This window comes from Halalkalibacter wakoensis JCM 9140, from assembly GCF_000513095.1.
Taxonomy (GTDB): Bacteria; Bacillota; Bacilli; order Bacillales; family Bacillaceae_D; genus Halalkalibacter; species Halalkalibacter wakoensis.
On record NZ_BAUT01000033.1, the window covers coordinates 1 to 41,131 of the forward strand.

Annotated in this window: 31 protein-coding genes and 7 pseudogenes; 28 read left to right on the forward strand and 10 right to left on the reverse strand. The window is 40.8% G+C overall.

All coding sequences use genetic code 11. The annotated features are described in order from the left end of the window. Positions 1-249: 249 nt before the first annotated feature. The 3 genes and pseudogenes from JCM9140_RS12915 (at position 250) to glnA (ending at position 5,357) form a co-directional block, all read left to right on the forward strand. Positions 250-1,912: pseudogene (locus JCM9140_RS12915) on the forward strand (glycoside hydrolase family 13 protein). Positions 1,913-2,073: 161 nt separating this feature from the next. Beyond that, positions 2,074-3,573 carry a degradosome RNA helicase CshA gene (cshA, locus tag JCM9140_RS12920; protein WP_034747101.1) on the forward strand — a complete coding sequence of 500 codons (1,500 nt, stop codon included), beginning with the start codon at positions 2,074-2,076 and terminating at the stop codon, positions 3,571-3,573. A 426-nt stretch (positions 3,574-3,999) separates the two neighbouring features. Then, positions 4,000-5,357: pseudogene (gene glnA, locus JCM9140_RS12925) on the forward strand (type I glutamate--ammonia ligase). A 307-nt stretch (positions 5,358-5,664) separates the two neighbouring features. On the opposite strand, the gene JCM9140_RS25430 reads toward glnA, so the two are convergent. After that, complete coding sequence (locus JCM9140_RS25430) at positions 5,665-6,222, reverse strand: EamA family transporter (RefSeq protein WP_439644298.1); 558 nt, start codon at positions 6,220-6,222, stop codon at positions 5,665-5,667. Then, a complete protein-coding gene (rarD, locus tag JCM9140_RS25435; RefSeq protein ID WP_439644299.1) occupies positions 6,174-6,614 on the reverse strand; it encodes an EamA family transporter RarD in 441 nt (146 codons plus the stop codon). The genes JCM9140_RS25430 and rarD overlap by 49 nt, the downstream gene beginning before the upstream one ends. 101 nt (positions 6,615-6,715) lie before the next feature. On the opposite strand from rarD, the gene pgmB reads away from it, so the two are divergent. The 11 genes and pseudogenes from pgmB (at position 6,716) to JCM9140_RS12980 (ending at position 17,312) form a co-directional block, all read left to right on the forward strand. After that, positions 6,716-7,411, forward strand: a complete 696-nt coding sequence (gene pgmB, locus JCM9140_RS12935; RefSeq protein WP_052002250.1) for a beta-phosphoglucomutase — start codon at positions 6,716-6,718, stop codon at positions 7,409-7,411. Positions 7,412-7,445: 34 nt separating this feature from the next. Then, a complete protein-coding gene (locus JCM9140_RS12940) occupies positions 7,446-8,930 on the forward strand; it encodes a glycoside hydrolase family 32 protein (RefSeq protein WP_276563934.1) in 1,485 nt (494 codons plus the stop codon). A 319-nt stretch (positions 8,931-9,249) separates the two neighbouring features. Continuing rightward, complete coding sequence (locus JCM9140_RS12945; protein ID WP_034747103.1) at positions 9,250-10,155, forward strand: helix-turn-helix transcriptional regulator; 906 nt, start codon at positions 9,250-9,252, stop codon at positions 10,153-10,155. Position 10,156: 1 nt separating this feature from the next. Beyond that, positions 10,157-10,288 carry a hypothetical protein gene (locus JCM9140_RS24920; protein WP_268870568.1) on the forward strand — a complete coding sequence of 44 codons (132 nt, stop codon included), beginning with the start codon at positions 10,157-10,159 and terminating at the stop codon, positions 10,286-10,288. Positions 10,289-10,539: 251 nt separating this feature from the next. Next, positions 10,540-11,940, forward strand: a complete 1,401-nt coding sequence (locus JCM9140_RS12950) for a sucrose-specific PTS transporter subunit IIBC (protein WP_034747107.1) — start codon at positions 10,540-10,542, stop codon at positions 11,938-11,940. Between the two features lie 95 nt (positions 11,941-12,035). Continuing rightward, positions 12,036-12,701 (forward strand): uracil-DNA glycosylase, encoded by a 666-nt coding sequence (locus JCM9140_RS12955; RefSeq protein ID WP_034747110.1) that lies wholly within the window; start codon positions 12,036-12,038, stop codon positions 12,699-12,701. 265 nt (positions 12,702-12,966) lie between these two features. Next, positions 12,967-14,232 carry an ammonium transporter gene (locus tag JCM9140_RS12960; protein ID WP_034747113.1) on the forward strand — a complete coding sequence of 422 codons (1,266 nt, stop codon included), beginning with the start codon at positions 12,967-12,969 and terminating at the stop codon, positions 14,230-14,232. 2 nt (positions 14,233-14,234) lie between these two features. Continuing rightward, positions 14,235-15,236 (forward strand): DUF294 nucleotidyltransferase-like domain-containing protein, encoded by a 1,002-nt coding sequence (locus tag JCM9140_RS12965; protein ID WP_034747117.1) that lies wholly within the window; start codon positions 14,235-14,237, stop codon positions 15,234-15,236. A gap of 7 nt (positions 15,237-15,243) precedes the next feature. Continuing rightward, the gene (locus JCM9140_RS12970) at positions 15,244-15,984 is read left to right on the forward strand and encodes a 3'-5' exonuclease (RefSeq protein ID WP_034747119.1); all 741 of its coding nucleotides are present in this window, start codon (positions 15,244-15,246) and stop codon (positions 15,982-15,984) included. Positions 15,985-16,011: 27 nt separating this feature from the next. Then, a pseudogene (locus JCM9140_RS12975) lies at positions 16,012-16,257 on the forward strand (MerR family transcriptional regulator); the annotation flags it as partial. A 761-nt stretch (positions 16,258-17,018) separates the two neighbouring features. Beyond that, complete coding sequence (locus JCM9140_RS12980) at positions 17,019-17,312, forward strand: DUF5327 family protein (RefSeq protein WP_034747122.1); 294 nt, start codon at positions 17,019-17,021, stop codon at positions 17,310-17,312. Here JCM9140_RS12980 and JCM9140_RS12985 read toward each other — a convergent pair whose 3' ends face one another. Then, positions 17,313-17,933: a GNAT family N-acetyltransferase gene (locus JCM9140_RS12985; protein WP_034747124.1), complete on the reverse strand. Its 621-nt coding sequence runs from the start codon at positions 17,931-17,933 to the stop codon at positions 17,313-17,315. Positions 17,934-18,071: 138 nt separating this feature from the next. Between JCM9140_RS12985 and JCM9140_RS12990 the strand changes: the two genes are divergently transcribed. Continuing rightward, positions 18,072-18,443: a DUF423 domain-containing protein gene (locus JCM9140_RS12990; protein ID WP_034747127.1), complete on the forward strand. Its 372-nt coding sequence runs from the start codon at positions 18,072-18,074 to the stop codon at positions 18,441-18,443. Positions 18,444-18,513: 70 nt separating this feature from the next. Here JCM9140_RS12990 and gerQ read toward each other — a convergent pair whose 3' ends face one another. The 4 genes from gerQ to JCM9140_RS13010 form a co-directional block, all read right to left on the reverse strand. Continuing rightward, positions 18,514-19,035: a spore coat protein GerQ gene (gerQ, locus tag JCM9140_RS12995; protein ID WP_235715342.1), complete on the reverse strand. Its 522-nt coding sequence runs from the start codon at positions 19,033-19,035 to the stop codon at positions 18,514-18,516. 24 nt (positions 19,036-19,059) lie between these two features. Beyond that, positions 19,060-19,491: a cell wall hydrolase gene (locus JCM9140_RS13000; protein ID WP_034747133.1), complete on the reverse strand. Its 432-nt coding sequence runs from the start codon at positions 19,489-19,491 to the stop codon at positions 19,060-19,062. Between the two features lie 227 nt (positions 19,492-19,718). Further along, positions 19,719-20,468 (reverse strand): hydrogen peroxide-dependent heme synthase, encoded by a 750-nt coding sequence (gene hemQ, locus JCM9140_RS13005; RefSeq protein ID WP_034747135.1) that lies wholly within the window; start codon positions 20,466-20,468, stop codon positions 19,719-19,721. Between the two features lie 121 nt (positions 20,469-20,589). After that, positions 20,590-21,336, reverse strand: a complete 747-nt coding sequence (locus JCM9140_RS13010) for an enoyl-CoA hydratase/isomerase family protein (protein WP_034747137.1) — start codon at positions 21,334-21,336, stop codon at positions 20,590-20,592. Positions 21,337-21,611: 275 nt separating this feature from the next. Between JCM9140_RS13010 and pta the strand changes: the two genes are divergently transcribed. After that, entirely contained in the window at positions 21,612-22,601 is a 990-nt protein-coding gene (gene pta / locus JCM9140_RS13015) for a phosphate acetyltransferase (protein WP_034747140.1), read from the forward strand. Positions 22,602-22,970: 369 nt separating this feature from the next. Here pta and lipL read toward each other — a convergent pair whose 3' ends face one another. Then, positions 22,971-23,819 carry an octanoyl-[GcvH]:protein N-octanoyltransferase gene (lipL, locus tag JCM9140_RS13025; RefSeq protein ID WP_034747145.1) on the reverse strand — a complete coding sequence of 283 codons (849 nt, stop codon included), beginning with the start codon at positions 23,817-23,819 and terminating at the stop codon, positions 22,971-22,973. A 179-nt stretch (positions 23,820-23,998) separates the two neighbouring features. On the opposite strand from lipL, the gene JCM9140_RS13030 reads away from it, so the two are divergent. From JCM9140_RS13030 to JCM9140_RS13045, 4 genes and pseudogenes are all read left to right on the forward strand, one after another. Then, positions 23,999-24,223 (forward strand): YuzB family protein, encoded by a 225-nt coding sequence (locus JCM9140_RS13030; protein ID WP_034747149.1) that lies wholly within the window; start codon positions 23,999-24,001, stop codon positions 24,221-24,223. A gap of 733 nt (positions 24,224-24,956) precedes the next feature. Beyond that, a pseudogene (locus tag JCM9140_RS13035) lies at positions 24,957-26,254 on the forward strand (HD domain-containing protein). 15 nt (positions 26,255-26,269) lie between these two features. Then, positions 26,270-26,776 (forward strand): YwgA family protein, encoded by a 507-nt coding sequence (locus tag JCM9140_RS13040; RefSeq protein ID WP_034747151.1) that lies wholly within the window; start codon positions 26,270-26,272, stop codon positions 26,774-26,776. A gap of 142 nt (positions 26,777-26,918) precedes the next feature. Beyond that, positions 26,919-27,446 (forward strand): YwhD family protein, encoded by a 528-nt coding sequence (locus JCM9140_RS13045; RefSeq protein ID WP_034747154.1) that lies wholly within the window; start codon positions 26,919-26,921, stop codon positions 27,444-27,446. 280 nt (positions 27,447-27,726) lie between these two features. On the opposite strand, the pseudogene JCM9140_RS13055 reads toward JCM9140_RS13045, so the two are convergent. Beyond that, positions 27,727-29,795 (reverse strand): annotated as a pseudogene (locus tag JCM9140_RS13055) (transglycosylase domain-containing protein). A gap of 227 nt (positions 29,796-30,022) precedes the next feature. Between JCM9140_RS13055 and speE the strand changes: the two are divergent. The 6 genes from speE to JCM9140_RS13085 all read left to right on the forward strand — a co-directional run bounded on the left by speE (position 30,023) and on the right by JCM9140_RS13085 (position 35,486). Next, positions 30,023-30,850, forward strand: a complete 828-nt coding sequence (gene speE / locus JCM9140_RS13060) for a polyamine aminopropyltransferase (protein WP_034747159.1) — start codon at positions 30,023-30,025, stop codon at positions 30,848-30,850. Between the two features lie 166 nt (positions 30,851-31,016). Continuing rightward, positions 31,017-31,460 (forward strand): YwiB family protein, encoded by a 444-nt coding sequence (locus JCM9140_RS13065; protein ID WP_034747162.1) that lies wholly within the window; start codon positions 31,017-31,019, stop codon positions 31,458-31,460. Then, positions 31,457-33,127 carry an arginine--tRNA ligase gene (gene argS, locus JCM9140_RS13070; RefSeq protein ID WP_034747164.1) on the forward strand — a complete coding sequence of 557 codons (1,671 nt, stop codon included), beginning with the start codon at positions 31,457-31,459 and terminating at the stop codon, positions 33,125-33,127. Before JCM9140_RS13065 ends, argS begins: the two co-directional genes overlap by 4 nt. Positions 33,128-34,073: 946 nt before the next feature. Beyond that, complete coding sequence (locus tag JCM9140_RS13075; RefSeq protein ID WP_369384429.1) at positions 34,074-34,457, forward strand: DUF456 domain-containing protein; 384 nt, start codon at positions 34,074-34,076, stop codon at positions 34,455-34,457. Positions 34,458-34,517: 60 nt separating this feature from the next. Beyond that, the gene (locus tag JCM9140_RS13080; RefSeq protein WP_034747166.1) at positions 34,518-34,688 is read left to right on the forward strand and encodes a XapX domain-containing protein; all 171 of its coding nucleotides are present in this window, start codon (positions 34,518-34,520) and stop codon (positions 34,686-34,688) included. Positions 34,689-34,703: 15 nt separating this feature from the next. Then, complete coding sequence (locus JCM9140_RS13085; protein ID WP_034747168.1) at positions 34,704-35,486, forward strand: alpha/beta fold hydrolase; 783 nt, start codon at positions 34,704-34,706, stop codon at positions 35,484-35,486. A gap of 215 nt (positions 35,487-35,701) precedes the next feature. Here the strand turns inward: JCM9140_RS13085 and cls are convergent, their stop codons facing one another. After that, positions 35,702-36,745, reverse strand: coding sequence for a cardiolipin synthase (gene cls / locus JCM9140_RS13090; RefSeq protein ID WP_235715343.1), 1,044 nt, complete (start codon positions 36,743-36,745; stop codon positions 35,702-35,704). A gap of 198 nt (positions 36,746-36,943) precedes the next feature. On the opposite strand from cls, the pseudogene JCM9140_RS13095 reads away from it, so the two are divergent. Together JCM9140_RS13095 and JCM9140_RS13100 are read left to right on the forward strand one after the other, a co-directional pair. Further along, positions 36,944-39,045, forward strand: a pseudogene (locus JCM9140_RS13095) ((Fe-S)-binding protein). Positions 39,046-39,724: 679 nt separating this feature from the next. Continuing rightward, positions 39,725-40,902 (forward strand): annotated as a pseudogene (locus tag JCM9140_RS13100) (acetyl-CoA C-acetyltransferase). Positions 40,903-41,131: the final 229 nt, after the last annotated feature.

Below are 41,131 nucleotides of genomic sequence, written 5' to 3' on the forward strand. Positions count from 1 at the left end.
CATTCCCCTGCTAGGGTTACTTTTACTAACTTTAAGTTGTTACATTTTTTCATTTATAAGCTTTATTATTCTCTCCGGGTTCACTAGCATTTGAAAATAAAAAAAGTCATGAGACAAGCATATGCGAACATACATATATCCGTCCGTCTTTATAACGTAAAGATTGGGTGTGAATCGAATTTTGCACCCGTTTATCTCAGACTTGGCGAATTTTTTCGAACAAAAAATGACCGTATAGGGGTGGACATATTGGAGAAAAAATGGTGGAAAGAAGCTGTTGCGTATCAAATTTACCCACGAAGCTTTATGGATTCTAATGGAGATGGAATTGGTGACTTGCGAGGAGTGATTCAAAAGCTGGATTACATCGAAGACTTAGGGATTGATGTGATTTGGATTTGTCCTATGTACAAGTCACCGAATGATGACAATGGGTATGACATTAGTGATTATAAAGACATTATGGATGAATTTGGGACTATGGAAGACTTTGATTACCTTTTAAAGAGCGTTCATGCTCGAGGCATGAAACTGATTATTGATCTCGTGATTAATCACACTTCAGACGAACATCCTTGGTTTATAGAGTCAAGATCATCAAGAGAAAACGAAAAGCGTGATTGGTATATTTGGAGAGATTCAAGGCATGATGGCGCTCCTCCGAACAACTGGGAGTCGATTTTTAGTGGACCAGCTTGGGAATACGATGAAAAAACAGATCAGACTATATGCATCTTTTTTCAACTAAACAACCCGATTTAAATTGGGAAAATAAAGAAGTGCGAGATGCATTGTACGAAATGATGAATTGGTGGATGGACAAAGGGATTGATGGATTTCGGGTTGATGCCATTTCGCATATTAAGAAAATCGAGGGTCTCCCTGATTTACCTAATCCAGATGGACTTGAAGTTGTTCCGTCTTTTGAAGGTCACATGAATCGAGAGGGCATTCATGAGTCTTACAGGAAATGAAACGTGAAACACTCGACCAGTATGATGTCATGACAGTTGGGGAAGCGAACGGAGTAAGCATTGAGGAAGCGGATATGTGGGTCGGGGAAGAACAAGGGGCATTTAATATGGTCTTTCAGTTTGAGCACCTTAGTCTGTGGGGAAAAGATACAGGAGGTCACTTAGATTTACCTGGATTAAAAGGGGCATTATCAAAATGGCAAAAAGGATTAGAGGGAAGAGGGTGGAATGCTCTATTTCTTGAAAACCATGATCAACCAAGAAGTGTCTCAACATGGGGGAATGATGGAGCTTACTGGAAGGAAAGTGCAAAAGCGTTAGGAACGATGTTTTTCTTTATGCAAGGAACTCCATTTATTTACCAAGGACAGGAAATAGGGATGACCAATGTGCAATTTCCATCAATTGATGATTATGATGATGTGAGCATGAAGAACTATTACCGGATTCAAACAGAACAAGGAAAAAGTCATGAAGAAGTTATGCGTGTCGTTTGGGAACAGGGAAGAGATAACTCACGAACACCGATGCAATGGAGTCGAAAAAAGCAAGCAGGGTTTTCGACAGCGTTAAACCCATGGTTAGGTGTCAATCCAAATTACAAAAGAATCAATGTAGAAAAACAAAAAAGGGATAAAGGTTCGATTTTGTCTCATTATAAAAAAATGATAGAACTAAGAAAATCGAACGATACGTTAATTTATGGAACTTATGATCTTGTTCTTGAAGATCATGACCACGTATATGCCTACACTCGTACATTAGGAAGCGAACAATTTTTAATTATTGTAAACATGTTTGAACATAAAACCAATTTTGAATTGCCATTTTTGTTGGAAGCAAAAAAAGTGGAACTTCTTTTAATCAGTGGTGGAAGAGGAAAGTCAAAAACAAAGCTAAACCCATATGAGGCAAGGGTGTATCGCTTGAAACATTGAGGGGATTAATCCCCTCAATATTATTTAAAGCTGGAAATAAAAAAGAGTAAGTGATTACCTTTAAGAAAATACATATTGTGTTGTCTATATGGACATGTTAGTATTAAAGGATGTTTAAATTTAGTACTTGGTGAAATTCACCAGCAAAGGGGATTATATATTTGACAACTTTTCATGATTTTAACTTGGACCATCAAGTGGTTCGAGCCGTAACAGAAATGGGATTTGAAGAAGCAACACCAATTCAAGTAGCAACCATTCCAACTGCATTAGAAGGAAAAGACATTATTGGGCAAGCGCAAACGGGCACAGGAAAAACAGGTGCTTTCGGTATTCCGCTCATTAACCGAATTAATGTTGAAGAAGCACATGTTCAAGCACTTATCCTTGCCCCTACACGAGAGCTTGCGAATCAAGTCGCAGAGTCACTCGTTACTTTTGGTAAGCATAAAGGCGTTCGTACGGTTGTCGTGTATGGTGGCCAGGACATGCGTAAACAAATCAATGATTTGAAACGTAAACCGCATGTAGTTGTAGCCACTCCAGGTCGTTTAATGGACCATATGAGAAGAAAAACGATTCGTTTAAACGATGTTAACATGGTTGTTTTAGATGAAGCAGATGAAATGCTAAATATGGGCTTTGTTGAAGACATCGAAACGATCTTAAAAGAAGTACCAACCGAGCGCCAAACGCTTTTATTCTCAGCAACGATGCCAAAGCGTATTGAAAAGCTTGCCCAGCAATTTATGAAAGACCCAGAATTAATTGCTGTAAAATCAAAAGAAGTAACGATGGAAAACATTGAACAGCAATATGTTGAAGTTCACGAAAAAGAAAAGTTTGATATGCTTAGTCGTTTTATGGATATTCACTCACCAGAGCTTGCGATTGTTTTTGGTCGTACAAAGCGACGTGTAGATGAGTTGTCTGAAGCGTTAATCAAACGTGGTTACCGTGCAGAAGGGATTCACGGAGATTTAAACCAATCTAAGCGTGATAGTGTCTTACGTAAATTCAAAGGCGGTTTAATTGATGTATTGGTTGCAACGGATGTAGCAGCTCGTGGCTTGGATATTAGTGGTGTAACTCATGTGTATAACTTTGACCTTCCACAAGATCCAGAAAGCTATGTTCACCGTATCGGCCGTACAGGTCGTGCAGGTAAATCAGGGGTAGCAATGACTTTTGCAACGCCGCGTGAGATGGATCATGTTCGTGCAATTGAACAAATCACGAAGAAAAAGATGACAAAGGTTCAAAAACCTACGTTCGAACAAGCGATAAAAGGCCAGCAAGAGCTTGCTATTGCACAGTTGCGTGAAGTGGTTGCGAGCGGAGATGCTGATAGCTACCGCAAAGCAGCAAAAGATTTACTACAAGAAACAGATGCAACAACTGCACTTGCAGCTGCGTTAAAACTTCTAACAAAAGAACCAGATACAACGCCGGTTAAATTAACTGGAGAAGCACCATTACGTGTGAAAAAACGCCGTGATGGTGGCGGAGGAAGTGGCGGTGGAAAGCCGTACCGTAAACGTCGTGATCGTGATGATCGTAGAAGAGGTCAGTTCAAAGGCAAAGATGAACGAGGCGGCGGAAGACGTCAAGGTGGCAGAGGCGGCCAAGGTGGTCAACAACGCAAAGCAAAGAACGCTTAAACAAAAAGAAGCTGACCTTATGGGTCAGCTTCTTTAAATTTATGAACAAATAGTAAATAATGTAAGAGTATTATTAAGATTCATGACTATAGGTTGTTCCACTCAGTTGCTGTTGGTATAGTAACAGTGGCAACAATGAATTTTTTTCATTGTAATACCCCCTTAGCTTCTTTTTTGGTTAGAGACCATCCTCTAACCTTTTTTTATTGAAAAAACAATAAAATAAATTTTAAGAAAATTCCCATATAAGAAAGCCTTTCCATTCCTTTAGTGATAGGAATTCTCCCAGATTGAAGCAACCGTACAACAACATAAACTGTGTTAGATTATCTTACATACCCATTGCATGAAAGCCCGGAACCCCTTAAAGTAAAACATAACAAATCGATGTCACATATCATTACATGAAAAGGAAGTGTTTAAAAAATGTCAGTATCTACACCAACAAGGGAAAGTCTAGTTCAAACAATTAAGGAAACAATTGAGAAAAAGAATGTAGAGCTTCTTCACGTGCAATTTGTCGATATTGAGGGAACACTTAAACATGTTACAGTTACTGCTGAACAAATAGACCAAGTAATCGATGGGAAAGTTATGTTTGACGGTTCATCTATTACTGGATTTACACCAATTAACCAATCTGATCTTTACTTAGATCCAGATTTAACTACATTTGCTGTATTGCCTTGGACAGAGCAAGAAGGTTACTCAGAAGCGCGCTTCTTATGTAGCGTAAAAAAGCCTGATGGCTCAGACTTTGATGGCGATCCACGTAACGTTTTAAAGAAAACAGTTAAGCGTGCAAAAGATCAAGGTTATTCAATCAGTGTTGGACCTGAGCTTGAGTTCTTCTTATTTAAGACGGACGAAAATGGTCAACCAACATTAGATACACAAGATAAAGGTGGATACTTTGAGCCATCTCCAAAAGACTTAGGTGAAAAAGTACGTCTTGAAATCTATAAAGCTTTGAAAATGATGAACTTCACTATTGAAGCTTCTCACCACGAAGTTGCAATTGGTCAACACGAAATTAACTTTAAATATGCGGATGCACTAGGTTCTGCAGATGCTGCTACAACATACAAATGGGTTGTTAAAACAGTTGCTCAACAATTTGGTTACCATGCAACATTCATGCCAAAGCCACTTGCTGGTGAAAACGGAAGTGGAATGCACGTAAACATTTCATTATTCGATGAAGAGAAGCAAGAAAATGCGTTCTATGATGAGTCTAACGAACTAGGATTATCTGAAAAAGCATATCAGTTCATCGCTGGTCTAATGGATAACGTTAAGGATTTCGTTGCAGTAACAAACCCACTAGTAAACTCTTATAAGCGTTTAGTACCAGGATATGAAGCACCTTGCTACATCGCATGGTCTGCATCTAACCGTTCTGCTCTTATTCGTATCCCAGCAACACGTGGTGCGGTACTCGTGTAGAAATCCGTTGCCCAGATCCATCAGCTAACCCTTACTTTGCATTCGCAATCATTGCAGCTGCTGGTTTAGATGGTGTTGATCGTGATTTAACAGTAGCTCCAGCTACAAATGCGGATATTTTCCACATGAGCAAAGATGAGCTAGACGCTCGTGGTATCGAAAACTTACCTACTAGCTTAGAAGCTGCACTTGAGCGCTTCGCTACTGGTGAAATTGGTAAACAAACATTTGGAGAGCATGCATTTAATGAGTACGTAGCATTAAAGCAAGCTGAGTGTGATGACTACCGTTTAGCAGTAACAGATTGGGAAGTTGCGGCTTACCAAAGCAAATTCTAATTAGTAAAAAAGCAGTTGAGATTTCGATCTCAACTGCTTTTTTTTATGTGATAAGGACGAAAGAGAGCTGAGGTGGAAGAGAAAAGTACTTCATAACGGTGATGAAAGACAAAACTAAACAGAACTTCAGGGGAAAAGTCTTTCATAAATTCAGACCGGTTTATAGAGACTTTGAATATGACTTGATACAAACAAGCAAAAACGCACTGTTTAACAGTGCGTTCTGTATTCAAATTATAGTGTTCATTTGTATAAGTCTGGATGATTCCTCACAATACTGTACTCGTTAACTTGAACAATGCCCTCATTATGAAGCTTTTGGCTCGTGTTTATGATTTGACTTAAACAATCTTCTCGTAATCTTTTTAAAAGCAGTTGTTTTGGATGTTGTAAAAATAAATAACCCTACCCAGATAAATAAAAAGGCTAAGAACTGTATGTGTGAAAAAGGTTCTTTGTATAAAAAGATTCCAATTAATAACATAATGGTTGGAGCCATATATTGCAGAAACCCTATTAGGGATAACGGAATTCGTCTTGCTCCAATGGCAAACAATAGAAGAGGAATTGCTGTAACGGCTCCTGCGCCTATAAGTAACCACGTTGTGCCGTTTTCAATGGAAACAAAAGCTTGTTCATAGGTTGGCTGTTGATAGAGCCATGTTATAAATAGTAAAGCAAAAGGTGTCATCAATAAAGTTTCAATTGTAAGCCCAACCATCGCACTAGCATTTAATAGTTTTTTTATTAAACCATAGAAAGCAAATGAAAAAGCTAGAAATAGAGCAGCCCATGGAACGACGCCATAGAAAAGAGTCATGATGGCAACACCGATAAAGCTAAGGCGACCGACACCGCCTGCCACCGTGTGAATCGTTCTTTTAAGAAAAGCATGGCTAAAAGCACATTAATAAGTGGATTGATGTAATACCCTAAACTGGCTTCAATCACACGGTCGCTATTAACGGCCCAAATAAAAACAAACCAATTTATTGTGATTACACAAGATGCTAAAATAATACCAATTGCTGTACGAAAATGAGTGAAAATAGAGACAAGCTCTTTCCATCCTGAAAGCAATTGTTTTCGAACGGTTAAAATAAGAATCATGATAACCAATGACCAAATGATTCGGTGAGCGAGAACTTCGCCAGCTGAAACAGGTTCTAACAGTTTCCAATATAAAGGAAGAACTCCCCAAATTAAGTAAGCTCCAATGGCTGCAATTACACCTAATTGATGCTCGGACTGCTGCATATCTCTACTTCCTCTCCCTTTTGTGTAGCTTCATTTTACACAAATTAACAGCAAATTCATATAAAAACTTTTCGGTTTCCTAAATAAAAGGAGGATGAACATTGAAACAAATAAAAGCTGTTATTTTCGATATGGATGGGGTCATCTCTAATACCGTCCACTTACATTACATAGTTAATGAAAAAGTTGCCAATCACGTTGGTGTTTCCTTTAATGAAGAATGGAATCAAAAGTTACAAGGTCTAAGTCGAAGAGCCACAGTTGAAGCGATTGTTGAAAAGTCAGGAGAATCTGTAACAGAAGATGAACTTGAACAATTATGTGAATTAAAAAAAGACCAATACATAGAGTTGATCAATGAGCTAACAAGTGAGGACGCTCAACCAGGCATACGTTCCTTCATTGAAGAGTTGAAGAAAAGAAGTGTGAAAATGGTTGTGGCATCGGCGAGTCAAAATGCAGTGAGAGTTTTAGCGAGACTTAACTTACTTGATTATTTTGATGGAGTCGTGGATGTAACCAAATTAAGGAGAGGGAAACCAGATCCAGAAATTTTTTTGAAAGCAGCTGAAATGATCAATGTTTTACCAAGTCAATGTGTGGCTATAGAAGATGGAGAGGCTGGATTAACAGGAATTCTGCAAACGGAGATGTTTTCCGTTGGTGTTGGGAGTGAGACTTCTTTAAGGAGAGCGGATTTGACGCTTTCTACGACAAAAGAATTAACTGTTTTTACATTAGAGGAAGCGCTTAATGAGCGAGATAAGACAATATCTAGTGATTGTGAGCGAAGGTAATACCGTTTGCCAAGACACAAGGAGGTAGGATAAGATGGTTTCACGAAACGAGACAAAAGGAGCTAGAATCATGTCAGATTTAGATCAACAGTTACGCAAGCAAGCCTATGAGGAGGTAAATAAGCAGAAAGAAGTTGTTGAGTCAGACCCTTATCGTTTGGCCTATCATGTGATGCCTCCAGTTGGATTGTTAAATGACCCCAATGGATTTATCCAATATGATGGGGTGTATCATTTATTTTATCAATGGAATCCGTTTAAAACAGAACATGGTGCCAAGTTTTGGGGACATTATACGTCAAAGGATCTTGTTCATTGGGAGCACCAAGACATTACGCTAACACCGAGTGATTGGTTTGATAAAAACGGTTGTTATTCAGGCAGTGCGATTGAGCATGATGGGAAGATGTATTTGTTTTATACAGGCAATGTAAAGGATGAAAACAACAACCGTGAAACGTATCAAGTCATGGTTGAATCTAAAGACGGGGTGCACTTTGAGAAAAAAGGGGTTGTGGTTCATCTACCGGAGGGATACACTCCGCATTTCCGTGATCCAAAAGTATGGAAACATGAAGAATTCTTTTACATGATTATCGGCGCTCAAAGTCATGACGAGACAGGAAAAGCTGTACTTTTACGTTCGGATGATTTAGAAAATTGGGAGCATCTTGGCGCGATTGCTGGAGCACATGTGGGTCCTTTTGAGGACTTTGGCTATATGTGGGAATGTCCGGATTTGTTTGAGCTTAATGGACAAGATGTGTTGGTTTTTTCACCTCAAGGATTAGAGCCGAACGGAATTTATTATCAAAACCTTTATCAAGCTGGCTATGTGGTTGGAAATGTAGATTATGATTCCGTCCAATACAAGCATGGGGACTTTGTTGAATTGGATCGTGGGTTTGAATTTTATGCACCTCAAACAACAGAGGATGATAAAGGACGTCGAATCATGATTGGTTGGCTTGGATTGCCAGAAGAACGGGAAGACGCTCATCCGACAATTGAACATAAATGGATTCATGCGATGACGTTGCCAAGAGAGCTGAAGCTAATTGATGGCAAGGTTTATCAACTTCCTGTAGAAGAGTTGGAACAGTTACGAGGCGAAGGAGTCAAACATGAAGCTGTTGAACTTGGCGAGAAAGCTCAAGCACTAGAAGGTGTTGAAGGGGATGTGTTGGAAATAAACGTAGAAACCCTTGAGACAGTGACGAATGAGATTACAATCCATATTCGTAACCATGCCAATCTCGTCTATAATCCGATTGATAAATTATTCAAGCTAGATCGGATTAGTTATGTCGATGGTGAAACAGTTGAAGAGAGATTTTGTCACCTTCAACAACTAAAGAGCGTCCGTATTTTCCTTGATACATCTTCCATAGAAGTGTTCATTAACGGCGGTGAAGAAGTGTTTACGGCTCGTATTTACCCAGATGTGAATGAGAACGGAATTTCATTTGCAGCTGAAGGAGAGGAAAAGGTAACGATTGAAGCGTGGAAATTGAAATAGAATAATTATATGGAGACTTGCTTACACGGTGTGGGCAGGTCTTTTTCGGTCAGTTTTTATAAAAGAGTTGAAGAAAGATTATTGCTCGAAGTGAAATGGAGCGGAAGCCACTCGACTCCTGCGGGAAATAGAGGTAGGGCCGAGACACCTCTGGCGTAGCCGAGGAGGCTCGGCACCTCCTTGCGGGTGCGAGTGGTTGCAGCGCAATGGAACGAACATGGGAAAACCAAATAACCTTTTATACAAAAGAAGAGTCGCAAAAATTATCAAAAATGGATAAAATTGTTTTGTTATGATAAAGACAGAAGGGAGCGGTTTGATGAGGGATCAATATGTAAAAGCGGTTCAGCGTTCTATCTCTTATATGGAGGAGCATGTCAAAGAGGCCATGTCGGCAGAGAAAATAGCTGAACATGTTGCTTATTCCCCTTTTCACTTCCACCGAATCTTTCAATCTGTAACGGGCATGTCATTAACGGAGTATATGAGGCGTCGTCGCTTAACACATGCCGCTTATGACTTAGTTATGACAGATCAAAAGATCATTGATATCGCTGTAAACTATCATTTTTCATCGCAAGAATCATTCACGAGAGCTTTCAAACAATTATTCCATATCAGTCCAGCAAAATATCGTCGGTTTACTCGAAACTTAATGTTTAAAAAGGAGGAGATGCCCTTGGATAATATAATGCCTAAAGGATGGTTACCTAGTGGTTCCAACCCTTTTGATTATGAAATGGGAGTGGATTTTCAAACGGTTCATAGTGGAAGGGCTGCAGGTGTCATTCGAGCAAAACGAAAGAATGTTCAAGGTTTTGGAACGATGATGCAAATGTTTAAGGCGAAAAAGTATCGTGACAAACGGATTCGTTTTGCTGCTTTCGTGAAATCAGAACAAGTGGATCAATGGGCAGGCTTATGGATGCGAGTTGACGGAGAAGCAGATGAAATTTTAGCTTTTGACAATATGGAATCACGTGCTATTAAAGGAACGACTAACTGGAATCAATACGAAATAGTTCTAGATGTACCAAGTGACGGTGCAATCATTAGCATTGGTTTGCTCCTATGTGGAACAGGAACGGTTTGGATTGATCATATAACGTTTGAAGAGGTAGATGAGACGGTTCCAGTTACTTCGAACAATTCTTTGCAGGATCTTCTCAATGAACCAATCAACTTACAATTTGAATTAGACTTTACGGAGGAAGGAACTGAATAGTGTGAGGACTAAAAGAAAAAAGTCAGCTGATAAGCATTTATGGATTCCTGATGTAATTGGGATGTTTATTGAACTATTTCTTTATGCACCGAGGTTGATTGTACGTGTGATAAGAGCCATTTTCACAAATTAAAAAAAATATTACCAATTTAAATTTTAAGCAAAATCAATTGACGAGTGATCGTAAAAGTTGTAAACTGAAAGCGTAATCAACAGAATATGCGGGATTGTTACTGATATAGCAGGCAAGACCTAAAATGGACAATAGGCATACGTGTATCTATACGTATGATTGTTGACCCATTTTAGGTCTTTTTTGTTGTCTGAGTGACTGTGCCTGTATTTGATCACAATAGAAACAACTTAGAATTGGGGGAAATAAGGATGGACACAAAAAAAGTTGCTAGTGAACTAGTGGAACTTTTAGGCGGGAAAGACAATGTCGTTAGTGCGACACATTGCGCGACTCGTCTACGTATTGTCTTAAACGACGATGATAAGCCAAATAAACAAGAAATTGAAGAATTAGACGGTGTAAAGGGAGTATTTAGTGCGTCTGGTCAGTTTCAAGTGATTTTTGGAACAGGGTTGGTAAACAAAGTATTTACTGAATTCGCTAGTATTACAGGCGTTGGGGCAAAAGATACAGATGATAATGAAAAGAAAGTGGATCACGGTGATGCAGCTAAGAAAAAGATGAATCCTTTTGCGCGTCTTGCTCGAACTCTTTCAAATATCTTTGTTCCGATCATCCCAGCGATTGTTGCCAGCGGTTTGTTAATGGGTCTTTTAGGAATGATGACGGCATTTGAATGGGTTGCACCAGATAGCCCTTGGATTTTATTTCTTGATATGTTTTCAAGTGCTGCTTTTATCATTTTGCCGATTTTGATCGGATTTAGTGCCGCAAAAGAATTTGGTGCAAATCCTTATTTAGGAGCTGTACTCGGTGGAATTATGACGCACCCGTCGTTACTAAATCCATGGATGTTAACAGATGCAGTTCCAGAATCGATTGTTTTCTTAGGGATGAACGTTGAGTTGCTTGGTTATCAAGGAACCGTTATACCGATTCTTTTAGTCGTTTACATTATGAGTAAAATTGAAAAAGCGTTGCGTAAAGTTGTTCCGAATGCGATTGATTTGTTAGTCGTTCCGTTTGTTACAGTTATCTTAACTGGATTTATCGCCATGCTATTTGTCGGTCCACTTGGAACATGGTTAGGAAATGGTCTAACATGGAGTCTTGATTTTGTTTATAACACAGCTGGACCTTTTGCAGGGTTACTATTTGGTGGACTTTACTCAACGATTGTTATCACAGGGGTACATCACAGCTTCCATGCGATTGAGGCAGCTTTAATTGCTGATTTAGGGATTAACTTCTTACTGCCAATCTGGGCGATGGCAAACGTTGCTCAAGGTGGTGCTGGTCTAGCTGTATTCTTCCTGACACAAAATAAAAAGGTGAAGGAGATTGCACTTCCAGCTTCATTTTCAGCTTTCCTTGGAATTACAGAGCCCGTCATTTTCGGTGTCAACTTGCGATTCATGCGCCCGTTCATTGGGGCTGCAATTGGTGGAGCGCTAGGTGGAGCATACGTTGTCTTTATGAATGTTTTCGTTAATGCTTATGGATTAACAGGAATTCCGATGATTGCGATCGCTGCTCCGTTTGGTATGTCTAACATTATCAATTACTTAGTTGGAATGCTGATTGCGACAGCAGGTGCATTTATTGCAACTTGGATTCTTGGTTTAAAAGAAGATACAACGAAAAAATAATGATCATACTCGTCTTTGCTTTGTGCAGAGGCGAGTTTTTTAATGGCTAAATAGAGGAATATGATAAAATAGCCTATGCAAAGGAGGCCGTGTTTATGAAAGACATACAGAATGACTGGTTAGAAGTGATTGGAGCTGAGTTTCAAAAAGAATACTTTCAAAACCTTAAGCTATTTTTAGAAGAAGAGTATAAACATAATGAAATTTATCCTGCAAAAGAAGACATGTTTAATGCGTTTATCTATACACCTTACTCCGAAACAAAGGTCGTTGTTCTTGGGCAGGATCCCTATCACGGTCCAAATCAGGCACATGGCCTTAGTTTTTCTGTAAAAAAAGGAGAGAAAATTCCACCCTCGTTAAAAAATATCTATAAAGAGCTACATGACGATCTTGGGTGTGAGATTCCACAGCATGGTTCCTTGGTTTCTTGGGCTAAACAAGGGGTGCTACTGCTAAATACAGTCTTAACGGTTCGCGGTAGGGAAGCAGCTTCTCATAAACGAAAAGGGTGGGAAATCTTTACTAATGCAGTCATTCGCGAGTTAAATAAGCGTGAGGAGCCTATTGTTTTTGTGTTATGGGGGAAACATGCTCAGGACAAAAAGAAACTTATCACAGAAAAACATATCATCATTGAATCTGCACATCCAAGTCCGTTGTCGGCTCATAGAGGGTTTTTAGGAAGCAAACCATTTTCAAAAATAAATGAGCATTTAAATAAGGTTGGACATCCAATTATTAAGTGGGATTTATCATAAATGTCAGATCTCTCATGCAAAGGAGCTAAAAATTGCGCACCTACACAAAAAAAGTGTAGGTTTTTCTTTTTACTTAATGATTGGTTAAAGGCTAAATAGGATGGGGGAGTAAGCCTTTTCATTAAAAATGAGCATTTCGAAAGTATGTAAGGATATCTGACAACATAGTAGATTCAGAATATTTCGCACGTATAATAAGAACTAACAACAGATGTTAGCTTCTCTAACGCTAACGTGTACACATTTAAAAAGGGGGAAAAAGAAAATGACTGAATTAGCACTTATGGATAATTTATGGGTTATGATTTGCGCAGTCTTAGTTCTTTTCATGCAAGGTGGATTTATTCTTTTGGAGGCAGGTTCTACGCGAATGAAAAACGCGGGACACATTGCCGGAAAAACTATCTTTACAGTAGGTATCGCTTCATTAGTTTACTGGGCAGTAGGTTGGGGATTTGCTTACGGTGAAGGAAATGCATTCATTGGAATGTCAGATTTCTTCTTCGGAGATTTTTCAACAGCAGATGAAGGTCTAGTTGGTTCGGTTGATTTCTTCTTCCAGGTTATGTTCGCAGCGATCGCGTTAACAATTGCTTTTGGTGGATTTGCAGAACGTGCAAAATTATCAGCATATATCGTATTCGCAGTACTATTCTCAGCATTTGTATATCCAATCGTTGCACACTGGATTTGGGGTGACGGATGGTTAGCTGATTTAGGAAAGCAAGACTTTGCAGGTTCTACAGTCGTTCACTTAACGGGTGCAATGGCAGCTCTTGCAGCTACGATTCTATTAAAACCACGTCTTGGTAAATACAACAAAGATGGTTCAGCAAATGATTTAGCTGGTCACAACCAAGTTTATACAGCTTTAGGTGTATTAATCCTTTGGGTAGGTTGGTTCGGATTTAACGCAGGTAGTACGTTAGAAGTAGCAGATGCATTCTTCGGTTATGTTGCGTTAAATACTCAATTAGCAGCATCAGCAGGTGCAGTAGCAGCCTTATTCATTGCCTGGGCAATGACAGGGAAGTCAGACGTACCTACAATGTTGAACGGTGCATTAGCTGGTCTAGTAGCCATTACAGCATCTTGTGCGTTCGTTGCTCCTTGGGCAGCAGTAGTAATCGGTATTGTCGGTGGTTTAATTGTATTCTTCTCTATGAAATTCTTTGATAAAGCTCGTATTGATGATCCAATCTTTGCCCTATCTGTTCACGGTGTAGCAGGGGTTTGGGGAACAGTTTCAACTGGTTTCTTTGCAACACCAGAACTTGCAGCAATGAACGGTGGTACAGCTGGTTTATTCTACGGCGGTGGATTATCTCAATTAGGAGTTCAAGTATTAAGTGTTGTAGCGTGTGGTGCTTTCGCATTTATTGCTTCTTACATCTTACTATTAGTAACAAAAGCAGTTTGTGGCGGCTTACGTGTATCTGAGGAAGAAGAGATTGTTGGTCTTGACCTTAGTGAGCATGGTAGCTACGGTTATCCTGAAAGCATGCCTGGAAACGAAAAGACAGGGGCTTAAGGATGTCAGGGGCAAAGAGTTATTCTACCTATGGTGAAAGCGAATGGGATAAGGAGTTGCGTCTCTTATATGAGGAGCGCCTCTCTACCATTCACAAACAGGAGCATACCTCAGCCTCACTTCAAGAAAGTCATGAGCAGATCATAAACAAAGCGGTAAGTCACGCTCTAAAAAGGACAGTAAGTGAGTGGGGCGAACCGCCCACTCACTTTGCTTTCTTTCTAATGGGAAGCGGTGGCAGGCTTGAACAATCTTTTTGGAGTGATCAAGATCATGGACTTGTGTATGAAAGCAACAACGAAGAGGATCAGTTATATTTCCTGCACTTTGGGAGAGAAATTGTCTATGCGCTTGAAAAAGTAGGATACGAGCGCTGTGATGGGAATGTAATGGCTTCGAATCGGAAATGGTGTTGTTCATATGAAAAGTGGGAAGCTCAGTTACATTCATGGTTGAAAGAAGATAAGTGGGAAACGCTTAGATACACACTAACGTTTTTTGACTCTAGGTCGATTTATGGAAAACATGAATTGCTTGATCAACTCAAGCAGACGATCTTTCAACTCATAAAAAAGGAGCCTTACTTGCTTAAAAGATTAACAGAAAATACAGGTCGGCTTAAAAAAGGAATAGGAGTGTTTAACCAATTACTTGTAGAAACAAAAGGAGTTCATAAAGGGAAATTTGATTTTAAGCAAATCGTGTTGTTTCCATATGTAAATGGACTTCGTTTACTTGCATTAGAGCAAGAAATCTTAACAAGCTCAACAATTGGAAGGTTTCAACAATTACCAACTAAATACACAAACATCAAACAGACGCAGCAATCGTTTGAAAAACTTCTAGAAAAACGAGTGGGTTGGCAACATAAAGTCGGGCAATATGAGAATATTCACCATCTCTCACTTGAATCGTTAAGTAAAGAAGAGCGAAGGTTGTTAAAAAAATGGGTAAGAGAAGGTCATCAATTGTATCAGACGATCGAAAGGCTGTTAAAAGGATGAGGAAACGATGATTAATAATATGGTTCAACTAGTCAAACAGTTGTCAAACCGCTTAAGTCCAAATGTCTATACATCACTGCAACAGCAGTCTGATGCTGCAAGGCTTACTCATTTACGTCAAATTCAGCGTCAGTTAAAGCAAGAAGACGTTCTTGACCGTCCTCTTTCTGAGCTTACCTTTATCATTTTTGATCTTGAGACGAGTGGATTTTACCCAGACAAGGGAGATAGTATTCTTTCCATTGGTGCAGTCAAAATGAAAGGATGCGAGATTTTAAGAGAAGAAACGTTTTATTCAACGGTGAAGTGCTCAAATAAACCATCAGAAGAAATTTTAGAGCTTACAGGGTTAACAGAAGAAGAACTAAATGATTCTCCTGTTTTAATGGACGTTTTATCGGACTTTTATAAGTTCATAGGCCATTCAACATTAGTTGCGCATCATGCATCTCATGAGAAAAAATTTATGTCCCATGCGACTTGGCAAACGTTACGAACGACGTTTCAACATCGAATCATTGATACTTCGTTCTTAACAAAAATTGTCGTTCCAGAAAATCTAGTAACTTTGGATGAATGTTGTGCCTATCATGATATTCCAGTAGAGACGAGGCATCATGCATTACAAGATGCACTTGTGACGGCACAGTTATGGCAAAAAAACATTCGACTTGCGAAGGAAATAGGCTTTGAGACATTACGAGACGTTTATACGTACCTAGCAAAAGGACGAATGACACAATCATAGAATGGTAACGAAGGAGGAGGGGAGCGAGTGAAGTCAGACATTCCTAGAAGACAATCGTGTTTTCCCATCCGTGTAGTAATGGAGATGACGGACTTGTCTGCCCGACAAATTCGTTATTATGAAGAACAAGGGCTCATTAAACCATCACGCAACGAGGGGAACCAAAGAATGTTCTCACTAGAAGACATTGAACGGTTTCTAGAAATTAAATCACTCATTCAACAAGGTGTAAACATAGCAGGAGTCAAAGCAATTTTCGCATCAAGGGAACAAAAAGAAGGAACTGACCACTAAGGTTAGCTCCTTCTTTTTGTTGTTTAGGTCGTATGTTAGAATAGAGGAATATAGTAAAATGGAGCCGAAGCCATTCGACTCCTGCGGGAAATAGAGGGTAGGGCACTGAAAAAGTGCTCATTTTTTCGGACTTAAAAAGTAACTTCGGTCTCGCATACCGGGATGGGGCACGCACCTGCAGGCGAGCGTTGAACCTGCTGCGCCGGTGGATTTCAACCTGCCCTTCCCTCGCGTCCGCTTGGTTGAGGGTAACGATAAATTCCCTACTCTTCAACAATCTTATGACGAGTAAAGGTATCATTGTTGTTGCCAAACTCACACATACAAAAGCTCAGCTTAGTTGTTTTTGGGTTGAGAGTATGAAAAGCTGATACCAGCAGGGGAATGACACGGAGACTCCTGCGGGAGCAGTGACCCACGTGTGAGACCCCGCAGGCGACAGCCGAGGAGGCTCACCGGGCACCCGCAGAAAGCGTAGTGTCATTCCCCTGCGGCAGTTAGGCACTTTTTCAGTGGCCTAAATTAAGGTAGGGGCGAGACCCCACAGGCATAGTCGAGGATCCTTGAGGGAGCGAGTGGCTTTCAGCGCAATGGAACGGGCCTTATAAGGATAAAAAGTTAAAAATGTGAAAACAGTTCTTTTATTTAAATTTGTGGTAAACGAGCAGCAAAAACACAAGTGAGCCACCCTATCAGTAGCTTAAGAATATACCGTTTCTAAATAAAGTGAGGGTACGAAAATGAATATACCAGCAAAACAAATCTGTGATCAGATCGATTCACAAACAGAAAAACTACGAAAGGCAATTGCTAGTGGCGACGCGACTGCCGTTCGTGAATGTGCTGCAGTCATTGAGGCATATAGTCAATTGCTAAAAGGCACTGGAACAGGCCAAGTAAAAGCTCAACCGGTTCCTCAACCTCAACCAATGCAGCACCATTACACGCAAGAGCCACAACAAACGCTTGCGAAACCACTTATCCAAAGTGGAGGAGAAATTAGTGAGAAGGATCGCAATATCCTCGATTTCTAATTACAATTGATCGTTTCGCCATTCGACCAAAATAGCATAATCAAGGGATTCCTCATCTTCAAGGTAATTAGGCATGACTTGAAGGGGACGAAGCCCTTGTTTTAACATAAACGTTAAAACAAGATCTTTGATTTCTCCCTTTTGAACTGCTTCTACATATTGGTCTGCAGTTAGTTTATCTGCGTATTCATGGTAATTTGGAATGCGACAACCTGCGATAAATCGTTTGAGTCCAAGTTTTCGAACGGTCTCTTTGCGTGCCTCATAAAGGGCCCCGGCAATCCCTTTTCCACGATAAGAAGGTCTTACACATAAATCGATTCCGTATAAACTATCCCCGTTTGGGTCGTGACTTCTTTTAATAAAGCCGTCGTCAGCGACCTCTTCCCACGTGTGTGGTTTTCCATCATAGGTGACCAGTAAGGAAGTAGCAGAGCCAACGGCAACGTCATTCTCCTCTGCAAGCAATGCACCTTCTGGAAATGTCATGACATGTGCTTCAATTTGATCCCGTGACCACCATAAGTCTTCTGGGAATGGTGGAGGAAATGCTTCTTTTTGGATGTCTAATAATCCATTAAAGTCAGCTAGTGTATATGGACGAACTCTTACTGTACTCATGAAAGAACCTCCTTTTTTGTCTATTTTAAAGAAAGAAAAGTGAAATTTCACGTAAAAGGTTGGTTTTCTAAACAAATTCTTGTTTGGTATAAATTGTGGTAAGATTTGGTTGAGTTCTTAAAAAGGAGTTGAGTAAAAATGGCAAAAATCTTTATTTTAATTGGCAGCATTATTATGGGTTTATCTGTAGCGATTGGTGCATTTGGTGCACACGGACTAGAACCACGTTTAACAGAACGTATGATGAAAAACTATCAAACAGGTGTCCAATACCATATGGTTCATGGACTCGCTATTTTAGCAGTAGGAATTATTGCATTAAAGTACCAACTTCCTGGTTTAAATGGGGCGGGGTGGAGTTTTCTAATTGGTATCCTTCTCTTTTCAGGAAGCTTGTATGCAATGGCTTTAACTGGAATCACGAAGCTTGGCGCCATTACACCAATAGGAGGTTTAGCCTTTATTGTTGGTTGGGTGTTGCTAGCAATTGCTGTGATGAGAGGGTTATAAAAACCGGTCACTTTTCAAAAGGAAAAGCCTTGAGAGATGTAGCAACTCTCAAGGCCTATTTATGTTATTGTTAAGAGCCGTTTGGACGCGGGGAGTAAGTGGCTAACGGTGCTGCTGCTTGCCCGAATGGGTAGTCATACTCAATTGGCTCAAAGAATTCGACATAATCTAGGTTTACCATAAGTAATAAGTAATGATTTTGGTCTTCAAAATCGCCAACCACGATATGATCACGTCCAGCTTCTTCTACAATTCCTTCAAACACTCGCGCATTCCATTCCGCATTGTTTTCAAACGTCATGTAGAATCTAGCTCTTTTCCCGCGGTTTAACCTAAGAATATTTTCAATGTATGATTGTTCAAGTGGCAGCATGCCTTCTTGTTGAGCAAAGAATTGTGATGGAGTCATCCCTTGTTGAAACATTTGTGACGTTTGTGTAATACCTGGCACTTGCTGATATTGATAAGCTTGAGAAGATTGATAAGGCATTTGCCCAGTTGGCTGAGTCGGTTGCTGCTGTTGAGGGAATCCTTGTTGCTGGCCATACGCTGTTGTTCCTTGTTGTTGTGGATACCATGGTTGTTGATACACATTGATCGCCCCTTTTTCAGTTAGTTAATACGTTCCGAACACTTCGCCACAATCTGAAGGCAATGGTTGATAAAAACAGTGCAACTTATAACGACCTGTATTCCACTGTCCCCACCACTGCGCAGGACACGAACCTTCTGGACGGAAGAACCATAATGAAAATTCAGCAGGATGGAACCTCTCGCCATTAATCACGCGGCGTGCTAACCGCCGATCTTTCTCTCTCGCAGTTTGGTAAAAATAACTTTTTTGGACAGCTTCAAATCCACCAGGAGACTGAAAAGCCATATGCGGTATCGTATTGACATTTCCAAAATCCATACAGCGTACTCTTGTGCGGTTAACCATAACATTTCCCGCCATTAACATACCAAGCTCTCCTTCACCTTCTGCCTCAGCTCTCATTAAACGTGCTAGCATATCGACATCATTAGAATTTGCCTTAATAACAGCCATCCGTTCACCTCCTATCCAAAGTTGACTTTCTAAGTTGTTAAGTAAGAGTTATAAACGAAACCTGCAACCTAAAATGAAAGAATGATGCCGTAATCGGTGCAGTTACTTCACTATATGAGTGGAAAAAGGGGCGTATGCATGTGTTTTCAAATTAGTCTTCGGATCCACTAGTAAAGACTATCGAAATAACAAAAAACCACACCCTAATCGATGTGGTTTCTTCCTATTTATATGCTGAAGAACTTAGGTAGGTGACTAGGTTGAAGGATGTTTCCTACATAAAATGATCCGAATTCACCATATCGAGCTGATACTTCATCAAAACGCATTTCATAAACTAATTTTTTAAATTGAAGTACATCATCAGCGAATAACGTTACGCCCCATTCCCAATCATCAAAACCAACAGAACCAGTAATAACCTGTTTCACTTTCCCAGCATAGCTGCGGCCAATCATTCCATGACTACGCATAAGGGAACGTCGGTCTTCCATCGGTAGCATGTACCAATTATCATCGCCATCACGACGCTTGTCCATTGGATAAAAACAAACGTGATTCGCTTTTGGCAATTGAGGGTACAAACGTGCTCGAACATGTGGATTTTGATAAGGATCCTCATCGCTTTCTCCTGCCATATAGTTGCTTAACTCAACAACAGATACATACGAATAAGATGGAATCGTGAATTCAGCTAAACGACTTTTGTTAAAAATGGCTTCAATCTCATTTAATTCTTCCATTGTCGGACGAAGAATCATGAGCATGAAATCAGCCTTTTGACCAACGATTGAATAAATCGCGTGGCTGCCTTTTTCATCTGCCTCTGTTTGCTCCCAATTGTCAATTTGTGATTGGAACTCTGCTATAATTTCCTCTCGTTCTTCTGCTGAGATCGTTTTCCATGCTGGCCAATTGATTGTACGGAAATCATGGAGACAATACCAACCATCTAATGTAATTGCAGCTTCGCTCATTAAAAACATCTCCTTTATGTGAAAGTATCGTTTCAAATATGTAATCAACGATACTATATCATATTTAAAACGACGAAGCCACGAACGGAGCCAGGCTGAAGAATGAGAAGTGTCTAAATTGTTACTTTCTCATGTTAAGAAAGGCTGCAATGGCCGCTTTGTGCTCTTTTGATTCACCAGCCTTGCGTTGGGCGTCTACTTCCATTTGTAAAACTTCATGTAAGGAGCTTTGGAAACTTTGGTGAAAGTTTTGCTTCATAAGGCTAAAAGCTGTAAAGGGCATTGATTTTACAGTCTCAAGAAATAGGTCAAGACCTTCAACTTGAGTGACAAGTTGAATTTGTCTAGCTTCTTCAGCAGAAAGAAGTTTGCCAAGAGCAAGCTCCATAGCATTGCCTAATCCAATGAGTCGAGGTAAAAAATAAGAAGCACCTGCATCAGGAACGAGTCCAATCTTCATAAAGCCAAGGCCTAGCGTGGCGTTTTTAGAGGCAACGCGGTAATCACACGCAAGGGCAATGCTTAAACCAGCCCCAACCGCAATCCCGTTAATATGTGCAACCGTAGGCTTTTTCATCGAAACAATTTGACGAATTAGTCGATTATACGTCTCCTCTAAAAACGTTCCATAGTCAAATGTTTGAAGATCTTCTATTGGGATGCTCTTTAAATCAGCTCCAGCGGAAAAAGCACCTTGACATCCTTGAATCACAACAACCCGAACTGTATCATCAGCGTCATAGGATTGAAGCAAATCATGTAACTCGTCGAGCAATGCTTTATTTAATGCGTTTTTTACTTCTGGTCGGTTTAGAGTAATGGTAGCAACTTGGTTTTCCACTTTGGATCTAACAGCCAATGAATTCATCTGAACGTAATCCCCCTTTATTACAAAAATGAATGACAATTCACTTTGTAAAACATCTTTTCGACACATAACCCTGAAATCCTTTGGCTATCCTAAAACTAATGTAAGAAGTAACGAAAAATGCTAATGTAGTAAGCATGAAAGCGAAAACATTATTATTTTTTAAAAAATTAACACTTTAGTGAACTTGACAATTATGGTTCCTTTTTGCTTACAAGAGGAGTATCCTTATGGTAAGAGTAAGTTAAGTACGTAAAACTTAGGGGGAATTAATCTTGAGTAATCTTTTTTCCGAAATAAAAGCACAAGTTGAAAAACATAAACCAACGATCGTTTTGCCAGAAGGAACTGACGAACGCATTTTAGAAGCAGCAGCAAATTTGGCAAAAGATCAAGTTGTTACACCGATTTTAATTGGGAATCCAACAGAGGTTAGAGCAAAAGCTATTGAGAATCAAATCGACTTGGGTGATGTGACGATTTTAGACCCTCATAACTATGAGGGAATGGATGAAATGGTGAAAGCTTTTGTTGAGCGCCGTAATGGAAAAGAAACTGAGGAGACAGCAAAAGAAAAATTAGTTGATGTGAATTACTTCGGAACGATGCTTGTTTATATGGACAAAGCCGACGGCCTAGTAAGTGGGGCTGCCCATTCAACTGGAGATACCGTTCGACCGGCATTACAAATCATCAAAACACAGCCAGGCATTAAGCGTACGTCAGGTGTGTTTGTTATGGTAAAAGATGAGCATAAATTTGTTTTCGGTGATTGTGCAATCAACATTGCTCCAAATAACGAAGAGTTAGCAGAGATTGCCATTGCGACAGCAGAAACCGCAAAAGTGTTCGGACTAGATCCAAAAGTAGCGATGCTTAGCTTCTCAACAAAAGGCTCTGCATCATCAATCGAAACGAAAAAAGTATCTGAAGCAACTAAGATGGCGCAAGAAGCAAGACCAGACTTAGTTATCGATGGAGAGTTCCAATTTGACGCTGCATTTGTTCCAGCAGTCGCGCAAAAGAAAGCACCAGATTCTCCACTTCAAGGCCAAGCTAATGTCTTCATTTTCCCAAGCCTTGAGTCAGGAAACCTTGGTTATAAAATTGCGCAGCGCCTTGGTGGATACGACGCAATTGGACCAATCTTACAAGGGTTAAACAAACCAGTAAATGATTTATCACGCGGTTGTAATGCAGCAGACGTGTATAAACTGTCCCTTATCACAGCGATGCAAGCAATCAACCAAAAAGTAACGAATTAATTTGTGAAAAGACGAAAATCACAGCGATTTTCGTCTTTTTTTAAGTTGGAGAAAAGGGTGTAGGCCAAGTTCGGACAGAAAAGAGGGGAATGAGTTAGATTGTGTCCGAAGAAGGTGCAAGTTCGGACAGAAAACTGGGTGAAGAGCTAGAAGGTGTCCAAAGAGAGTCTAAGTTCGGACAGAAAGCCGGGTGAAGAGCCAAAAGCTGTCCGAAGAGGGTGCAGGTTCGGACAGAAAGCCGGGTGAAGAACTAGAAGTTGTCCGAAGAGAGTGCAGGTTCGGACAGAAAGCAGGGGGAAAAACAAAATCCGGATTCACATTTTGCTTGGAGGGCAACCCTTTTCAGTGCCCTCCATATGCAACTATAAGCTAATGCTTTTTCTCGATCTTAGCTAATGCCTTTTCGTTACGAGCAAGCACCCTTTCGTAGTTGTCATTAAATAGACTTTGCTCTTCAGCTGAAAATGGTTCGGGAGTTAACGTGACTCCTTCTTTAAGCATTGTCTGTAGTAATTTTGTCATGACACTCGCAATCGTGAGTTCTTCATTTAGGAGCTCGCTTAATGAGGCCATCGTTTCAGGCCGTACGACGGGATAGGTAAACTTGGTTTCTTTACCGTTAACAGCTTTTTCATAAAAATGTTGAATAACCTTAGCGCGTTCGCTTCCGCTACCAGAAACACATAAATAAATTTGAACGGCCACACCACCGCGAATTCGTCGTTGTGAAATGCCAGCAAATTTTTTCCCATTGATGCTTAAATCAAAACTGCCAGGGCAGTAAGAGCCAACAATTTCGTAGGCGTCAATTTCAACTTGATACTCAGTAAATGTTTTTTGAATAAGGGAATACATAAGCTCATATCCCGAATCAATCGAAAATCCTTTCTCTTCCTTTAAAATAAGAGAAAGATTTAGAACGCCATCATCTAAGACGACAGCTAGTCCTCCTGAATTTCGGACAATCGCACGATAGCCTGCTGACTCTAAGTAATCACAGCCTTCATCGATACAAGGCAGGCGGCTATCTTGAATCCCGAGAACAATCGTATGATGGTGAACCCAGGCTCGTAATGTTGGAAGCTGATTCTGTTGGCCGATAAACGTACACAATGTGTCGTCATAGGCAAATGATTGTAGGGCATCAAAATCAGGACCAAACGTCGTATGATCTAACAGACGCCAATTTTTTGAAATGTCAAATAGAGAATTCATCATGGACATGCTCCTAATAAGTGTTTAGAATATCGATATTATACCATGTTCAAACACCTAATCATGTACAGGTAAACTAGACAATTGCTTCTATAAAAGTTTGTGATATACTAGTTGTTGGTTTAAAAAGAGGACATTCCGTTGAACATATAGATAATTGTAGGAGAAGGAGTCAAGAAAAAATGGCAAATGAGTTTCGAATTTGTGATGAATGCCAAGCGACAAACATCAAAACACTCGTCCCACGCTTGAAAAAAGTCGATGCTGATGCAACCATTGATATTAAATGCCAATCATACTGTGGTCCGGGAAGAAAAAAATCGTTTGCTTTTGTAAACAACCGTCCTGTCGCAGCACCAGACGAAGATCAGCTAATTGAAAAAGTGTTAAAAAAAATAAAAGCGTAAACCCCTTGTTACTTCGTAGCAGGGGTTTTTTGTATGGGCTAGTGGAAGTAACGAATTCTTTCCATTGCGCTACGCCTGTGGATTCTCGCCCCTACCTCTATTTTAGAGGACTAGAAAAGTCCCTCACTGCCGCAGGGGAATGACACTCCGCTTTCCGCGGGTGCCCGGTGAGCCTCCTCGGCTGTCGCCTGCGGGGTCTCACACGTGGGTCACTGGTCCCGCAGGAGTCTCCGTGTCATTCCCCTGCTAGTATCAGCTTTCATACTTTTAATCCACGATCAAACTATAATTAGCTTTTTGCGTGTGGCGGCAACGATGATGCTTTACTCGTTATAAGATCATTGAAGAGTAGGGAGCTTCTATCGTTCCTCTCAAAAAAGCGGACGGGATGGGAGGGCCGACACCCGCAGGAGGGAAGGGCAGGTTGAAATCCACCGGCGCAGCCGGTTAGTTCAACGCCCGCCTGCAGGTGCGTGCCCCCCATCCCGGGAGCGAGGGCAAAGCTCCCTTTCAAGTCCGAAGTAAACGAGCACTTTTTCAGTGGCCTCTCCTCATTTCCCCAAGGAAGAGTAACTTCCGCTTTATTTCATTAAGAGAAACAACTTCTTCAAAGCTTTACAAAAAATGACAGGATATTTGTATGATTTATGGAACTGTTATTGTATTAGGTTACAACAGGGTAAACATTCCTATATAATAGAAACTACTATTACCGGAAACGAGAGGGACGGAAATGACAAAACCTTACTACGGTCAATTAGAAGAAGAAAAAGTATTCAAAGATCCGGTCCATCGCTACATTCATGTGCGAGATGAATTAATATGGGCTCTGATTGGAACGAAGGAGTTTCAACGCTTGCGCCGTGTGAGGCAGCTTGGCACGACGTATATGACGTTTCATGGTGCCGAGCATACTCGTTTTAACCATTCGTTAGGTGTATATGAGATTACAAGGCGGATTCTTGATGTGTTTCATGGCCGTCCACATTGGAATGGAGAGGAACGTCTCCTGGCTCTCTCAGCCGCCCTTTTGCATGATGTTGGGCATGGGCCTTTTTCTCATTCCTTTGAAAAGGTGTTTGATACGGATCACGAGGAGTGGACGAGACAAATTATTTTAGGCGATACAGAAGTGCATGACGTGTTAGCAAACGTTTCTCCGGATTTTCCACAAGCGGTAGCGGATGTAATTGAAAAAACGTATTCCAATAAACTTGTGACAAGCATCATTTCAAGTCAAATTGATGCGGATCGGATGGACTATTTGCAGCGCGATGCGTACTATACGGGCGTGAGCTATGGACATTTTGATATGGAGCGGATTTTGCGTGTTATGAGGCCGATGGAAGATCAAGTAGCGATTAAGCAAAGCGGTATGCATGCCGTTGAAGATTATATTATGAGCCGGTATCAAATGTATTGGCAAGTTTATTTTCATCCGGTGACGCGCAGTGGTGAAGTGATTTTAACCAAAATTTTCATGAGAGCGAAAGAACTCTATGAGCAAGGATATGCGTTCAAACATGAGCCAAAACATTTTTATTCATTTTTTAATGGAAAAGGGAGCTTGGATGATTATTTACGGCTTGATGAGGCGATAACTCTCTATTATTTTCAAATTTGGCAAGAAGAAGAGGATCGCATTTTGAGCGATCTTTGTGTAAGATTCTGTAATAGAAAATTATTTAAGTATGTCGAATTTAATCCGAATTTGCAGATGAATGATTGGCTTGTTCTTCAGGACTTGTTCCGTAAAGCGGATCTGAACCCAGACTATTATTTAGTTGTGGATTCCTCATCAGACCTCCCTTATGATTTCTATCGTCCAGGTGAAGAGGAAGAGCGTTTGCCGATTCATTTAATTATGCCAAACGGAAAATTGCGTGAGCTCTCACGCCAGTCAGATGTTGTTGAAGCGATATCTGGAAAAAACGAACCGATCATAAACTCTATTTTCCGCTTGATTGCTTAGAGGATGAGAGTGAACATAAAGATGTGAAAAAGAAGATTCGAGATTTGTTGAACGTATAAAAGGGGGAACAGGCTTTGCTGAAGGATCATGCAAATGTAATGGCACTTTTTTTGCAAGCAGGTGAAGTGGTTGGACGGAAGAAGCTGCAAAAGATGATTTATATTGCAAAAAAAATGGACGTGCCTTTTTCAGAGCGGTTTAAGTTTCATATGTTTGGGCCTTATTCGGAGGAACTCAGCTTGCGGATGGAAGAGCTGTGCAACTTAGGATTTTTGCTAGAAAACAAAGAGGACAAAGGGAATTATTATCAATATCGGTATGCTCTGTCAGAGGAAGGGCAAAAGTTTTTAGAGCTTTACCCATTTGATTTGCCGGAAACAGAAGAGTTGATCGAACAATTAAACGGTCAAACATCACGTTTTTTAGAGCTTGTGTCTACCCTTTTGTATTTTGAGGAACTAAATCGCGATGAAGTGAAGGAAAAAGTGTTTACACTGAAAAAGAAATCGAATTATACGGAAGATGACATCGAACAAGCCTATGATTTTATTGAATCACTAAGAACGCTCGGGTCCTCATAAAAGCTCACTCTTTGGAGTGAGTTTTTTCGACAATAGGGAAAACCTATTGCTACGTATGCAAAATAGAAATAACTTAACACTAGCATTAAGCAGGCAGTTTTGTGTAAAATTTGAACAAAGGCAGGAAAAGGAAGGTGTAGGAATGGACTTATTAAATAACGATAACCTGAAAAAGAAAAAAAGTAGTGGGTTTAACATTTTAAGCAATGACTCGACGGACGGGCACGGTGGGTACGGTGCGGGTACAATGAATTTAGATAACGTTTCACCAGTTTTTGTTGATCCGACAGAGGGGGAAGCGTTTGTTGACATGGGGGCTCTTCATGCTCGCTCTGCCGTAGAAAAGCGTATTAAGTTTCTTCCTGATAAAGAGAAGGTTCCAAATGGAAAGTTATACTGGCTCTGCTGGGTAACCATTGGCCACAAAGCAGGTAAGCCATATTATGCAGGTGTTGCGGGTTGTGAGATGACCGTAGATATAGAAATTAGACGTGGATACAAAAGCTTACCAGAACACGTTAATAAAATGGATAAATCGCTAAAAGGGAAAATCCTTGTAGATGATATGGATGATAAGTCAAAGAAAATTTTAGCGGACTTCTTAAAGTCACATAATGAGGAAATGTGGAACAACTCTGAGCAAGAGCTACATGAGGCGTTAGAAGGATAGTTGGATATTGGGATTTTGAATTTGTAAACCCCTAATATCGAATAACTTTGAAAGATTTTTGAACACTGATTCCGATGCTTGAGGTTTTTGATTATTACGAGTAAACTGAAGGAAGTATAAACAGCACATTTATACTAGGACACGAAAAAGCGCAAGGGATTGGACACCCTTTGCGCTTTTTCTTATTGGTATTTTTTTCCTTTTTTTAGTTGTGTGTACCTTGTTTGTTCCATTTTCACTTTGATGCTGAGCGCTTCCGGAATCTCGAACATCACTTAAATTAATGTCCGAACCATTTAAAAAAACGATCAATAAACCGCTCCTTTTCATGGGTTTCTTCGTCAATTGCCTCGACCTCTTCACCATCTGTTGCTGGTTTTGGACATTCTTTTGTTGGTTCTGTTCCTTCTACGAAATACGTCACACGATGAGTTGGACAATCTTCTGTCGCTAATAATCCATTGGCTGGATTCATTTCGACTCCAACAACTCCATCTGGAATTGGAAAATCAATAGCGGGCTGATCACTTAGTGCATGTTCAGTAAAGTTCGCCCAAATCTTCTTCGCGCGTTGCCCATCTGTTGAATGATTCAACCTCGTATTACTATCATGACCAACCCACACACTTGTAACAAGTTGTGGAGTGTAGCCAACCATCCAGCTGTCTAAAGTTGTTGAACCAGATTTACCTGCAACAGGACGGTTGATTAAATGAGCAACCGAACGGCCTGTAACCGAAGCATGTGCACTTAAGTGTGGGTCAAACATGCCTTTCATTAAATCCGTTGTAATAAAAGCTAACTTAGGATCTAGAACTTGTTCAAGTTGTGGCTCTGACTCGTAAAGAACCTCTCCATTGGCATCAACCACCTTTTTAATAAAGCGAGGCTCTACCTTTTTGCCACCATTGGCAACGCGCTATAAGCTCTTGCCATTTCCGTTACGGTTACATCTGATGTGCCGAGTGCAAGAGAAGGCCGGTCATCTAGTGGACTTTCAATGCCAACACGTTGGGCAACTTCTACTAATCGACTTGTCCCTAAATACAGGTGAGTTTTGACCGCATAAATATTATCGGAAAATGCCATGGCTTGAAGCATTGTGATAAAATCATTGGCATAGTTTTGATTAAAGTTCCCTGGTGCCCACGTTTGACGACCTTCATCTACTTCAAACACCGTTTCTTCACTTAGCAATGTAGAGGCTGATGTGAATCCATTTTCTAGTGCTGCATAGTACAAAAATGGTTTAAAAGATGATCCTGGGCTTCTCGTTGCTCGGGTTGCTCGGTTAAATGGGCTTTCGATGTAATCTTTTCCTCCTACCAATGCTTTTACATCTCCTGTACGAGGGTCCATTGCGACAAGGGCCGTTTGAAGATCTGAATCAGGCATCTCCCGATCAACCCAATATTCTGCTTCTTTTTGCATATCTGGATCAAGTGTTGTATAAATTTTTAATCCACCCGCTTCAAAGAGCGCTGGATCAATCCCAATGTCCTGAATGAGCATGCTTTCAACTGCATCTTGAAAATAAGGTCCGACGGTTGCTGAGCTTTCTAATTCATCATGAGTAAAATCAAGAGGCTCAGCATGGGCTTCGTCTGCCTCTACTTGTGTGATCACCCCGTTTTGTACCATTGATTGAAGCACAACCGCTTGGCGACTTTTGGCTCGCTCTAAATCAAACAATGGTGAATAAAAACTCGGACCTTTCGGGATACCTGAAAGCATACTTGCTTCTGCAAGGGTTAAATCATCAGATGATTTTCCGAAGTAATGATGGGAGGCGGCTTCAATTCCGTAAGCCCCGTGACCATAGTAGACCGTATTCAAATAACCTTCTAAAATTTGATTTTTGTCATAGTTCATCTCTAGGCGTAAAGAATAAAGCAATTCGTTCCATTTCCGTACCCATGTTTTATCGTGACTTAAGTACAAATTTCGAGCATATTGTTGGGTTAGTGTACTTGCTCCTTGAGCCATAGAACCGGCACGGAGGTTGGCCACAACAGCCCCCCCAATTCGAGTCAGGTCAAAACCCATATGGCGATAAAACCGCCGATCCTCAATGGAAATGGTTGCATCAATCACATCTTGATCAATGGAAGATAAGTCAACCCAATGTCTGTTCTCTCCTTGATGGTGTTGACCAATGGGCGAATGGTCGGCACCGTAGAAAACGGTTGTTTGGGAAACATTGAGAGGAGGAGGACCTTGCATTTTCGTATACGAAAGAAGGCCAACAGCCCCTCCTGCTGCTAATACTAAAGAAATTAACAATAGACGAAAAAATAAACGGACTAAGCGCCTTTTGCGGCGTACTCGTCGGTCAATGACGACTTCCATTACGTCACCCCGTTCTGTAAGATAAATTTTATTATGGCGATTGCGAACAAATGCGTTCATGAAGCGGTTCGCTTATCTATTCATCATGGGTAAGAAAGCAACGTTTTAAACATAAAAACAGAGAAGATTCCTTTTGTTTCACTTGTCTTTTTTATTTCTTAGAGTAGAACGAACGGAATTAGAAGATTCTATGTAATGGGAAACAAGCGATAAACGAGGTGAATAGCATGGAATTGTGGTACACGGAAAAACAGACTGAACAGTTTGGGATTACGGCAAAAATTAAGCAAACCCATCATTCGGAACAAACGGAATTTCAAAAACTGGACGTGATTGAGACAGAGGAGTTTGGCAACATGCTCGTATTAGATGGAATGGTGATGACAACGGAAAAAGATGAATTTGTCTACCATGAGATGGTAGCCCATGTACCTCTATTTACTCATTCAAATCCAAAGCGTGTGTTAGTCGTTGGCGGCGGTGATGGCGGAGTGATTCGTGAAATTTTAAAGCATCCTTCTGTTGAACAAGCAATCCTTGTTGAAATTGATGGAAAAGTAATTGAGTACTCCAAAAAATATTTGCCAACTATAGCAGGCTCCCTAGATGACCCTCGTGTCAACGTTCAAGTGGACGATGGATTTATGCATATTGCCAAATCAGAAAATGAGTATGACGTCATAATGGTCGATTCAACGGAACCGGTTGGGCCTGCTGTGAAATTATTCGAAAAAGGATTTTATGAAGGAATTGCAAAAGCGTTAAAAGAGGATGGTATATTTGTTGCCCAAACGGACAATCCTTGGTTTCATAGTGATTTGATTAAAAATGTATTCAAAGACGTAAAAGAAATCTTTCCGATTACACGTTTGTACACAGCCAACATTCCAACATACCCAAGTGGTCTTTGGACGTTTACGATTGGCTCTAAACAATACGATCCACTACAAGTGGAGGATAGCAGATTTTTTAAGCTCGAGACGAACTATTATACAAAAGAGCTTCATAAAGCGGCTTTTGCTCTCCCGAAGTTTGTTGACGACTTAATCAAATAGAAGAAATGAACATCGAAAGAGCAACCAATGCGTTGCTCTTTTTACATAGGGGACAGTGCCTTTTTTAACGAGTTAAAGAATGATGAGGGCAGGCTCCTTATTTCGATCTTGCATGTCCTACGTAAACTAGATAAACTATGAAGGATAGAGAGGTGTGCGAGCCGGAATGAATAAAACGACAAAACGTTCACTAAAAATGCGATTTCAAACGAAGATTGATCACGGGGATCATACCGATTCCTATGAGTTTACAACCCGAGGTGAATTATTTCATAAAGGGAGTCAAGATTATTTGCGATTTGAAGAGGTCCTATCAGAAAATGAAAGTGTACAAACGACGATGAAATGGGATGGCCGTGAACTAATGCTAATTAGGCAAGGAGCAATCCTAATGAGACAAGGCTTTATTGTCGGTGAGGAAACACTCGGTCGATACGTGACATCTGATGCCTCATGGGAAACAACAGCATCAACAGAAAAATTACTTGTCCAATGGCCAACAGGAAAAAATCGAGGCCGCATACAACTTACATATAAATTTGCGTTGCAAGGTCAAGAGACGGGTACTCATTCCGTTCGGTTAACTTTAGAGGAGGATACAAGCAAATGAATAGCGTAGAACAAATTAAACAGCAACTAAAAGAGCAAATTGTTGCAGCAGTAGAGGCGGCCGGATTAGCAACCGCCGATCAAATTCCAGAGGTTGTACTTGAAACACCAAAAGAAAAGACGCATGGTGACTATGCGACGAACATGGCTATGCAACTAGCACGTGTGGCCAAAAAGGCGCCGAGAATGATTGCAGAGGAACTTGTTGCAAACTTAAATAAGGAGCGCGCATCCGTAGAAAAAGTGGAGATTGCGGGCCCTGGTTTTATTAATTTCTTCATGGATAACAGCTACTTACGCGATGTGGTCCCAGCTGTTTTAAAGGCTGGAGATGCTTATGGTGAGACGAACGTTGGAGGAGGCAAAAAAATCCAAGTCGAGTTTGTATCTGCGAATCCAACAGGTACATTGCACTTAGGTCATGCTCGTGGAGCAGCAGTCGGAGATGCATTATGTAACGTCTTAGCAAAAGCAGGGTATGATGTCGAGCGTGAATATTATATCAATGATGCAGGAAATCAAATTCACAACTTAACCCTTTCACTAGAAGCACGTTACTACCAAGCGCTAGGATTAGAAAAGCCAATGCCAGAAGATGGCTATCATGGTCAAGATATCATTGATTTTGGACAAGCTTTAGCTAGCGAACATGGAGATCAGTATGTTCATGTTTCAGAAGAAGAACGTCACACATTTCTTCGTCAGTATGGACTAGAAAAAGAGCTTGAAAAAATTAAAGTTGACTTAAAGGAATATCGCGTTGAATTTGATAACTGGTTCTCAGAAACATCTTTATATGAATCAGAAAAAGTAACGGAGACATTAAAAGTATTAGCTGAAAAAGGGGAAACGTACGAAGAAGACGGGGCAACATGGTTCCGGTCTACAACGTATGGAGACGATAAAGATCGTGTGTTAATTAAAAACGACGGAAGTTATACGTACTTAACACCAGATATTGCGTACCACCAAGATAAAATGAATCGTGGCTTTGAGAAGCTTATCAACATCTGGGGAGCTGATCACCACGGGTATATTCCGAGAATGCGTGCAGCCATTCAAGCACTCGGTTATGCTCCGGAACAGCTTGACGTTGAGATTATTCAAATGGTGAGCTTGTATCAAGGTGGAGAAAAAGTAAAGATGAGCAAACGAACTGGAAAGGCCGTAACGTTGCGTGACTTAATGGAGGAAGTAGGAATTGACGCAACGCGTTACTTCTTTGCGATGCGCAGCGCTGATACACAGTTAGATTTTGATATGGATTTAGCTGTATCAAAATCTAATGAGAATCCAGTTTATTATGTGCAATATGCTCATGCACGTGTGTGCAGCATGCTTCGTCAAGGGGCTGAACAAGGATTTACGTTTGATGAAAAGACGGATCTTTCAGCGTTATCTTCAGAAAAAGCTTATGATTTATTAAAAGCAATTGGAGATTTCCCAGAAGTCATAGCGGAAGCAGCGGAAAAACAAATCCCGCACCGGATTACAAACTATGTTCATGAGGTAGCATCAACTCTACACAGCTTTTACAATGCGGAACGAGTTATTGATCCAGAACAAAAAGAAGCATCCAATGCGCGTCTTGCCCTAATGAAAGCCACTCAAGTAACAATCAAAAATGCCCTTGCATTAGTTGGTGTAGAAGCGCCAGAAAAAATGTAAGAGGGGTAACAAAAAGCAATTGATTAGCAGGTAACCAGCCGGAGGGGAATGACACTGCGCTTTCCGCGGGTGCCCAGTGAGCCTCCTAGGCTGATGTACTGCGGGGTCTTACACGTGGGTCACTGTCTTCCACGAGTTAATGGGTAACCAGCCGCAGGGGAATGACACTGCGCTTTCCGCGGGTGCCCGGTGAGCCTCCTCGGCTGACGCCTGCGGGGTCTCACACATGGGTCACTGCTCCCGCAGGAGTCTCCGTGTCATTCCCCTGCTAAGGTTACTTTTTTATCTTGTAATTTTTAATGGCGCTCAATTGGATAGATTAAAAAAGGGAACACCATTCACATAAAGTGAGGACATGTTCCTTTTTTTATTATAGGGAACTAATGGTCTTTTGTGCTTTAATTTTGAATATGTTTCCGTGGCTTTCCTTGTTTTTTATATCCTCTCTTGTGTGCTTTTTTCTATCCAAATGCAGCATAGTTTCATAACCTGAAGGATAAAATCAAAATTGGCGGGTTAGTTTGTAATATAAGTTCTTTTCACCAGGTTGTTTTTAAACTCCTACTAAAAGAATTTTATCTTAGTGAAATGGAGCGGAAGCCACTCGACTCCTGCGGGAAATAGAGGTAAGGGCGAGACCCCACAGGCGAAGCCGAGGAGGCTCGCCACCTCCCCGCGGAAAGCGAGTGGCTGCAGCGCAATGGAACGAACACGGGAAAAACACGCAACCCATTACACTGACCTAAAGATTGCTACTTCAAAATGTCCTCTCTGTGAAATGAAGCGAGTGGCTGCAGCGTAATGGAACGTTCCCCCATTAAAGAACAATATTAGAGTAGTACGGGAGGCAAAGACATGGACATCATCATTTGGGTACCATTATGGCTTTATTTGTATTAAGTTTCATCGGATTGATCTTTCCAATCATTCCATCTGTCCTTGTATTATGGATAGCTTTTCATTATACGCCTTTACACTTGGTACGCTCTCACTCTGGTTCTGGATCGGAGCTGGATTGTTAACCATTTTGATCATAGTAGCGGATTTAATCGCCAATCAATACTTTGTGAAAAAATACGGAGGATCAAAATGGGGAGAACGAATGGCAGTGATTGGCGTCATCATTGGCTCATTTGTATACCCACCATTTGGATTAATTTTAGTCCCCTTCCTTTTAGTATTTGTAACAGAGTTCATCTCAAGTAAAAAAGCCAACCACGCACTTAAAGTAGCGACTGCATCTTTACTCGCATTTTTAAGTAGCACATTTGCCAAATTTATGATCCAGTTACTTTTGCTTATTTTATTTATTGTAAATATTATTTTTTAACGATCAAATCGCATGAAAACTGTGAATTTACACATAGTAAAGACAGAAAGAAGGGATATTATGCAGGAAGTGTTATTGGCACTAATTGCAGGCTTAGTCGTAGGGTTTTTCTTTGCTCTCATAAAATTACCAATCCCAGCACCACCAGCACTTGCAGGGGTAATGGGGATCGTCGGGGTCTATTTGGGCTACAAACTCTTTCATTGGCTACTGCCATTTATACAATCTTAAGAAGGAGGCGGACCTTTGCCTTATTTAAAGTCTGACGAAGCTCATTTTTATTATGAAGTTCATGGAGAGGGAACGCCTATTGTCTTTTTTCATCCTCCAGTGATGGGGATAGAAACGTTTGAGTATCAAAAAGTACTTTCAAAGAAATATCAGCTCATCTTTATCGACCTAACAGATAGTGGAAGAAGCTCAAAAAGAGCAGAGCAAACGTCGGTAAGTGACTTCGCAAAGCTTGCTTACATCCTGGTGTCAAAGTTAGAATTAGATTCCGTCATTGTTTGTGGGTATTCTAATGGAGGTTCGGCCGCTCAAGAATTTGCTCTAGCGTATCCGGAAATGACTAAAGGGGTTATTTTAATTAGTAGTTTTCCAGAAGTGTCCTCATTTTTACTAAGCCAAGAATTCAATTTAGGTATATGGGCAGCCAAAAATGAGCTTCTCAATTTGTTTTCCATTGTTTTGCCCAAAGCTCATTTTCGCAAAAAAGAGGAACAACGAAAGATGGCGTTTTTTATTAAGCAAGGAGATTCATCAACGCTTAAAAAGATTTACGAACAAGGAAAGCAGTATGTTTCTACAGATCGTTTGAAACAGCTAAATGTTCCCGTCCTTTTGATTTATGGAAAGCTCGATGCCTTTACTCCGCATTATTCGCTAGCCTTTTTTAAAGAATTAAAAGATGCGGATATTGTATTCGTTTCTGGAGTCGCTCATCAAGTCCCAACAAAGCGACCAGATCAGTGTAATGCCGTAATTGATAGCTGGATAACACGCAAAAATTTAAATAACCAAATATAAAACCTGGACCGCTCTTTTGAGAGGTCCAGGTTGTTTTAGTAAGATCTGAAAGAGGAATTAAACTTAAAGTAAACCGGATACGAGCTTGGCAACTTGTTCTTTTCCTTTTTGAGTAATGGGGCGTTTTTCGTATGCAGCGAGTGTGAGTCTTTCAGAAATGGAAATATCGTGTTCAAGTTCCTTTAAAACGTTCTGAATAAAGTCGGCATCATAAATTAAACAATTGATTTCATGATTGATATGGAACTGCGTTGATCAAAATTAGCTGTTCCAATATCACAAACTTGATTGTCAATGACGACCGCTTTTGCATGAAAGAAACCACGATAATACTGATACACGTTGATTCCAGCTTCGATAAGTGGTTTAAAGTAAGGAAATGCAGCTTCTTTCACAAGTGGATGGTCTCCTTTTTTTGGGACAATCAGTTTCACATCAACACCGCGCTTGGCAGCAGTAATTAATTCTTTTTGTAACGCATTTCCGGGTATAAAATAAGGGGTTCCAATGACGATTGTTTCTTTTGCCTGACTGACTAAATCAATAAACGTCTCTTCAAGATAGGTCCCGTCAGTTGGCAAAATCCGTAGTGGAAGGGCACCTTTTTTTAGAAATGGATAATGTGACGCCTTTTCCGTATAAGTCTGTTTAGCTGTTTGCCAATCTTGTAAGAATTGACCTTGTAAATCCTGCACACCGTCTCCGTCAAGTCTAAGATGAAAATCACGCCAAGGACCAAACTTAGGATCACGCCCTAAATACTCATCGCCGACATTGTAGCCTCCAATATACCCAACACGACCATCTAAAATGGCTAACTTTCGATGATTTCGACGATTAAAAGTGAAGAACAAATAAGGCAATGAAACAGGGTGAGAATAAGCAAAGTAAGCTCCAGCTTCTCTTAAAGCTTTTACATCTTTCTTAGTGATATCACAGCCTAACCGATCAACAAGTAGCCTGACGGTTACCCCCTCTTTTGCCTTTCCTTTTAGGATCTTGAGTAATTTCCGGCTAATGTGATCATCTCTAAAGATGTAAAAAAGCAAATGTACGTGATCAGTTGCTTGTTCTATGTCTGCAAACAACTTTTTGTAGAATTCGTCCCCGGTTGGCAAAAGGGTAACATCTGCATGTCTCGTCTTTTGAACGTGACGTGTTGCTTCCTTCCTTTGTTTCCTGAGTCCTAATACAAAGTCTACTCTCAACCAAATGAGAACAGCAATGACAATGAGAGCAGTCATAATCCATCCATTCATAGCATAACCTTCTTTCTACAAGAGCGTATGCAATGGCTTCGCATATGATTAATGGCTTGGCTCATTGCAGTTCTCCTCTTAGGATGTACGAATATCTACAACTTCATGAGAAAAAGATTTCAAAAAATGAATGACCATTCATTCAAGTCGTGCTATACTGACAGTAGAAAATGAATTAAAGAGGGGAGAGGTTGATTTATGGAAGCGTTAACATTGTTGAATTGGATCTTGTTTTTAGCCGTTACTTCATATGCAGTGTATTTATTCATCACACTCGTTAAAACAAGGTATGAGTACATTAAACTTGGTAAAAAAGCTGAATTTCATCACTCTTTGAAGGAACGGATTAATGCAGTCTGGGTTAACGTATTTGGTCAGAAGAAATTAATGAAAGATAAAAAAAGTGGCGTCATTCATTTTATGTTTTTTTATGGCTTTTTACTTGTACAACTTGGAGCAATTGATCTTATTTGGAAAGGGTTAGCAATCGGGTCTCACTTGCCACTAGGGCCGGTATATCCATTTTTTACATTTTTCCAAGAAATTATCGTTCTCATGATTTTAGTTGCTGTCGTTTGGGCCTTTCATCGTCGTTATATTGAGAAATTAGGTAGATTAAAAAGAGGTTGGAAATCAGGTCTTGTTCTTATTTTTATCGGTGGGCTGATGACATCAAAGCTCCTTGCAAAAGGGATGGAGATGATTTGGTTTGAAAAATCGTTCTCGGGATTTGAGCCAATTGCATCTGGAATCGCTGCCGTTTTTGGTTTCATACCAACGGTAGCAGCAAGTGCTTTGTTCTTTGTTTTCTGGTGGATGCATTTGCTCTTTTTATTATGCTTCCTTGTTTATGTGCCGCAATCTAAGCATGCACACTTAATTGCTGGACCAATTAATGTGTTCTTAGGACGTACCCATAAAGTGGGTCAGCTGTCTTCAATCAATTTTGAAGATGAAAATCAAGAAGTGTTTGGGGTAAACCGAATTGAAGATTTCAATCAAAAGCAATTGGTTGACTTATATGCATGTGTTGAGTGTGGACGGTGTACGAATATGTGTCCGGCAACGGGAACAGGGAAAGTTCTATCGCCGATGGACTTAATTGTCAAAATGCGTGATCACTTAACGGAAAAAGGGGCTGCTGTTACGTCAAAATCAGCATGGCTTCCTGAATTTGCCTTCTCGAATACGAAAGCAAATCAGCTAGCGATGCAAGGAGCAGGTGGGACAGAAGCGGCAGCTGGATATGATGTTAGTTTGATTGGTGATGTCATTACGGAAGAGGAGATCTGGGCATGTACGACATGTCGTAACTGTGAAGACCAATGTCCTGTCATGAATGAACATGTTGATAAAATCATTGATATGCGTCGTTACCTTGTTTTGACAGAAGGAAAAATGGATGCAGATGCACAGCGAGCAATGACGAATATTGAGCGTCAGGGAAATCCATGGGGCATTAGCCGAAAAGAACGTGAAAACTGGCGTGATGGACGTGATGATATTCATGTACCAACGGTGAAGGAATTGGAAAAAGCAGGGGAAGAGTTTGAGTTTCTTTTCTTTGCTGGATCTATGGGATCATACGACAAACGCAGTCAAAAAATTGCACAATCATTTGCCAAAGTCATGAATGAAGCAGGTGTCACATTTGCGATTATTGGAAACAAAGAAAAAAATTCAGGTGATACGCCTAGACGATTAGGCAACGAATTTTTATTCCAAGAGTTAGCAACAGCTAATATCGAATTGTTCCAAAAGCACAATGTGAAAAAAATCGTGACGATCGACCGCATGCCTACAACACGTTTAAAAATGAGTATCCGGAATTTGGATTAGAGGGAGTCGAGGTTTATCATCATACGGAGTTGTTGGCTGAACTCATTAAAGAAGGGAAAATCAAGCCAAAGTATGAAGTCAATGAAAAAATCGTCTATCATGATTCCTGTTATCTTGGGCGTTACAACGAAGTCTATGAGCCACCGAGAGACATTTTAAAAGCCATTCCGGGTGTTGAGATCGTCGAGATGAAACGAAATCGTCAAGACGGGATGTGCTGTGGTGCCGGTGGCGGTTTGATGTGGATGGAGGAACATGAGGGAACACGCGTGAATGTGGCGCGGACAGAACAGGCGCTTGAAGTTCAGCCATCGATGATTGGAAGTGGATGTCCATATTGCCTAACCATGTTAAGTGATGGAACAAAAGCGAAAGAAGTCGAAGAAGAAGTGGAAACATTAGATGTTGTAGAAATCTTAGAAAAATCGCTTATTCAAAAAGAAGAAGAGGTTGTTCACTAGAATAAAAGGAAAGGGCTTTCATAAACATGAAATAAGAAGACAAAAGGGGCCTGAATAATAGATTCAGGCTTTCTTTGAAGGTTTCAAATGAAAGTGATATTCGGCGGAGGCCACTGAAAAAAAGTGCTTAACTGCCGCAGGGGAATGACACTCCGCTTTCCACGGGTGCCCGGTGAGCCTCCTCGGCAGTCGCCTGCGGGGTCTCACACGTGGGTCACTGCTCCCGCAGGAGTCTCCGTGTCATTCCCCTGCTAGGGTTACTTTTACTCTTCTACGATATCTTTTAACACATTCATTTTCTCTTTAACGGATGGGATTTGAGCGATTTGTGGTTCACCTTCTTCAACAACAGAAATTACTGTTGGAAAATACTCTAATTCATCTGCAACGTCGTTAGACTTTGCTTTCTCTGGGGAATTCTATCGTCCCTCTCAACAAAGCGTGCCCCCCATCCCGGGAGCGAGATCAGAGCTCAAACCCGAAATAAACGAGCACTTTTTCAGTGGCTTCAAGTAGAGGTAGGGGCGAGATCCCACAGGCGTAGTGTACAGCGGTGGAGGCTCGCGACTTCCTTACGGGTGTGAGTGGTTGAAGTGCAATAGAACGAACATCGCATAACGAAAATACTTATATAAAAAAACATGAGTGAGCGTTCGCTCAGAATCTGAGGGGGATTGAAATGAGAACAGTGATTGTTAGTGGAGCAAGAACACCTTTTGCCAAATATGGAGGAGGCTTACGTTCGTTACAAGCAAGTGAATTAGGCGGAGTCGCCATCAAAGAAGCGTTAACTCGAGCAAACTGGTCAGCTGATGCAGTTGATGGACTCATCATGGGCAGTGTTCTTCAAGCAGGACAAGGACAGATACCGTCAAGGCAAGCCGCAAAGCACGCTCATTTGCCTTGGTCTGTCCAAACAGAAACAATAAACAAAGTTTGTGCTTCAGGAATGAGAAGTGTGACGATGGCTGATCAAATCATTCGGTTAGGCGAAGCGGGGTTATTGTTGCTGGTGGGATGGAATCAATGAGCAATGCCCCTTACTACTTAAAAAACGCTAGATGGGGAGAGCGAATGGGGCACGGTAAAATGGTTGATGGCATGCTTTATGACGGGTTAACGTGCGCTTTTCATGATGTTCATATGGGTACTTATGGGAATAAGACCGCACACGAATTAGGAATCTCGAGAGAAGAGCAAGATGCTTGGGCTTACGAAAGCCACATTAAGGCAATTACGGCAATGGAATCTGGCAAACTAGCAAAAGAAATCGTCGCTGTGGACGTAACACAACGAAAAGGACCTCCTCATGTCGTAAGCGAAGATGAAGCCCCGCGCAAAGACACATCCATTGAGACATTAGCAAAACTAAAACCTGTCTTTGGCAAAGATGGAACGATCACAGCGGGCAATGCCCCAGGAGTGAACGACGGAGCAGTGGCGTTGTTGCTCATGTCTGAGAAAAAAGCAAAGGAAGTAGGACTCGACCCTCTTGCAGCGATTGTGGCACATACTGCAATCGCGATCGAACCAGAACAATTCCCGAAAACGCCAGGACTCGTCATCAATAAGCTGCTAGAAAAAACGAACAAAAAAGCAGATGAGATCGATCTTTTTGAAATAAACGAAGCTTTTGCAGCCGTTGCGCTAGCAAGCAAACAAATCGCTGGACTCGACAAGGAGAAAATCAATGTAAACGGTGGTGCCGTCGCCCTAGGTCACCCAATTGGTGCAAGTGGCACGCGTATCATCCTAACACTTGCGTACGAACTTAAAAGAAGAGGCGGCGGCCTCGGCATCGCCGCCATCTGCAGCGGAGGAGGCCAAGGAGACGCCGTGATGATAGAGGTTACATAAAAAGGGCGGTCTTCCCTTTTTATGTAACCGAAGCGATGAGCGGAGCCGCCGTCATGTTTTAAGGCTTTTGAGCGATCTTCTCAAAAGGCGCACGGCGAGAGGAGCCATCGCAAGCGTGATCGCACAGGTAAGGGGAAGGGCGATCTTCCCTTTTGATTACACCGAAACTAGAAGATAAATTCTATAGTATATGTTTTTTCCTCTTAGTGAAATGGAGAGAAAGCCACTC

Coding starts and splice junctions, on each gene's coding strand:
- rarD (WP_439644299.1), bottom strand. CDS start 6,614: ATGCAGCAGTCCGAGCATCAATTAGGTGTAATTGCAGCCATTGGAGCT.
- JCM9140_RS12940 (WP_276563934.1), top strand. CDS start 7,446: ATGGTTTCACGAAACGAGACAAAAGGAGCTAGAATCATGTCAGATTTA.
- JCM9140_RS12945 (WP_034747103.1), top strand. CDS start 9,250: ATGAGGGATCAATATGTAAAAGCGGTTCAGCGTTCTATCTCTTATATG.
- JCM9140_RS12950 (WP_034747107.1), top strand. CDS start 10,540: ATGGACACAAAAAAAGTTGCTAGTGAACTAGTGGAACTTTTAGGCGGG.
- JCM9140_RS12955 (WP_034747110.1), top strand. CDS start 12,036: ATGAAAGACATACAGAATGACTGGTTAGAAGTGATTGGAGCTGAGTTT.
- JCM9140_RS12960 (WP_034747113.1), top strand. CDS start 12,967: ATGACTGAATTAGCACTTATGGATAATTTATGGGTTATGATTTGCGCA.
- JCM9140_RS12965 (WP_034747117.1), top strand. CDS start 14,235: ATGTCAGGGGCAAAGAGTTATTCTACCTATGGTGAAAGCGAATGGGAT.
- JCM9140_RS12970 (WP_034747119.1), top strand. CDS start 15,244: ATGATTAATAATATGGTTCAACTAGTCAAACAGTTGTCAAACCGCTTA.
- JCM9140_RS12980 (WP_034747122.1), top strand. CDS start 17,019: ATGAATATACCAGCAAAACAAATCTGTGATCAGATCGATTCACAAACA.
- JCM9140_RS12985 (WP_034747124.1), bottom strand. CDS start 17,933: ATGAGTACAGTAAGAGTTCGTCCATATACACTAGCTGACTTTAATGGA.
- JCM9140_RS12990 (WP_034747127.1), top strand. CDS start 18,072: ATGGCAAAAATCTTTATTTTAATTGGCAGCATTATTATGGGTTTATCT.
- JCM9140_RS13000 (WP_034747133.1), bottom strand. CDS start 19,491: ATGGCTGTTATTAAGGCAAATTCTAATGATGTCGATATGCTAGCACGT.
- hemQ (WP_034747135.1), bottom strand. CDS start 20,468: ATGAGCGAAGCTGCAATTACATTAGATGGTTGGTATTGTCTCCATGAT.
- JCM9140_RS13010 (WP_034747137.1), bottom strand. CDS start 21,336: ATGAATTCATTGGCTGTTAGATCCAAAGTGGAAAACCAAGTTGCTACC.
- lipL (WP_034747145.1), bottom strand. CDS start 23,819: ATGATGAATTCTCTATTTGACATTTCAAAAAATTGGCGTCTGTTAGAT.
- JCM9140_RS13030 (WP_034747149.1), top strand. CDS start 23,999: ATGGCAAATGAGTTTCGAATTTGTGATGAATGCCAAGCGACAAACATC.
- JCM9140_RS13045 (WP_034747154.1), top strand. CDS start 26,919: ATGGACTTATTAAATAACGATAACCTGAAAAAGAAAAAAAGTAGTGGG.
- speE (WP_034747159.1), top strand. CDS start 30,023: ATGGAATTGTGGTACACGGAAAAACAGACTGAACAGTTTGGGATTACG.
- JCM9140_RS13065 (WP_034747162.1), top strand. CDS start 31,017: ATGAATAAAACGACAAAACGTTCACTAAAAATGCGATTTCAAACGAAG.
- argS (WP_034747164.1), top strand. CDS start 31,457: ATGAATAGCGTAGAACAAATTAAACAGCAACTAAAAGAGCAAATTGTT.
- JCM9140_RS13075 (WP_369384429.1), top strand. CDS start 34,074: ATGGATAGCTTTTCATTATACGCCTTTACACTTGGTACGCTCTCACTC.
- JCM9140_RS13080 (WP_034747166.1), top strand. CDS start 34,518: ATGCAGGAAGTGTTATTGGCACTAATTGCAGGCTTAGTCGTAGGGTTT.
- cls (WP_235715343.1), bottom strand. CDS start 36,745: ATGAATGGATGGATTATGACTGCTCTCATTGTCATTGCTGTTCTCATT.